This window comes from Dactylosporangium sp. NPDC051484 (assembly GCF_040689395.1).
Classification (GTDB): domain Bacteria; phylum Actinomycetota; class Actinomycetes; order Mycobacteriales; family Micromonosporaceae; genus Dactylosporangium.
In genome coordinates, this window is record NZ_JBFAZX010000001.1 from 115,344 (window position 1) to 168,549 (window position 53,206).

The 53,206-nt window shown below is 70.0% G+C and carries 70 protein-coding genes and 1 tRNA gene (2 of these 71 only partly in view); 40 read left to right on the forward strand and 31 right to left on the reverse strand.

Going from position 1 to position 53,206, the window contains the following annotated elements; all coding sequences use genetic code 11:
- Positions 1-1,456, reverse strand: partial view of a S9 family peptidase gene (locus AB0367_RS00475; RefSeq protein WP_366224012.1) — the 5' portion only. 632 nt of this gene lie to the left of the window's left edge; the window shows 1,456 of its 2,088 coding nt (coding positions 1-1,456); its start codon is at positions 1,454-1,456; its stop codon lies beyond the left edge, outside the window.
- Positions 1,457-1,580: 124 nt separating this feature from the next.
- On the opposite strand from AB0367_RS00475, the gene AB0367_RS00480 reads away from it, so the two are divergent.
- From AB0367_RS00480 to AB0367_RS00490, 3 genes are all read left to right on the forward strand, one after another.
- Positions 1,581-2,576 (forward strand): hypothetical protein, encoded by a 996-nt coding sequence (locus tag AB0367_RS00480; protein WP_366224013.1) that lies wholly within the window; start codon positions 1,581-1,583, stop codon positions 2,574-2,576.
- A gap of 166 nt (positions 2,577-2,742) precedes the next feature.
- Positions 2,743-3,969, forward strand: a complete 1,227-nt coding sequence (locus AB0367_RS00485; protein ID WP_366224014.1) for an FAD-binding oxidoreductase — start codon at positions 2,743-2,745, stop codon at positions 3,967-3,969.
- A gap of 83 nt (positions 3,970-4,052) precedes the next feature.
- Positions 4,053-4,841: a hypothetical protein gene (locus AB0367_RS00490; protein ID WP_366224015.1), complete on the forward strand. Its 789-nt coding sequence runs from the start codon at positions 4,053-4,055 to the stop codon at positions 4,839-4,841.
- A 123-nt stretch (positions 4,842-4,964) separates the two neighbouring features.
- On the opposite strand, the gene AB0367_RS00495 is transcribed toward AB0367_RS00490, so the two are convergent.
- The 3 genes from AB0367_RS00495 to AB0367_RS00505 form a co-directional block, all read right to left on the reverse strand.
- Entirely contained in the window at positions 4,965-6,791 is a 1,827-nt protein-coding gene (locus AB0367_RS00495) for an ABC-F family ATP-binding cassette domain-containing protein (protein ID WP_366224016.1), read from the reverse strand.
- 151 nt (positions 6,792-6,942) lie between these two features.
- Positions 6,943-7,830, reverse strand: a complete 888-nt coding sequence (locus tag AB0367_RS00500; protein ID WP_366224017.1) for a MaoC/PaaZ C-terminal domain-containing protein — start codon at positions 7,828-7,830, stop codon at positions 6,943-6,945.
- Positions 7,830-9,143 (reverse strand): 3-oxoacyl-ACP reductase, encoded by a 1,314-nt coding sequence (locus AB0367_RS00505; RefSeq protein ID WP_366224018.1) that lies wholly within the window; start codon positions 9,141-9,143, stop codon positions 7,830-7,832. Before AB0367_RS00505 ends, AB0367_RS00500 begins: the two co-directional genes overlap by 1 nt.
- Before the next feature lie 91 nt (positions 9,144-9,234).
- Between AB0367_RS00505 and AB0367_RS00510 the strand changes: the two genes are divergently transcribed.
- The 7 genes from AB0367_RS00510 (at position 9,235) to AB0367_RS00540 (ending at position 17,929) form a co-directional block, all read left to right on the forward strand.
- Positions 9,235-10,533: an acetyl-CoA C-acetyltransferase gene (locus AB0367_RS00510; protein ID WP_366224019.1), complete on the forward strand. Its 1,299-nt coding sequence runs from the start codon at positions 9,235-9,237 to the stop codon at positions 10,531-10,533.
- Positions 10,534-10,583: 50 nt separating this feature from the next.
- Entirely contained in the window at positions 10,584-12,170 is a 1,587-nt protein-coding gene (locus AB0367_RS00515; RefSeq protein WP_366224020.1) for a hypothetical protein, read from the forward strand.
- 18 nt (positions 12,171-12,188) lie between these two features.
- The gene (purB, locus tag AB0367_RS00520; RefSeq protein ID WP_366224021.1) at positions 12,189-13,619 is read left to right on the forward strand and encodes an adenylosuccinate lyase; all 1,431 of its coding nucleotides are present in this window, start codon (positions 12,189-12,191) and stop codon (positions 13,617-13,619) included.
- A gap of 195 nt (positions 13,620-13,814) precedes the next feature.
- Positions 13,815-14,072: a phosphoribosylformylglycinamidine synthase subunit PurS gene (gene purS / locus AB0367_RS00525; protein ID WP_366224022.1), complete on the forward strand. Its 258-nt coding sequence runs from the start codon at positions 13,815-13,817 to the stop codon at positions 14,070-14,072.
- Entirely contained in the window at positions 14,069-14,749 is a 681-nt protein-coding gene (gene purQ, locus AB0367_RS00530; protein ID WP_350554971.1) for a phosphoribosylformylglycinamidine synthase subunit PurQ, read from the forward strand. The genes purS and purQ overlap by 4 nt, the downstream gene beginning before the upstream one ends.
- A complete protein-coding gene (gene purL, locus AB0367_RS00535) occupies positions 14,746-17,166 on the forward strand; it encodes a phosphoribosylformylglycinamidine synthase subunit PurL (RefSeq protein ID WP_366224023.1) in 2,421 nt (806 codons plus the stop codon). The genes purQ and purL overlap by 4 nt, the downstream gene beginning before the upstream one ends.
- Positions 17,167-17,170: 4 nt before the next feature.
- A complete protein-coding gene (locus AB0367_RS00540; RefSeq protein ID WP_366224024.1) occupies positions 17,171-17,929 on the forward strand; it encodes a 2-phosphosulfolactate phosphatase in 759 nt (252 codons plus the stop codon).
- A 136-nt stretch (positions 17,930-18,065) separates the two neighbouring features.
- On the opposite strand, the gene AB0367_RS00545 is transcribed toward AB0367_RS00540, so the two are convergent.
- Complete coding sequence (locus tag AB0367_RS00545) at positions 18,066-18,290, reverse strand: hypothetical protein (RefSeq protein WP_366224025.1); 225 nt, start codon at positions 18,288-18,290, stop codon at positions 18,066-18,068.
- Between the two features lie 269 nt (positions 18,291-18,559).
- Here AB0367_RS00545 and AB0367_RS00550 point away from each other — a divergent pair, with 269 nt between their 5' ends.
- On the forward strand, positions 18,560-19,495 hold the full coding sequence (locus tag AB0367_RS00550) for a hypothetical protein (protein WP_366224026.1): 936 nt from the start codon (positions 18,560-18,562) through the stop codon (positions 19,493-19,495).
- Between the two features lie 538 nt (positions 19,496-20,033).
- Here the strand turns inward: AB0367_RS00550 and AB0367_RS00555 are convergent.
- The 3 genes from AB0367_RS00555 to AB0367_RS00565 all read right to left on the reverse strand — a co-directional run bounded on the left by AB0367_RS00555 (position 20,034) and on the right by AB0367_RS00565 (position 21,084).
- Positions 20,034-20,121: transfer RNA gene (locus tag AB0367_RS00555), tRNA-Ser, on the reverse strand.
- 114 nt (positions 20,122-20,235) lie between these two features.
- Entirely contained in the window at positions 20,236-20,805 is a 570-nt protein-coding gene (locus tag AB0367_RS00560; RefSeq protein ID WP_366224027.1) for a recombinase family protein, read from the reverse strand.
- Between the two features lie 108 nt (positions 20,806-20,913).
- Complete coding sequence (locus AB0367_RS00565) at positions 20,914-21,084, reverse strand: hypothetical protein (RefSeq protein ID WP_366224028.1); 171 nt, start codon at positions 21,082-21,084, stop codon at positions 20,914-20,916.
- 173 nt (positions 21,085-21,257) lie between these two features.
- Here AB0367_RS00565 and AB0367_RS00570 point away from each other — a divergent pair, with 173 nt between their 5' ends.
- Positions 21,258-22,397 carry a hypothetical protein gene (locus AB0367_RS00570; protein WP_366224029.1) on the forward strand — a complete coding sequence of 380 codons (1,140 nt, stop codon included), beginning with the start codon at positions 21,258-21,260 and terminating at the stop codon, positions 22,395-22,397.
- A gap of 128 nt (positions 22,398-22,525) precedes the next feature.
- On the opposite strand, the gene AB0367_RS00575 is transcribed toward AB0367_RS00570, so the two are convergent.
- A complete protein-coding gene (locus AB0367_RS00575) occupies positions 22,526-23,095 on the reverse strand; it encodes a hypothetical protein (RefSeq protein WP_366224030.1) in 570 nt (189 codons plus the stop codon).
- A gap of 696 nt (positions 23,096-23,791) precedes the next feature.
- Here AB0367_RS00575 and AB0367_RS00580 point away from each other — a divergent pair.
- From AB0367_RS00580 to AB0367_RS00595, 4 genes are all read left to right on the forward strand, one after another.
- Positions 23,792-24,106, forward strand: coding sequence for a hypothetical protein (locus AB0367_RS00580; protein WP_366224031.1), 315 nt, complete (start codon positions 23,792-23,794; stop codon positions 24,104-24,106).
- Positions 24,107-24,490: 384 nt separating this feature from the next.
- Positions 24,491-24,682 carry a hypothetical protein gene (locus AB0367_RS00585; protein WP_366224032.1) on the forward strand — a complete coding sequence of 64 codons (192 nt, stop codon included), beginning with the start codon at positions 24,491-24,493 and terminating at the stop codon, positions 24,680-24,682.
- Between the two features lie 57 nt (positions 24,683-24,739).
- Positions 24,740-25,093: a hypothetical protein gene (locus AB0367_RS00590; protein ID WP_366224033.1), complete on the forward strand. Its 354-nt coding sequence runs from the start codon at positions 24,740-24,742 to the stop codon at positions 25,091-25,093.
- A 163-nt stretch (positions 25,094-25,256) separates the two neighbouring features.
- Positions 25,257-25,526: a hypothetical protein gene (locus AB0367_RS00595; RefSeq protein ID WP_366224034.1), complete on the forward strand. Its 270-nt coding sequence runs from the start codon at positions 25,257-25,259 to the stop codon at positions 25,524-25,526.
- A gap of 37 nt (positions 25,527-25,563) precedes the next feature.
- Here the strand turns inward: AB0367_RS00595 and AB0367_RS00600 are convergent, their stop codons facing one another.
- On the reverse strand, positions 25,564-25,818 hold the full coding sequence (locus tag AB0367_RS00600) for a hypothetical protein (RefSeq protein ID WP_366224035.1): 255 nt from the start codon (positions 25,816-25,818) through the stop codon (positions 25,564-25,566).
- A gap of 96 nt (positions 25,819-25,914) precedes the next feature.
- Between AB0367_RS00600 and AB0367_RS00605 the strand changes: the two genes are divergently transcribed.
- Complete coding sequence (locus AB0367_RS00605) at positions 25,915-26,187, forward strand: hypothetical protein (protein ID WP_366224036.1); 273 nt, start codon at positions 25,915-25,917, stop codon at positions 26,185-26,187.
- 79 nt (positions 26,188-26,266) lie between these two features.
- On the opposite strand, the gene AB0367_RS00610 is transcribed toward AB0367_RS00605, so the two are convergent.
- A complete protein-coding gene (locus AB0367_RS00610) occupies positions 26,267-26,704 on the reverse strand; it encodes a hypothetical protein (RefSeq protein ID WP_366224037.1) in 438 nt (145 codons plus the stop codon).
- A complete protein-coding gene (locus tag AB0367_RS00615; protein WP_366224038.1) occupies positions 26,694-27,098 on the reverse strand; it encodes a hypothetical protein in 405 nt (134 codons plus the stop codon). The genes AB0367_RS00610 and AB0367_RS00615 overlap by 11 nt, the downstream gene beginning before the upstream one ends.
- Before the next feature lie 134 nt (positions 27,099-27,232).
- Here AB0367_RS00615 and AB0367_RS00620 point away from each other — a divergent pair, with 134 nt between their 5' ends.
- The 3 genes from AB0367_RS00620 to AB0367_RS00630 all read left to right on the forward strand — a co-directional run bounded on the left by AB0367_RS00620 (position 27,233) and on the right by AB0367_RS00630 (position 28,234).
- The gene (locus tag AB0367_RS00620; RefSeq protein WP_366224039.1) at positions 27,233-27,448 is read left to right on the forward strand and encodes a hypothetical protein; all 216 of its coding nucleotides are present in this window, start codon (positions 27,233-27,235) and stop codon (positions 27,446-27,448) included.
- A gap of 1 nt (position 27,449) precedes the next feature.
- Positions 27,450-27,638, forward strand: coding sequence for a hypothetical protein (locus tag AB0367_RS00625; protein WP_366224040.1), 189 nt, complete (start codon positions 27,450-27,452; stop codon positions 27,636-27,638).
- Positions 27,639-27,877: 239 nt separating this feature from the next.
- Positions 27,878-28,234, forward strand: a complete 357-nt coding sequence (locus tag AB0367_RS00630; protein WP_366224041.1) for a hypothetical protein — start codon at positions 27,878-27,880, stop codon at positions 28,232-28,234.
- Positions 28,235-28,303: 69 nt separating this feature from the next.
- On the opposite strand, the gene AB0367_RS00635 is transcribed toward AB0367_RS00630, so the two are convergent.
- From AB0367_RS00635 to AB0367_RS00650, 4 genes are all read right to left on the reverse strand, one after another.
- A complete protein-coding gene (locus AB0367_RS00635; RefSeq protein WP_366224042.1) occupies positions 28,304-28,432 on the reverse strand; it encodes a hypothetical protein in 129 nt (42 codons plus the stop codon).
- A 66-nt stretch (positions 28,433-28,498) separates the two neighbouring features.
- Positions 28,499-28,987, reverse strand: coding sequence for an NUDIX hydrolase (locus AB0367_RS00640; RefSeq protein WP_366224043.1), 489 nt, complete (start codon positions 28,985-28,987; stop codon positions 28,499-28,501).
- On the reverse strand, positions 28,987-30,357 hold the full coding sequence (locus tag AB0367_RS00645; protein WP_366224044.1) for an XRE family transcriptional regulator: 1,371 nt from the start codon (positions 30,355-30,357) through the stop codon (positions 28,987-28,989). Before AB0367_RS00645 ends, AB0367_RS00640 begins: the two co-directional genes overlap by 1 nt.
- 239 nt (positions 30,358-30,596) lie before the next feature.
- Positions 30,597-30,905 carry a hypothetical protein gene (locus AB0367_RS00650; protein WP_366224045.1) on the reverse strand — a complete coding sequence of 103 codons (309 nt, stop codon included), beginning with the start codon at positions 30,903-30,905 and terminating at the stop codon, positions 30,597-30,599.
- Between the two features lie 182 nt (positions 30,906-31,087).
- Here AB0367_RS00650 and AB0367_RS00655 point away from each other — a divergent pair, with 182 nt between their 5' ends.
- The 19 genes from AB0367_RS00655 to AB0367_RS00745 all read left to right on the forward strand — a co-directional run bounded on the left by AB0367_RS00655 (position 31,088) and on the right by AB0367_RS00745 (position 40,622).
- Positions 31,088-31,552, forward strand: a complete 465-nt coding sequence (locus AB0367_RS00655; protein ID WP_366224046.1) for a hypothetical protein — start codon at positions 31,088-31,090, stop codon at positions 31,550-31,552.
- 80 nt (positions 31,553-31,632) lie between these two features.
- The gene (locus tag AB0367_RS00660; RefSeq protein ID WP_366224047.1) at positions 31,633-31,824 is read left to right on the forward strand and encodes a hypothetical protein; all 192 of its coding nucleotides are present in this window, start codon (positions 31,633-31,635) and stop codon (positions 31,822-31,824) included.
- Between the two features lie 135 nt (positions 31,825-31,959).
- Positions 31,960-32,454, forward strand: coding sequence for a hypothetical protein (locus AB0367_RS00665; protein ID WP_366224048.1), 495 nt, complete (start codon positions 31,960-31,962; stop codon positions 32,452-32,454).
- The gene (locus AB0367_RS00670) at positions 32,451-32,858 is read left to right on the forward strand and encodes a hypothetical protein (RefSeq protein WP_366224049.1); all 408 of its coding nucleotides are present in this window, start codon (positions 32,451-32,453) and stop codon (positions 32,856-32,858) included. Before AB0367_RS00665 ends, AB0367_RS00670 begins: the two co-directional genes overlap by 4 nt.
- The gene (locus tag AB0367_RS00675; RefSeq protein ID WP_366224050.1) at positions 32,845-33,291 is read left to right on the forward strand and encodes a hypothetical protein; all 447 of its coding nucleotides are present in this window, start codon (positions 32,845-32,847) and stop codon (positions 33,289-33,291) included. The genes AB0367_RS00670 and AB0367_RS00675 overlap by 14 nt, the downstream gene beginning before the upstream one ends.
- Complete coding sequence (locus AB0367_RS00680; protein WP_366224051.1) at positions 33,288-33,638, forward strand: hypothetical protein; 351 nt, start codon at positions 33,288-33,290, stop codon at positions 33,636-33,638. The genes AB0367_RS00675 and AB0367_RS00680 overlap by 4 nt, the downstream gene beginning before the upstream one ends.
- Entirely contained in the window at positions 33,635-34,273 is a 639-nt protein-coding gene (locus AB0367_RS00685) for a sigma-70 family RNA polymerase sigma factor (RefSeq protein ID WP_366224052.1), read from the forward strand. Before AB0367_RS00680 ends, AB0367_RS00685 begins: the two co-directional genes overlap by 4 nt.
- The gene (locus tag AB0367_RS00690; protein ID WP_366224053.1) at positions 34,270-35,385 is read left to right on the forward strand and encodes an RNA polymerase sigma factor; all 1,116 of its coding nucleotides are present in this window, start codon (positions 34,270-34,272) and stop codon (positions 35,383-35,385) included. Before AB0367_RS00685 ends, AB0367_RS00690 begins: the two co-directional genes overlap by 4 nt.
- On the forward strand, positions 35,382-35,876 hold the full coding sequence (locus AB0367_RS00695; protein ID WP_366224054.1) for a hypothetical protein: 495 nt from the start codon (positions 35,382-35,384) through the stop codon (positions 35,874-35,876). The genes AB0367_RS00690 and AB0367_RS00695 overlap by 4 nt, the downstream gene beginning before the upstream one ends.
- Positions 35,873-36,172 (forward strand): hypothetical protein, encoded by a 300-nt coding sequence (locus AB0367_RS00700; protein WP_366224055.1) that lies wholly within the window; start codon positions 35,873-35,875, stop codon positions 36,170-36,172. Before AB0367_RS00695 ends, AB0367_RS00700 begins: the two co-directional genes overlap by 4 nt.
- Positions 36,169-36,543, forward strand: a complete 375-nt coding sequence (locus AB0367_RS00705; protein WP_366224056.1) for a hypothetical protein — start codon at positions 36,169-36,171, stop codon at positions 36,541-36,543. Before AB0367_RS00700 ends, AB0367_RS00705 begins: the two co-directional genes overlap by 4 nt.
- Entirely contained in the window at positions 36,540-36,911 is a 372-nt protein-coding gene (locus tag AB0367_RS00710) for a hypothetical protein (RefSeq protein ID WP_366224057.1), read from the forward strand. Before AB0367_RS00705 ends, AB0367_RS00710 begins: the two co-directional genes overlap by 4 nt.
- Positions 36,908-37,486 (forward strand): hypothetical protein, encoded by a 579-nt coding sequence (locus AB0367_RS00715; RefSeq protein ID WP_366224058.1) that lies wholly within the window; start codon positions 36,908-36,910, stop codon positions 37,484-37,486. Before AB0367_RS00710 ends, AB0367_RS00715 begins: the two co-directional genes overlap by 4 nt.
- Positions 37,483-37,722, forward strand: a complete 240-nt coding sequence (locus AB0367_RS00720; RefSeq protein WP_366224059.1) for a hypothetical protein — start codon at positions 37,483-37,485, stop codon at positions 37,720-37,722. Before AB0367_RS00715 ends, AB0367_RS00720 begins: the two co-directional genes overlap by 4 nt.
- Positions 37,722-37,928: a hypothetical protein gene (locus AB0367_RS00725; protein ID WP_366224060.1), complete on the forward strand. Its 207-nt coding sequence runs from the start codon at positions 37,722-37,724 to the stop codon at positions 37,926-37,928. Before AB0367_RS00720 ends, AB0367_RS00725 begins: the two co-directional genes overlap by 1 nt.
- A complete protein-coding gene (locus AB0367_RS00730) occupies positions 37,925-38,443 on the forward strand; it encodes a hypothetical protein (protein ID WP_366224061.1) in 519 nt (172 codons plus the stop codon). Before AB0367_RS00725 ends, AB0367_RS00730 begins: the two co-directional genes overlap by 4 nt.
- Positions 38,440-39,693, forward strand: a complete 1,254-nt coding sequence (locus AB0367_RS00735; RefSeq protein WP_366224062.1) for a DUF2637 domain-containing protein — start codon at positions 38,440-38,442, stop codon at positions 39,691-39,693. The genes AB0367_RS00730 and AB0367_RS00735 overlap by 4 nt, the downstream gene beginning before the upstream one ends.
- Positions 39,694-39,865: 172 nt before the next feature.
- The gene (locus AB0367_RS00740) at positions 39,866-40,108 is read left to right on the forward strand and encodes a hypothetical protein (RefSeq protein ID WP_366224063.1); all 243 of its coding nucleotides are present in this window, start codon (positions 39,866-39,868) and stop codon (positions 40,106-40,108) included.
- Between the two features lie 247 nt (positions 40,109-40,355).
- Entirely contained in the window at positions 40,356-40,622 is a 267-nt protein-coding gene (locus tag AB0367_RS00745; RefSeq protein ID WP_366224064.1) for a hypothetical protein, read from the forward strand.
- 35 nt (positions 40,623-40,657) lie between these two features.
- Here the strand turns inward: AB0367_RS00745 and AB0367_RS00750 are convergent, their stop codons facing one another.
- Positions 40,658-41,206: a hypothetical protein gene (locus AB0367_RS00750; RefSeq protein WP_366224065.1), complete on the reverse strand. Its 549-nt coding sequence runs from the start codon at positions 41,204-41,206 to the stop codon at positions 40,658-40,660.
- A gap of 189 nt (positions 41,207-41,395) precedes the next feature.
- On the opposite strand from AB0367_RS00750, the gene AB0367_RS00755 reads away from it, so the two are divergent.
- Positions 41,396-42,073 carry a hypothetical protein gene (locus AB0367_RS00755; protein WP_366224066.1) on the forward strand — a complete coding sequence of 226 codons (678 nt, stop codon included), beginning with the start codon at positions 41,396-41,398 and terminating at the stop codon, positions 42,071-42,073.
- A 48-nt stretch (positions 42,074-42,121) separates the two neighbouring features.
- Here AB0367_RS00755 and AB0367_RS00760 read toward each other — a convergent pair whose 3' ends face one another.
- The 14 genes from AB0367_RS00760 to AB0367_RS00825 all read right to left on the reverse strand — a co-directional run.
- The gene (locus AB0367_RS00760) at positions 42,122-42,391 is read right to left on the reverse strand and encodes a hypothetical protein (protein ID WP_366224067.1); all 270 of its coding nucleotides are present in this window, start codon (positions 42,389-42,391) and stop codon (positions 42,122-42,124) included.
- A gap of 115 nt (positions 42,392-42,506) precedes the next feature.
- Entirely contained in the window at positions 42,507-43,127 is a 621-nt protein-coding gene (locus AB0367_RS00765; protein WP_366224068.1) for a DUF4352 domain-containing protein, read from the reverse strand.
- Between the two features lie 348 nt (positions 43,128-43,475).
- Positions 43,476-43,946, reverse strand: coding sequence for a hypothetical protein (locus AB0367_RS00770; RefSeq protein ID WP_366224069.1), 471 nt, complete (start codon positions 43,944-43,946; stop codon positions 43,476-43,478).
- Between the two features lie 95 nt (positions 43,947-44,041).
- Positions 44,042-48,436 (reverse strand): hypothetical protein, encoded by a 4,395-nt coding sequence (locus tag AB0367_RS00775; RefSeq protein ID WP_366224070.1) that lies wholly within the window; start codon positions 48,434-48,436, stop codon positions 44,042-44,044.
- Between the two features lie 3 nt (positions 48,437-48,439).
- Complete coding sequence (locus AB0367_RS00780) at positions 48,440-48,787, reverse strand: hypothetical protein (protein ID WP_366224071.1); 348 nt, start codon at positions 48,785-48,787, stop codon at positions 48,440-48,442.
- Positions 48,788-48,789: 2 nt separating this feature from the next.
- Positions 48,790-49,464 (reverse strand): hypothetical protein, encoded by a 675-nt coding sequence (locus AB0367_RS00785; RefSeq protein WP_366224072.1) that lies wholly within the window; start codon positions 49,462-49,464, stop codon positions 48,790-48,792.
- Between the two features lie 188 nt (positions 49,465-49,652).
- Positions 49,653-50,132 carry a hypothetical protein gene (locus AB0367_RS00790; protein ID WP_366224073.1) on the reverse strand — a complete coding sequence of 160 codons (480 nt, stop codon included), beginning with the start codon at positions 50,130-50,132 and terminating at the stop codon, positions 49,653-49,655.
- Positions 50,129-50,356, reverse strand: coding sequence for a hypothetical protein (locus tag AB0367_RS00795; RefSeq protein WP_366224074.1), 228 nt, complete (start codon positions 50,354-50,356; stop codon positions 50,129-50,131). Before AB0367_RS00795 ends, AB0367_RS00790 begins: the two co-directional genes overlap by 4 nt.
- Positions 50,357-50,442: 86 nt before the next feature.
- A complete protein-coding gene (locus AB0367_RS00800) occupies positions 50,443-50,676 on the reverse strand; it encodes a hypothetical protein (protein WP_366224075.1) in 234 nt (77 codons plus the stop codon).
- Positions 50,673-51,101 (reverse strand): hypothetical protein, encoded by a 429-nt coding sequence (locus AB0367_RS00805; protein WP_366224076.1) that lies wholly within the window; start codon positions 51,099-51,101, stop codon positions 50,673-50,675. The genes AB0367_RS00800 and AB0367_RS00805 overlap by 4 nt, the downstream gene beginning before the upstream one ends.
- A gap of 176 nt (positions 51,102-51,277) precedes the next feature.
- Positions 51,278-51,673 carry a hypothetical protein gene (locus AB0367_RS00810; protein WP_366224077.1) on the reverse strand — a complete coding sequence of 132 codons (396 nt, stop codon included), beginning with the start codon at positions 51,671-51,673 and terminating at the stop codon, positions 51,278-51,280.
- 29 nt (positions 51,674-51,702) lie between these two features.
- Positions 51,703-52,239: a single-stranded DNA-binding protein gene (locus tag AB0367_RS00815; protein ID WP_366224078.1), complete on the reverse strand. Its 537-nt coding sequence runs from the start codon at positions 52,237-52,239 to the stop codon at positions 51,703-51,705.
- The gene (locus AB0367_RS00820; RefSeq protein ID WP_366224079.1) at positions 52,236-52,451 is read right to left on the reverse strand and encodes a hypothetical protein; all 216 of its coding nucleotides are present in this window, start codon (positions 52,449-52,451) and stop codon (positions 52,236-52,238) included. Before AB0367_RS00820 ends, AB0367_RS00815 begins: the two co-directional genes overlap by 4 nt.
- Positions 52,452-52,623: 172 nt before the next feature.
- Positions 52,624-53,206: the 3' portion of a hypothetical protein gene (locus AB0367_RS00825; RefSeq protein WP_366224080.1), read on the reverse strand. It continues 743 nt past the right edge of the window; only the last 583 of its 1,326 coding nucleotides appear in the window; its start codon lies beyond the right edge, outside the window; it ends in the stop codon at positions 52,624-52,626.

A 53,206-nucleotide genomic window follows, 5' to 3' on the forward strand; every position in this document is an offset into this window, starting at 1 on the left:
GCGACAGGCGCGGGATCGAGAACCACGGGTCCATCGACGACTCGTACGACCCATAGCCGTAGAGCACCGCCGGCGCCGAGCCGTCCCGCGGGGTGCCGGCCTTGGCCACGATCGAGATCGGCACGCGGGTGCCGTCGTCGGCGATCGCCCACTCGCGGTGCTGCTCGTAACGGGACGCGTCGAAGTCGCCGAGCACCGGCTTCTGCTTGCGCAGCGTGAGCTCGCCGCTGTCCAGGTTGCAGTCGTACACCGAGTCGGGCGTCACCATCGACACGTAGTGCAGGCGGAACGACGTGGTGTCGTACTCCAGGTTGGCCTCGGGGCCGACGGAGTACAGCGGCTCGGGGAAGGCGATGTCATACGACGCGGCGCCGTGCAGCGGCACCACCCGCAGGCCGGTCAGCCCGTCGCGGCGCAGCGTGACGACCAGATGCCCGGAGAACGCGTCGACCTGCAGCAGCCGGGTGCCCGGGCGGTGCTCGATCAGTGCGGTCCAGTCGCCGGGGTTGTCGACCGAGGTGTACGACAGCGCGAAGTCCTCGGCGCCGTCGTTGTGCAGGATCAGGAACCGGTGCCCGTGGTGCTCGACCGAGTACTCGATGCCCTGCCGGCGCGGCGCGATCGAGCGCGGCGGGGTGGCGGGCGCGTCGGCCGGGATCACCAGCACCTCGCTGGTGAGCTTGCTGTTGATGTCGATGAGCAGGAACCGCTCCGAGCGGGTCAGCTCCACGCCGACCCAGAACCGCTCGTCGGGCTCCTCGTGCACGATCACGTCGTCGGCGGCCGGCGTGCCGATCGTGTGCCGCCACACGCGGTAGGGCCGCCACGCCTCGTCGACCGTGATGTAGAACAGCGTCGAGCCGTCCGCCGACCAGGCCGACCCGTAGAAGGCGTCCTCGATGACGTCGGGCAGCACGTCGCCCGTGCGCAGGTCCTTGACCCGCAGCGTGAAGCGCTCGTCGCCGGAGAAGTCGGTGCTGTACGCCAGCAGGTTTCCGTCCACGCTGAGGTCGAACGTGCCGAGGGCGAAGAACTCCGAGTCGCCGGCCAGCTCGTTGCCGTCGAGCAGGATCTCCTCGCCCGGCAGCGCGGCGCCGTCGCCGATCTCCGGGGGCTCCGGCGACGTGGCCTGCCCGGCCTCGGCCGCGACGCGGCAGTGGATGCCGTACTGCTTGCCGGCCTCCGTGCGCGTGTAATACCAGTAGCCGCCCTTGCGGGTGGGCACCGAGAGGTCGGTCTCTTTCGTCCGTGTCTTGATCTCGCCGAACAGGGTCTCGCGCAGCGACTCGAGGTGGGTCGTGGCCGCTGTGGTGAACGTGTTTTCGGCCTCCAAATAGGCGACCGTGTCCGGATCGTCCTTGTTCTGGAGCCAGAAGTACTCGTCGACCACGGTGTCGCCGTGGTGGACCCGCTCGTGCGGGACCCGCTTCGCGGCGGGCGGCTGCTCGGTTGTCACACGTCAAAACGTTACCCCCATCGGAACGCAACCACGCGCGTCGTTCGGCGGTCTGTCCTTCAGGAGAGAGCGACGCCGGTACCGTCATGTCTCGAAGTTCGGGCGAGACCACGGAGGGATGCCGGTGCGGCGTCGTGGGGTGTTGCACATCGGGGTGACCGGGCTGGCAGCGATGCTGGTCCAGGCGTGCTCCGAGGGGTCGACGACGACACCAGGGGCGGGGAGCGGCTCCTCGGGGCGCGGTTCCGCGTCGCTGACGGCCGATCCACTGGCCGGGTCGACGTTCGACCCCTCGGGGTACGTCCCCCCGGCGGTGCCGATCGCGGAGCTCAAGAAGCTTTACGACTACGACAAGGGCTCCACGCTCAACGCGCAGCTCACCGACCGGCGTAGCGGTGACGGGGTCATCCTCGAGGACATCACGTACTCCGACAGGCGCGGCAACGACGAGATCCCGGCGTATGTGCTCAGCGCCGACGTTCCCGGCGACACGCAGCGGATGCCCGCCGTCGTGTTCGGCACCGGTCCCGACGGCAACCGCGACACGCTGCTGGACGAGGCCACGGCGCTGGCCCGGATGGGCGTGCTGGTCATGGTGGCGAGCCTGCCGATCAAGCCCACCGGCGACCCGTCCGCCGACGCCAAGGTGGTCGCCAACGCGGTCGTCGCCCAGCGGCGCGCGTTCGACCTGCTGATCCGGCGCAGCGACTGCGACGGCTCCCGGGTCGGCTACGCCGGGCACCACTCGGGCGCGGCCCTCGGCGCGGTCCTGCTCGGCCTGGAGTCCCGCATCACCGGCGCCGTCCTGGCCGGCGGGACGAGCCGCTTCTCGCGCTGGATGGTCAAGCAGAAGGTGCCGAAGGACTGGCACGCGTATCTCGACTCGCTGGCCCGGTTCGACGCCGGCCCCTACGTGGCGGTGGGGGGCAAGCGCTCCGTCCTGCTGCAGTTCGGCAGGCAGGATGCCGTGGTGCCGGAGGCCGAGCGCGCCGAGCTCACCGCCGCCGTCGCCGGCGCGAAGCAGCGCAAGGACTACGACACCGGCCACGATCTCGCCCGCTTCGCCGACGCCGTCGCCGACCGCACGGCATTCCTCAGGCGGGTCTTGCGGCTGAAGTAGCGAGGGCCTACGCTCTCGAACGTATGTTCCATATCGGTTGACGCGCCACATGCACGCGCGTCACTGGGAAAGCCTGGATTGTGTCTCCCGGCTACCGCGATTCCCTTCGACCGATCTTCCCCACGGCATAGATGCTGGCTGGTGACCAGGGAAGCGGGGAGCCGCGGTGACGGTGATCGAGGTGTTGGCCGACGCGTGCGGCCCGGAGCACGTTTGGGAGGCGGGGCCGGCCGACACAGTCGACGAAGTGCCCGTCGGCTGGGTGGCCGCCCCGGGCAGTGCCGGCGAGGTGGCGGAGGTGCTGCGGTTCGCCGCCGCCGAGGGTCTCTCCGTCGTGCCGTCGGGCGCGGGGACGAAGCTCGACTGGGGGCCGCCGCCCACCCACGTGGACGTGCTGCTCGACCTCGGCCGGATCACGGGCGTGCTCGACTACGCGCCCGACGCGATGACCGCGACCGTCGCGGCCGGCACCCCGCTGCGGGCGCTGCGCGCGTATCTGATCAGGGAGAACCGCCGGTTGCCGCTGGACGTCGGCTCCCCGGCCGCCACGCTCGGCGGCGTGCTGGCCACCAACGAGGCCGGCCCGCTGCGGCACCGGTTCGGCGCCCCGCGCGACCTGGTCGTCGGCGTGCAGGTGGCGCTGGACGAGGGCAGCCTGGAGCGCGGCGTCCACGGCTACGACCTGGCTCGGCACGTCTGCGGCTCCTACGGCACGCTGGGCGTGATCACCGAGGCCACCGTCCGGCTCGAACCGCTGCCGCCCACCCGGTTCTGGGTGATCCGCCCGGTGTCGACCCCGCGCGAGGTCCGGCGGCTGACCGAGGCCCTCGTGGCCTCGCCGCTCGAACCGGTCGCGATCGAGGCCGACCTGCCCGGCGGCGCCGGCGGCCGTCCGGCCGAGCTCGCCGCGCTCTTCGAGGGCGACCGCGCCACCGCGACCCAGCGCGCCGAGTCGGCCGCGAAGCTGCTCGGCGGCGGCGCGACGGTTGACCAGCTGCCACCCGCCTGGTGGGGCCGCTACCCGTTCGGCGTCGACGACGTGGCGCTGAAGATCTGGGGCCGGCCGAGCGAGCTGGTCGCGGTCGTCTACGCCCTGCGTGACGCGGCGGGTCTGCCGGTGCCGGTGCGCGGCTCGGTCGGCCTCGGCGTGGCGCACGCGACCCTGCCCGGCACAATCTCGCCCGAGCGCCTCGACGGCATGCTGACCGCCGCGCGCACGGTGCTGCTGACCCGTGGCGGCGGGGGCTGCAGCCTGCTGCGGGCCCCGCTGGACCTGCGCGAGCTGGTGGAGAGCGACGGCCCGGCGCCGCTCCCGCCCACCGCGGCGCGCCTGAAACTGGCGCTCGACCCCGAGGAGCGCCTGGCGCCGGGCCGCGTGCCCGACCTCGCCTGAAGCTATCCACAGGCACCGATTGGGTCTGGTCCGCGCCCAACCGAGGCGGAAGGCTTGGCACCAAGGCTTCGGGGGGAGATTCGATGGCAGGACCCAGGAAACGGCGACTCGGCAACGTGCTCGCGGGGGCGGCCGTCGTCGCCTGCGTGCTGCTTGCGGCGTTGGGGCTGACCGAGCTCAAGCGCGGCTCCGCCACCTCGGGCTGCCTCCCGGCCCACGCACCGAAGACAGGGCCCGCCGCGCCGGCCGAAGGCGGCCTCGTCGTCGCTGAGCAGGGCTTCAGCAAGTCCCATCCGTGGTCGTACAGTCTCGGCGCGGTCGTGGCCGACAACTCGCCGCAGGCCGCCTACCGGACCAGGTTCACGCTGCGGATACTCGACGCCGACGGGTTGCCGCTCTGGTCCGGGCAGTCCGGGGAGATCCCGCTGATCATGCCCGGGCAGCGACTGGCCGTCGGGGCGGGCGTGGACATCCCCGTCGAGGGGCCCTTCCCCGCGGCCCGGATGTCGGTAGAGCTGGGCGAGACCCACTGGGTCGCGGTCGACCACAGCAACATGCTGTTCCAGACGTTCGACACGCGGGCGCAGGCGAAGCCAGCGAACACGACGAATCCAGCGGAGACGCATCTCTGGCTTCCCCCGAGCGGCGACAACGAGTCCCACTGCGGGGGCTTGGTGGAGAAGGGCGCCGGCGTCGTGTTCCGAAGCGCCGACGGCACGATCGTCGGGGGCGTGAGCGGCGGCAACAGGGACGGGAGCTACTGCGTGGGCTCGCACTTCGAGGAGGGCCTGGGCACCTTCGCGGTCCCAGCGGGCACCGACCTGACCCGGACCCAGGTGTCCGTCTACTGCGACGTGGCCGAGCCCGGATGAGCACGAGGAATTGGCCTGGTGGCGACCGTTCTCAGCGAAGGAGCAGGCGGGCCGGCCGAACCGTGACCCGCCCGCCCGCCCGCCCGCCCGCTCGCCGACGCCTTGTCGCGCGATCCAAGACGGTCAGATGTTCAAGTCTCGGCGTTGACGCATGCGCCCGTCCCTGTCGAATTCGATGACGGTGTCGACGCCGATCCGCTCCAGGAACGCGGAGTCGTGGCTGACGATGAGGAGGGCTCCGCGATACGCATCGAGGGCTTCCGCGAGTTGTTCGACGCTCGCGATGTCGAGATTGTTCGTGGGCTCGTCCAAAACCAGCAGTTGAGCCGGCGGCTCCGCAAGGAGCAGCCGTGCCAGGGAGACGCGGAACCGCTCGCCACCGGAGAGGGTGCTCACCGGACGATCGACGCTGTCACCACGCAGAAGCAGGCGGGCGAGCTGGTTGCGGATCGTGCCCGCCGGGGTCCCCGGCGCTACCGCCCGCACGTTCTCCATCGCGCTGGCGTCGTCGTCGAGTCCGTCGAGGCGCTGCGGGAGGTATCCGACGAGTCCTGTCACGAGCCGCCCGTGCGGCCGGCCGGGGGTGGGGGCCGCGCCGTGCACGAGCTGTTCGATCAGGGTCGACTTTCCGATGCCGTTGGGCCCGACGAGCGCGACCCGCTCCGGCCCTTGGATCACGATGGTGCGGTCCTGGTCCTGCACCTGCGCAAGGCGCCGTCCGCGCGGGACGTCGGGATCGGGCAGGACGAGATGGATGTGTTCCTCTTCGCGGACGCGGGCATCCGCGGCGTTGACGGCGGCTTGGGCCGCCTCAACCTTGTCGTCGAGCGTGGAGCGCAACGCGCCCGCTGATGCCTGAGCCTTGCTGGCGCGATTGCCCGCGAGGATCTTCGGGATGCCACCGTCCTTCTGGGTCTTCTTCGCGGTGCGCTCCCTGCGTGCCAGTTTCGTCTCGGCCTCGACACGCTGCCGCTTCTCGACCTTGAGCGCCTGCTGAGCCGACCGCGCAGCCTGGAGCGCCGCCGCTTGCTCCTGCTCCTGTTGTTCCTTCCATTCGCTGTAGGGGCCGCCGAAGGTGTCGAGAGTGCCGCCGTAGAGCTCGGTGGTGTTGTCCATGTGCTCCAGCAGCTCGAGGTCGTGGCTGACCAGCAGGAGCGTCCCTGGCCACTGGTCGACGAACTCGGCGAGCTTGGCGCGCGTGGGCCGGTCGAGGTTGTTGGTGGGCTCGTCAAGGAGGGTGATCGGAGTGCGGCGGATTCGCAGCCCCGTGATGGCGATGAGGGTCGCCTCCCCGCCGGAGACCTCGGCCACGCGACGGTCGAGGTCAGCGGCGGCGAACCCGATCTGGTGGAGCGCTTCATCGGCACGGGCCTCGATGTCCCAGTCATCGCCGACGGTGTCGAAGTGGCGCTCGTCGGCGTCGCCGGACTCGATGGCCCTCATCGCGGCGAAGACCCCGTCGATGCCGAGGAGCTCGGCGATCGTCGTCTCGTGCCGGAGCGTGAGCATCTGCGGCAGATAGCCGACTTCGCCGATGGTGTCGATCTGTCCTGCGGCCGGCCGCAGGATGCCTGCGATCAGCCGAAGCAGTGTCGACTTCCCGGCGCCGTTGCGCCCGATCAAGCCGGTGCGGCCCGTGTTGAACGTGCCGTTGACGCCTGAGAGCGCAACGGTGCCGTCCGGCCATTCGAAGGTCAGGTCGCGCAGAGTGATGGCGGACTTCGTAGACATTGGTGGTGTTTCTCTACTTTCTTCCTGTCCGCTGTGGACAGCCTGACAAGGGTCAGAGCACTCGGGGCGCTCGTCTTCCGGTGGGCGCGACGGTGACGGGTGCGGGACCGCGACGAGGGTCCGCGCAGGGAGGGTCGAAGTCGCGCGTGCGCGGGCATGCCTCTGGACCGAGGCCGATGCGGTGCGAACGTGCCGACGAGGCTCAAGCAGGGGTGTCAACGCCTAGGACAGGCGGACGCACGCTGCTGTGTTGGGAGAACGGTCATTCACCGGTGCGGGCGCTGCCCACACGAGTAAAGCCACCGGCAGTTCGGTGGCTAGATTCTGTCGACCTCAATCTCCATGCCGGCCATCCTATCAGCCCGCGGTTCTACCGATCCCTCCCGCGGAGAAGCCCGGCGGCGCCGCCCGCGCCGGGCTCTGCGCAGCCGGGGTCGACGATCGCGCCGGCCAGGTGGGGCCTGCCTGTCCTCGGATCGTGTACCGCGAACCGCCACCCGGTGCGATCGGGGCTCGCGGAGAACCCCACCGTGGCGGGCAGCAGGATCGGGAGCTTGAACGCGACCTCGACCGCGTACGCGTCCGGCAGGCGCCCCTCGAGCGCGGCGAGGCAGCGCGCCTTCGTCCACATGCCGTGCGCGATAGTGGCCGGGAAGCCGAACGCCCGGGCCAGGATGCGGCTGGTGTGGATGGGGTTGCGGTCGCCGGAGACGCGGGCGTAGTCGCTCCCGGTGCGTCTCGGGACGCACCAGGTGGCGTCGGGTACTTCGAGCGTTTGCGATTTTTCGGATTTACGGGATTTGCTCGTCTTGTGGAGATACGTGGAGCGATCGGTCCACACGACCTCGCTGTCGATCGCCGCGGTCGCGACCACGTCCAGCTGGGTGCCGCGCTCGTGCGGGCGCAGCGCCTCCGCGCACACCGACAGTGAGAACGTGTCCGAGGACCGCAGCGGGCGGAGCATCTCGACGCGGTTTCGCACGTGGACCAGCCCGAGCAGCGGGAACGGGAAGTCCGGCGCCGTCATCAGCGCCATGGCCAGCGGGAACGCGAGCACGTGCGGGTAGGTGGCGGGCAGTTCGTCGCCGAGCCGGAACCCGCACACCCGGTCGTACTCGGCCAGGTGCGCCAGGTCGACCCGCACGCCGTCGAGGCGCAGCCCGCGCTCGGGCAGCGTCGTGCCGGTGGAGCGGCGCAGTGCGGCGGCACAGTACAACGGCCCGAGCCGCGGTGGCCGCTCGAGCACGATCGTGTTCATCAGGCCCCCAGCAGGCTCTGCCCGCAGACTCGGATGACGTTGCCGTTGACCCCGCCCGAGGCCGGGTGGGCCAGCCAGGCGATCGTCTCGGCCACGTCCACCGGCAGCCCGCCCTGGGTCATGCTGTTGAGCCGCCGGCCGCCCTCACGCGCGAACATCGGCATCGCGGCGGTCATCCTCGTCTCGATGAACCCGGGCGCCACCGCGTTGATCGTGAGCCCGTGCTCGGCGACCGCCCCGGCGCTGGCCTGCACCAGCCCGATCACGCCGGCCTTCGAGGTGGCGTAGTTGGTCTGGCCACGGTTGCCGGCGATGCCCGAGACGGAGGAGACCGAGACGATCCGCCCGTTGCCGCCGAGCAGGCTCTCGGCGAGCAGCACGTCGTTGATCCGTTCCTGGCTGGAGAGGTTGACGTCGAGCACGGAGCTCCACTGCCCCTCCTCCATGCGCCCGAGCGTCTTGTCCCGGGTGATCCCGGCGTTGTGCACGAAGATGTCGGCGTGCACGTGGCGGGTCGCGATGAAGTCGGCCAGCCGGCGCGGCGCGTCTTCGGTGGTCAGGTCGAGCTGCAGCGCGGTGCCCTTGACGTCGTTGGCGACCCTCGACAGATCCTCGCCGGCGGCCGGCACGTCGAGGCAGACGACGTGCGCGCCCTCGCGGGCCAGCACGTGGGCGATCGCCTCGCCGATGCCGCGGGCGGCGCCGGTGACGATCGCAGTCCTGCCCACCAGCGGCTGGTCCCAGTCGTCCGGCACGTCCACGGCGGCCGGCCCGATGCGGACCACCTGCCCGGAGACATACGCCGAGCGCCCCGACAGCAGGAACCGCAGCGTCGACTCGGTCGCCGCCTCGGCGCCCGGCGCGACATAGACGAGTTGGGCGGTCGAACCGCGGGCGACCTCCTTGCCGGCCGAGCGCACGAAGCCTTCGAGCGCCCGCTGCGCGGTGGCCTCGCGGGCGCTGGTGCACAGCTCCGGTGGGCTGCCGAGCACGATCACCCGGCCGGATGGGCGCAGCGAGCGGATCACGGGGTGAAAGAAGTCGTACAGTGCCCGCAGCGCCTCGCTGTCGGTGATGCCGCTGGCATCGAAGATCAGCGCTGCGCAGTGCCCGTCGGCGCCCGCCGCGACGGGCAGCTCGTCGAGGATGTTGCGGGTGGGTTCGACCAGCCGGCCTGACCCGCCAAGTGTGACCGGCCCGAACTCGGCCGCCTTCTCGTATCTGCGCAGCTTGGGTGGATTCGGCAGGCCCAGTCGCTTGACGAGGAACCGGCCGGCCCCCGAGTGGGCGAAGGTCGCGTAGCGATCGGTCATTGCGGTGCCTCCCCAGTCACAACAGTGCGTTACCCTACTCGCGAGTAGGGTAACGCCCAGGATGCCCTGACGCGTTGAGAAGGAGACACCGATGGCCCCCTCGAAAGCCCCGGTTCGGGTAGCGGTCGTCGGCGGTAACCGCATCCCCTTTGCGCGCTCGGGCAGCGCCTATGCCACTGCATCAAACCAGGACATGCTGACCACCGCCATAGATGGACTCGTGGCACGTTTCGGCCTCGCCGGGCAGCGCCTCGGTGAGGTTGCCGCCGGTGCGGTGCTCAAACACAGCCGCGATTTCAACCTCACGCGTGAATCCGTACTCGGATCCCGCCTCGACCCACGGACTCCGGCGTACGACGTGCAGCAGGCCTGCGGAACCGGTCTCGAGTCGGCCATCCTGGTCGCCAACAAGATCGCCCTTGGGCAGATCGAGGTAGGCATCGCGGGCGGGGTCGACACCACCTCGGACGCGCCCCTCGGCGTGAACGAGGACGCCCGGCGGATCATGATGGAGCTCAATCGGGCTCGCTCGTTCGGCGCCCGGCTGCGCGCGGTGAGCAAGTTCCGGCCTACCCAGATCAAGCCGGATATCCCGCGCAATTCGGAACCGCGCACCGGCCTGTCCATGGGCGAGTCGGCGGCGCTCACCGCGCTGGAGTTCGGCATCGGCCGCGAGGAGCAGGACGCGCTCGCACTGGCCTCGCACCGGCGCCTGGCCGCCGCCTACGAGCGAGGCTTCTTCGACGATCTCGTCACGCCGTACCTCGGGCTGTCCCGCGACCAGAACCTGCGCCCGGACACGTCGCCCGAGAGGCTCGCCGCGCTCAAGCCGGTCTACGGCCGCGGCCCGCAGGCGACGATGACGCCCGGCAACTCCACCCCGCTCACCGACGGGGCCGCGGTCGTGCTGCTGGCCTCGGAGGCCTGGGCCAAGGCACGCAGCCTGCCGATCCTGGCGTACTTCGAGACCGCCGAGACCGCCGCGGTGGACTTCGTGCACGGCGGCGACGGCCTGCTCATGGCCCCGGCCTACGCGGTGCCCCGGATGCTCGCCCGCGAGGGCCTCGCCCTGCAGGACTTCGACTTCTACGAGATCCACGAGGCGTTCGCCTCGCAGGTGCTGGCCACGCTCAAGGCGTGGGAGGACCCGACGTTCTGCAAGGGGCGCCTGGGCCTGCCGAACTGGACGGACGAGCCGCTCGGCGCGATCGACCGGGACCGCCTCAACGTCAACGGCGGGTCCCTGGCGGCCGGCCACCCGTTCGCCGCGACCGGCGGCCGGGTCCTGGCGACCATGGCGAAGCTGCTGGCCGAGAAGGGCTCCGGGCGCGGCCTGATCTCGATCTGCGCGGCCGGCGGCCAGGGCGTGGCGGCCATCCTGTCGCGCTGAGAACCGGCCAGCGCTAATCCACGGCTGATCAGGACCAATATCGTGTGTGCATGACCGTCCAGCCGGCCACCCCGCGACCCACTTGGCAGGTGGTCGCCGGCCTCCTGCTGCCGCTGCCCGCCCTGATCCTGCTCATCACCACCTACGTCGAGCCCGCGATCTGGACGATCCGCACGTCGTTCGGGCGCTTCACCGGCATCCGGGGGCTGGCCGGGGCCGGCGACGCGCCGTCGGCCGGTCTCGACAACTACAACCGCGCCTTCGACGGCGGCCTCGGCGGGGCGCTCGGATACGTCCTGACCCTGGCCGTAGTGCCGCTGCTGATCGTGCTGCTGCTGGCGCCCGCGCTCGCCTGGGCCGCGCACGGGTCCGGCCGGGCGATGCGCCGGATCGCCCGCGGCGCGCTGGTGATCCCGCTGGTCGCCTTCGCGCCGTTCGGCATCGCGCTGGCGAGCGCCTCGTCCGAGCGCGGGCAGCGCTGGACCTACTGGGCGGGCACCTTCGGCGTCGTCGCGGCCGCAGCGGTGCTGATCTACCTCGCCGCGTTGCGCACCGACCGCGGACCCCGGCCCAACTGGCCCGGGGTGATCATCGGCGGGGTGCTCGCCGTGCTCGGCGTGGTCGCCGTGGTCCTGCAGGACTTCACGTTCGGGTTCTCGTACCGCTATGTCGCGAACGGCCACGCCACCCCCGCGACCCTGCTGTACGAGAGCGCGCTGATGCGGTTCGACCTCGGCACCGCCGCGGCGATCTCGACGGTCATCCTGGTGCAGCTGTCGCTGCTCGGCCTGCTTGCGACGCTGCTGGTGATCATGACCGGCCTGCGGCTGGAGGCGCGCCCGGACGTCTCGGACACCCCGGACGCAGCGGGTTTCGGGCGCGGGCTCGCCCGGCCGGGCGCCGCGGCGCTGTTGGGCGCGGTGCTCGTCGTCGCCGGCGTCGGCCTCTGGCCCTGGCTGTCGCACCTCGGCGACTCCCCGCGCGTCGAGGTGCCGTCCACCTGGGCGAACACCTGGCTCCCGCCGGTGATCTCCACCCTGGTCGGCGTCACCGCCGCCGCGCTGGCCGCTTTCGGCATCAGCGGCCTGCGCCCGCTGGGCCGGCACAGCGAGTGGCTCCTGCTGCCGTTCGGCCTGTTCCTGTTCGTCGGCGGCGTTCCCCTCGCGCTGCGCGCCTTTGCCGCCGGCGCCACCGCCAGCCGGCTCGACACGTTTCTGGCCCTGATCCCGCCCTCGCGCCTGGCGATCCCCGCGCTGTTCGTGCTGGTGCTGCTGTTCCGCGGCCAGGCCCTGCGCCGCGACACGCTGCCGCGCCAGAGCCAGCCGGCGTCCTGGTGGCCGGTCGTGCTGCCCGCCCTGCCGATGGCGGCGCTGGCGTACGTGGCCACCTGGTTCGCGCAGACCCAGGACCTCATCTGGCCGCTGATCACGTCCTCGACCCAGCACCCGACAGCCCAGTCCGTGATGCTGCAGATCCTGCAGTACAACGACCTCGACCACCTGCCGTATGGCCGGCTGCTCCCGATCCCGCTGCTGGTGCTCCTCCTGCTGGCCGGCGTGGCCGCCCAGCTGCTCTACCTGGACAAGATCGCCTTGCGGCACGGGCCGTCCGAGCGCGACCACCCGCCCAGAACGTAGGCAGGCAGAATGGGCAGTGTGAACAAACCGCGGATTCCCGATGTGCTCGCCGCCCGTTACGCCTCGCCCGAGCTGGTGGGCATCTGGTCGCCGGAGGAGAAGGTGCGCCTCGAGCGCCGGCTCTGGCTGGCCGTGCTCAAGGGGCAGCGCGACCTCGGCGTGCCGGTGCCCGACGGTGTCGTGGAGGCTTACGAGCGGGTCGTCGACGACGTCGACCTGGTCTCCATCGCCGAGCGGGAGCGGGTCACCCGGCACGACGTGAAGGCACGCATCGAGGAGTTCTCCGCGCTGGCCGGGCACGAGCACATCCACAAGGGGATGACCTCGCGCGACCTGACCGAGAACGTCGAGCAGCTGCAGATCCGCCTCTCCCTGGAGCTGGTGCGCGACCGCATGGTGGCCGCGCTGGCCCGGCTCGCCGCCCGCGCCCGGCAGTACGACGAGCTGGTCATGGTGGGCCGGTCGCACAACGTGCCGGCGCAGGCGACCACCCTCGGCAAGCGGTTCGCGAGCGCCGCCGAGGAGCTGCTCATCGCGTACCACCGGATCGAGAACCTGCTCGAGCGCTACCCGCTGCGCGGGATCAAGGGCCCGGTCGGCACCGCCGCGGACCAGCTGGACCTCTTCAGCGGCGACGCGGGCAAGGTGGCGGAGCTGGAGCGCAAGGTCGCCGAGCACCTCGGCTTCCGCCACGTGCTGAAGAGCGTCGGCCAGGTGTACCCCCGTTCGCTGGACCTCGACGTGGTGTCCGCCCTCGCCCAGGCGGTGGCCGGCCCGTCGAGCCTCGCCACGACGATCCGCCTGATGGCCGGATACGAGCTGGTCACCGAGGGGTTCAAGGCGGGCCAGGTCGGGTCGTCGGCGATGCCGCACAAGATGAACACGCGCTCCTGCGAGCGGGTCAACGGGCTCGCGGTGATCGTCCGCGGCTACCTGTCGATGGTCGGCGAGCTGGCCGGCGACCAGTGGAACGAGGGCGACGTGTCGTGCTCGGTCGTGCGCCGGGTGGCGCTGCCGGACGCGTTCTTCGCCGTCGATGGGCTGTTTGCCACCTTCCTGACGGTACTGGACGAGTTCGGCGCATATCCGGCGGTCGTGGCCCGGGAGCTCGACCGGTACCTTCCCTTCCTCGCCACCACGCGGGTGCTCGTCGCCGCCGTCGGGCGGGGCGTGGGCCGTGAGGATGCTCACGAAGCCATCAAAGAGCACGCCGTCGCTGTGGCGCTCGCCATGCGCGAAAAGGGCAACCAGGACAACGATCTGCTGCAGCGGCTGGCCGGCGACGAGCGCCTGCGGCTCTCCCCGGACGAGGTCCAGGCCCTGACCGGAGCGCCGTCGACCTTCGTCGGTGCCGCATCCGCGCAGGTCAGCGCCGTGGTCGACGAAATCGGCGCGGTGGTGGCGGCGCACCCGGTGGCCGGTGCGTACGTCCCGCCGCCGATCCTCTGAGCAGCGGGCCGCGGCGGATCTTGGCTCCGCCGCGGCCCGCTAAGATGCGCGTCGGGCGATGTTTTCGGGCCTCGCCGCCGACCAGCCGGACCTGTCGACCCAACCGTGACACGGCCGGTGATCTGCGGCGCTGCCCCGCCCGGTAGGCTCGTGTCGCTCGCCCTCGAGCGCCCGACTCAACGTCAGGAGTGCCCCGTGGCCCGCGTCGTGGTGGACGTCATGCTCAAACCGGAGATCCTGGACCCCCAGGGTCAGGCCGTTGTGAACGCGCTGCCGCGCCTCGGCGTGGTCGACGTCGCCTCGGTGCGCATCGGTAAACGCATTGAGATCGAGTTCGAGGGCGCCGCCGACCTCGAACGCGCCCGCGATATCGCTGACAAGCTGCTCGCCAACCCGGTGATCGAGGACTTCACCCTGCGGGTCGAGGAGCAGCCGGAGGGCGAGGAGCAGTGACCGCCCGCATTGGGGTCGTGACGTTCCCCGGTTCGCTCGACGACCGCGACGCCGCCCGGGCCGTGCACCTCGCCGGCGCCGCGGCGATCCCGCTGTGGCACGCCGACGCCGAGCTCTACGGCGTCGACGCCGTCATCCTGCCCGGTGGCTTCTCGTATGGCGACTACCTGCGCGCCGGCGCGATCGCCCGGTTCTCCGCGGTCATGGACTCCATCGTCAAGGCCGCCGGTGACGGGCTGCCCGTGCTCGGCATCTGCAACGGCTTCCAGGTGCTCTGCGAGGCCCACCTGCTGCCCGGCGCGCTCACCCGCAACCAGCACCTGCACTTCCGCAACCGCGACCAGGGCCTGCGCATCGAGAACAACGCCACCGCGTGGACCGTCGGCTACCAGCCGCGCCAGGAGATCGTGATCCCGGTGAAGAACGGCGAGGGCTGCTACATGGCCGACGCGCGGACGCTCGACGAGCTCGAGGCCGAGGGCCGGGTCGTCGCGCGGTACATCCGCGGAAACCCCAACGGTTCGCTGCACGACATCGCGGCGATCACCAACGCCGCCGGCAATGTCGTCGGGATCATGCCCCACCCGGAGCACGCCGTCGAAGTGCTCACTGGCCCGTCCATCGACGGCCTGGGCATCTTCACGTCCGTGCTCGCACACCTGGGAGCCCGTGTATGACTTCCATTCCCGCCGAGGACCGCCCGTTCGACACCGTCGAGCAGGCCGCCAAGACGCCGGACGAGGAGCAGCCCTACGAGGAGCTGGGCCTTCGCGAGGACGAGTATCAGCGGATCCGCCAGATCCTGAGCCGGCGCCCGACCACGTCCGAGCTCGCCATGTACTCGATCATGTGGAGCGAGCACTGCTCGTATAAGAGCAGCAAGGTCCACCTGCGCCAGTTCAGCGAGAAGGCGCCCAAGTCCGACCTGATGCTGGCCGGCATCGGTGAGAACGCCGGCGTGATCCGGATCTCCGACGAGATCGCCGTCACGTTCAAGGTCGAGTCGCACAACCACCCGAGCTTCGTCGAGCCGTATCAGGGCGCGGCGACCGGCGTTGGCGGCATCGTCCGGGACATCCTCGCGATGGGCGCCCGCCCGGTCGCGGTCATGGACCCGCTGCGCTTCGGCGCCGCCGACCACGAGGACACCAAGCGCGTCCTGCCCGGCGTCGTCGCCGGCGTCGGCGGCTACGGCAACTGCCTCGGCCTGCCCAACATCGGCGGCGAGGTCGTCTTCGACCCGTGCTACCAGGGCAACCCGCTGGTCAACGCGCTGTGCGTCGGCGTGCTGCCGGTCAACCGGCTGCAGAACAAGGAGGCACACGGCCCCGGCAACGTGGTCGTGCTCCTCGGCGCCAAGACCGGCCGCGACGGCATCGGCGGTGTCTCGGTCCTGGCCAGCGCCACCTTCGACAGCGACGGCCCGGCCCGCCGCCCGTCGGTGCAGGTCGGCGACCCGTTCATCGAGAAGCTGCTCATCGAGAGCTGCCTGGAGCTGTACGAGCGGGACCTCATCGTCGGCGTCCAGGACCTCGGCGGCGCCGGCCTCACCTGCGCACTCACCGAGACCAGTGCCGCCGCCGGCACCGGCATGGACGTCAACCTCAACCTGGTGCCGCTGCGCGAGGCCTCGATGGACCCGCAGGAGGTCCTCGCCAGCGAGTCGCAGGAGCGGATGCTGCTCATCGTCGACCCGGATAAGCTCGACGAGGTGCTTCGCGTCGCCGAGCGCTGGGGCGTGATCGCCACCGCGATCGGCAGCGTCACCGACACCGGCCGGCTCGTCATCACCTGGCACGGTGAGGCTGTCGTCGACGTGCCGCCGGGCTCACTCGTCGATGACGGCCCGGTGTACGCCCGGCCCATGCGCGAGCCGGCCGACCTGATCCTGCTGCAGGCCGACCGCGCCGAGACCCTGCCCCGCCCGCGCACCGGCGTCGAGCTGCGCGAGACCATCCTGCGCCTCGCCGCCAGCCCCAACCTGTGCGACAAGAGCTGGGTCACCGAGCAGTACGACCGGTATGTGCAGGGCAACACGATCCTCGCCCAGCCCGAGAACTCCGGCGTCGTGCGCATCGACGAGCAGACCGGCCTCGGCGTCGCGCTCTCCGTTGACGGCAACGCCCGCTACGCGCGCCTCGACCCGTACAACGGCGCCAAGCTCGCCCTCGCCGAGTCCTACCGCAACGTGGCCGCCTCCGGCGCCACCCCGCTCGCCGTCACCAACTGCCTCAACTTCGGCTCCCCCGAGGACCCGCAGGTCATGTGGCAGTTCGCCGAGGCCGTCCGCGGCCTGGCCGACGGCTGCGCGGAGCTCGGCATCCCGGTCACCGGCGGCAACGTCAGCTTCTACAACTCGACCGGCTCGCAGGCCATCCACCCGACCCCGGTCGTTGGCGTCCTCGGCATCATGGCCAACGTCGGCAGCCGCGTCCCGATGGGCTTCGGCGGCGACAGCGACCTCATCATGCTGCTCGGCGAGACCACCGAAGAGCTCTCCGGCTCCGAGTGGGCGTGGGTGACCCACCAGCACCTTGGCGGCCAGCCCCCGCGCGTCAACCTCACCCGCGAGCGCATCCTGGCCTCCGTCCTCACCGAAGCCGGCGAGCGCGGCCACCTCTCCTCGGCGCACGACCTCTCCGACGGCGGCCTGGCCCAGGCGCTCGTCGAGGCGACGCTGCGGTACGACTGCGGGGCCAACATCACCCTGCCGGAGGACATGAACCCGTTCGTGGCGCTCTTCTCGGAGTCCACGGCCCGGGCCCTCGTCTCCGTCCCCCGGGGCCACGAGAAGGCGTTCACGGCCCTCTGCGCCCAGCACGGCCTCCCGGTGACCGCCATCGGCACCGTTGACGGCCGCAGCCGCGCCCTGGACGTCCGCGGCCAGTTCACCATCGCGCTGGACGAACTGCGCGCCGCGTGGACGGGCACGATGCCGGCCCTGTTCGGCAAGGTCTCGACGGAGGCGCCCGCCTACCTGACCCCTGCTACGCCTACCGCTTCCTCGTCGGATCCGGCGTCCCCCGCGCCGGTCTTCTTCGAGCCCGTGGAGGCGCCGGAGGTACCACACGCCCCGCTCGACGACGAAGCCTGACGCCATGGCGGAGGGCGTCCACAGCCAGCCCGGCTCAGGCGCCCGCTTCGACTGGGGCCCGGCGGGCGCCGCCGAGCTCGCGCGGGTCTGCTCGATCCTGGTGGTCGTGGACGTACTGTCGTTCTCGACGGCCGTCGACATCGCCGTGGGCCGGGGCATCCGGGTGCACCCGTTCCCGTGGAGCGACCAGGCCCGCGCGTATGCGACGCGCCTGGGCGCCGCGGTGGCCGTGGGGCGCCATCAGGTCAACGCCGACCAGCCATGGAGCCTGTCCCCGGCCGCCCTGCAGTCCGCCCCCCTGGTCGACCAGCTGGTCCTCCCATCCCCGAACGGCGCGACAATCTGCTCGGCGGCCGCCTCAACGGGCGTCCCGGTGGTCGCCGCCTGCCTGCGCAACGCCCCCGCCGTGGCCCGCTGGCTGCACACCCGCGGCTACGGCACCCCCACGAACGCCGTAGGCGTCATCGCCGCCGGCGAACTGTGGCCGGACGGCGCCCTGCGCCCGTGCGTCGAGGACCTCCTAGGTGCGGCCGCGGTCCTGGACGGCCTCTCAATGCTCGGCGCGCCACTCTCCGTGGAGGCCGCCGTCTCCCTGGCCGCCCTGGCCGCGGTACACAACGTCGAGGCCGCGGTCCACCGCTGCGTGAGCGGCCAGGAGCTGATCCAGCGAGGCTTCGCCGAGGACGTCCGCCTGGCCGTCGAGTCCGGCACCTCCGACACGGTGCCGGTAATGACCGACGGCGAATCCTTCACCGCCGCCTGACCCACAGCCTGTCAGCCATTGGCGTGCTTCGGTGAGACGGCAGGCCGTAACTTCTACTCCGTGACCGGATCGTCGTCGCGCAGCGCGATTGCAGCACTGCGACTGGCGCATTCCCGTACGAGTCGGTCGCTGCGCACTAGCGCTTGTTGAAGCGGCGCGCCACGATGATGACGATGGCGATGACGACAGCCAGGCAGCACACCGCCGGGGCCAGGTAGCCAAGACGGTAGGCGATGTCAGTTGCTGACACGTCTGAGGCCTGCAATCCAGAATCGGCCCGAGCCGGAGCGGTGACCGCGGTTGAAATGACGGCACCGGTTGTGGCGGCACCGAGGTGCGCGAGCAAGACCCGTGACTTCATGATCGAGCAGTGTAGATCGTTACTGTCGCCGACCGGACAGCACCTGTCGGACTCGCCAGATCCGGTCCGCAGAGCGGTATTCAGCAGGCAGGTTCGGCGCAGCGACCTTCAGGCGGCCCCTCACCGACGCCGGTAGGGGCAACGGGATTTGCGAGATCGTGCAACACTACCAATCACGAGCTCCGATGGCCTCCGCACCTGGGTCATCCGGATCTCGTCCCTATTCCCCAATACGGGGAAACCATCATTCGCACTACGGGGAGAAATGGATGTCTCTACGACGCTGGTATCTGCACAGTGCGGTACTCGCCACGGGCGTCACCGCGGCGGCCCTGTTCGGCACCGCCACCGCCGCCACTGCCGCTGACCCGGTCTCCGTCTCTGTACAGACCGGCACCGCGGTGTTGAGCCCTATTGCCGGCGGCGGTTACTCGGGCACATTGGAGATCACCGTCGGCTACACCGGTCCGACGAGCGAGTATCTCAACCTGCGAATCACCAATGCGGACGGGATCCGGTTCACCGGATCACCAGACGGCTCCATCGTGCAATGCATGTTCGGCCCAACCGCGGCCGTCAGCACCTGCTCGATCTCCGGCAACGCCTTCGCCCCTGGTGAGCAGCGGACGCTACATGCGACGTTCACGTCCCTGGCCGCCGCCAAGAAAAAGACCCGCATCGGGACTGCCGGCAAGGTCGAGGCACTCCTCAACGGTTCGTCCGTGCCTGGTTCCAGTTCGGCAACCTTCGGCACCAAGCTTCTCGGAACGAACGGCCACGGGAAAGCCGACAAGTACAAGCCGGCCGTGCAGGCCGATCTGACGGTGACCGCACAGCCGGGCACCTCGGTCCAGCAAGCGGACGGCTCCTACAGGACGGTGATTCCGTTCAGCGTGCGCGCGAACACCGACGCCCAGCATGACTACGTCCTCGTCGAGCTCGCCGAGGCCGTGCCCGGGCTGCAGTATCTGGCGATCGAGCCGACCTCGCAGTGCCTTTCCGGATCGCCCAGCTGGTGGTGCATCGTCTCCGGTGGCCCTCTGCCGCAGGGCGCCACCCGCAGCGGCTCCCTGGTCATTTACTCCACTCAGGCGCCGCCGAGCACGTTGACGGTCAAGGGAGCGGAAGTGGGCTATCTCAACCCCACGGAAGCCAAGCCGGCCGACAACCAGTCGACCGTGGCGATCACGATCGCCTCGTCGTAGCCTGCCGCGGACGGTCGCGGAGGTGCCAGCACCTCCGCGACCAGCATCAGGACAGACGTCATGGCTGGAGTTTGGCGCGCTCGCGCTCGTCCTGGGCGTGGTCCTCTACCTGCTGTCCCGGCGCCGCCGGATGATCCTAGCGGGGAACGACGGGCGCACTGCCTGACGCGGATATCTAAGGCGCGGGAGACCTCCGACGAAACGGCGAAGGGCTTCTCCGCACGGCGCAACCGGGGCCGGCTTCCAGAAACGGGAGGCCGGCCCTGTTGCGTTTCCCGTAGGCGCCCCGGCATCGACCCGCCGTGCTGACACCCACTGGACCACTGTGTCTGTAAACGGCAACATCACCGAACTGCGTAGCACTCAAGTGCCAGTTCACTGACACGCGGTAGGCCACCTTGGCTGTCAACGGCAACTGCATGGATAACCACTGAGCCCGCGCCGGCTAGCGGTGAGATCCAGCAACACCACCGGTGTACAGACGCAGGCGACCATTGGGCGGCGTTCTTGCTGGTCAGCGGGAGTTTGGGCTGAGCTTTGGCGGAGGGCGTGGGATTCGAACCCACGGAGACGCGGAACGCCTCACCGGTTTTCAAGACCGAACGCCCTCGTCCCTGTCGGGCTCCGCAAGATCCTCGCCGTACTGTTTCGGCAGGTCAGAGCGCTGCCGTGGCCCTGTCTGTCTTGGGTCATCCCTGGCGGTTCCGTGCGGTCCGCGGCCAAGCTGCGGCCAAACTTCGTCAGGACTTGCTGCCTGGGGCTGGCTCGAGGTGTCGGTAGAGCGTGGCGCGGCTGACGCCGACGACCTTTGCGATCGCCTCGATGGTGTGCTGCTTCGAGTCGTACATCTGCCGGGCGACGGCGAGCTTGTCGGGTGTCATCACCGGTCGTCGGCCACCCTTGCGTCCGCGGGCGCGGGCTGCCTCCAGGCCGTCGAGGGTGCGCTCCGACAGCAGGTCGCGCTCGAACTCAGCGATGCCGGCGAGGATGTGGAAGAACAGCTTGCCGCCGGGTGTGCTGGTGTCGATGCCCTGCGACAGCACCTGCAGGTCGACCTGCCGCGTCTTGAGGTCGTCGGCGAGCTCGCAGAGGTTCTTGACGGACCGGCCGAGCCGGTCGAGGCGCGTGATAACGAGCTGGTCGCCGGCCCGCAGGTAGTCGAGGGCGGCGTCGAGCTGTGGCCGGCGGGCAAGCTTGCCGCTGGCCTTGTCCGTGAAGATCCGTTCACACCCAGCTGCGGTGAGGGCATCGTGTTGCGATTCGGGGTGCTGGTCGCGGGTGCTGACTCGTGCGTATCCGACCTTCGCCATACCAGGATCGTCTCACAAACGGTTGTTGCGCTCAATGTGAGGCGTAGTTTCCGGGCACGGTTTGTGAGACGCCCCTGATCGGGCTCGATCATGCAGTGTCGAACCGTCTCACAGACGATCGTTTGTTGGACGCGCGACGACCGCGTCGAGGGCCAGTACGGCGCCCTGTATGCGGCGCGCCGTTGCCCGGTCAGTCGGCGTGCGCGGCGGCAGGTTGCGCAGGACCGAGCGCAGCATGTTGGCGGCGACGGAGACGTCATGCGACTCGATGGTGATCACGTCTCACATAATGAACCGGCCCTAGTTTCCAGCCCAAGGGCAACACTAAGGATCAAGGATCGATCTTTAGCCCGGTCGCCCAGCGTCCCACCTTCGAGAGGCTGAAACCAGTTTGTTGATACACAGTTGAGACCGGCACCATGTGTGCCATGACAGCTGTAACCAGGCAGCACGTGGCTGAGCAGCTGCGGGACGAAGCGGCGGAAATCCTGCGCCGTCTCGGTGGCAACAACCACGAGGCGGCGCAACAAGTCGCACAGGCCATGCGGGTGTTCGCCCCTCTGGGCTGGGTCATGTCTAGGGTCTGGCCAACGGCGGGAACGCGGGCCGCGTTGGAGGCCGCCGCGGCGGGCGCTGGCAGCGAGCGCATCGATCAGATCCTCACCGACGTATGGAACGGTGAGCACAGCCGTTGGCTGGAGTGGGGGATTACGCCGCTGCGCTGCGCGGCCAACGTCCACAAGCCGCTCAAGCGGGACCTGTGGCGGCGGGCGGAGTTGATCGAAGCCGCGATCAGGCACCATCACGCTGGCGCGTACGAGGCAAGCATCCCGATCCTCTTAGCCCAGATCGAGGGCCTGTCCTACGATCTTGTGGGCCGCGCCTTCTTTCCGAAGCGCGACGGTGTTGAGGCGGTCGATGACGAGACGCTGGCGGGGCTACGCGCGAACATCGAAGTCGCCCGGCCTTACTACAGCGCCGACGTCAGGGTCCGGCAGTCCGAAGGCAGCCTGTCTCGCCATGGCATTCTGCATGGACGCGAACTCGCCTACGACACGCGCGTGAATTCCACCAAAGCTCTCACCCTGACGCTGGGCCTGGTCGAGCACTGGCTACCCGTGGCCGACAAACTCGCGCTCAGCCAGCGCCGCGAGCACGAGGCGGCGGTCGCAGGCCAGACCGGCTTCGACGCCGCCGGCCGCCTCATAGACGACCGCGAGGTTCCCGAGGTTCTCAACACCAATTACTGGGTTGAGGCGGAGTATATGGAATGGATTTCTCGCGGGCAGCAGGGCGAGTTCGACGTGCAGCGAGCGCTGACGATGCGAGCAGAATCAGACGGGCTCACTAGGCAGCGGCTCCAACTCCACGGCGACCAGGCCGGATTCTGGTGGTACTACCAGTTGCCCGGCGGGCACGTGCTCGGCTGGGCGACGCGCCCCATCAGCTGTCACCGCACGCCCCCACACGACTCATGGTGGTGGGACCAGCCAGTGCCGCCGACAACGGCACCATGGGTCAGCCTGGACCGTTGGCAGCCGAATACCCAGCTTCCGATCCCGATCAACTGGCAGCCTGTCCTCGCCATGTAGATCTGGACCCCTACAGCCCTCGGCTTGGCACCCCTGCCATTAGATCAACCCCTTGGCGTTGTTCCTGGGCTGGAAGCTACGGGCGGCCATAATGAACCGGCCCTGGCTGTGATTGCGATTGCAGCCGACTACGACTGGTTGTCCGGTTCGATTGGAAATGCGTCGGAGAGTGATCCAGCAACGCCGACGACGGGGTCCTCGCCGAGCAGGTAGGTGGCAACGGCTTGCCCGAACCGGCGCCAGGCCTTGTCGTGGACGCGCTCCTCGGTGTCTACATGGGCCCAGAACGCCTGGGTACCTGGCGTGTCGCTGAGGTCTTGGAGTCGTTCGCCCCACCGGTCGAGCCGACGACGGTCTTCACGGATGTGCTCAAGAACTACACGGAGTGGTCCCCGATAGACGATGCTCCGCTCCAGGTGGTCACGACTGTGGCGTGTCTTCTTCAGGTAGCGGCGAAGCGAGTTGCGCTCGTCCTTGCTGAGGCCATCGGCAATCTGGGCCTCGAACTCGTCACGGGCGTCGTACAGGCCGTGGTACGTAGCCGGGGCGACGCCAAGACGATCCAGCCACAGTCGTAGGTCGCCTGCGGTGCGGAGATCGCTGGCGTCATCACTCATGTCTTGGACGTTGCGGGCTAGATCGCCTACAGAGTCTTTGCGATCGGTCTGGGTAGCGAGCCACTCGATGAAGGTCGCCATGGGGCCTCCTGGCAGTCCGCGTGCGACGAAGATGCCTGTCGCTGTGACTGTGGCCCCAGCCGCCGGCCGAGGCAACCCTTACGATGCGCTTTACAGTGCGGTGGCCGAGCCGTTGACCGCCTGACGCCCGACAGCGGCGCCCCCGTTCGGAACCAAGGCAGGGGGCTCGTCGTGCCCGCACACCGGCGTTGCCTTGCGCAGCCGGGTTTATGGTGCCTCTCAGCGAATTGCGCGGATCAGTTCGGCAATCGCCGTCAGCAGCGCCGCCACGGAGCCACCGCAGACGGCCACCAGATGGAGCCCTGCGGTTCGATGGACCTTTCGCCGTGACTTCATTGCATTCATTCCTTTCGCTGCCGACCGGTGTCCCAGGAGACACTGGGCGGGCAGCGAAAAACGGGACTTGGCCAGGCGGAACACTTGCGGGGAAGATCCGAACTAGTGTCCAGACGCGACGTTTGCGCCAACGTTTTCGCAGGTCACATCCAACGTCCGGTGTCTCCTGGTACACATGGCGGTGTCAACCCCCGACTACTCGCAGCCGTCGTACGGCTCGGTCAGCGACGTCGGCCGCCGCGGCTTCGGCCGCCCCGCCATCGTCAGGTCGCCGACGTCCAACCCGTGGCGAGGACCACGGTCGCCAACTTCGTGCGACCCCCGCCACATAGCTGGCCGCCGCGCGGCAGAATCCTGGTCATGATCGCCTTTCCCGAACTCCTCGCCACGTTCCGTGCTGCTGCCAAGGCAGACGCTGCCGCCGGCTGGGTCGGCGGTGTCACCCCAGCCATGCGCGCTACGGAGACCGCTCGCTCCAATGCGCTGGAGCAGTTGGTTCACGCTGTTGAGTGCCCGCAGTGCGGCGCCACCACCGCCGACTGCACCGGGAAGGTCACATACGAGGCGCCGCTGTGGAGCCTTGACCACGAGTTGCCAATGCACCAGGCCCGGATCGACGCCGTGAACCGGCTGGCCCGCGAAACCGACGGTGGGCCGAAGGTCATCACAGGCTGAGCCGAGTTAGGGCCGGCGGCGGCTGCTGCCGTGCTGCGGAAGGCGGCGACTCCGGTGGAGCCACCTGCCGCCGTCGGCCCGCAGGCCAGCACACCACCAGCCGCGGGCGGTGCGGAACAGGCGCGCCGGAGGTAGTGGCAGGGTGCGCAAAGGTGCCGACGATTGGCGCCGCATGCTGCCCGCCTTGCCGTTGTCCTTATCGCCGCCGGATCGATAAGTTGCGTTGATGATCAAGCCCCTTCCGGAAGACGGGGCCGTTCACTGTCCGGCGAACTGCCAGTCTGGACGCAAATGGCAGCAAAGTGGCAGTTCGCAGCAGCGAAGCCAGGCGGCCCGAGAGGTTTGACGTGACGTCAAACCTCTCGGGCCGCTACCGTGGCATCTATGACCCGGACTCTCGAACCGGCCGGCCCGCCGCAGTGGACGCCCGGCGCCGGCTGGGAGCGCCTCAAGCGTGAGATGCCGCAGCTCGCCCCCGAGTTGACTGACGAGGACCTCCGCATCGCGGATGAGATCATCGCCGCTGCCAAACGGGCCGAGCGCCAGACGCCCAGCCAGGAACGTCGCGCAGCGTAGTCGCAGCATCGCTAACGGCGGATCGAGAACGCCCCTGGGGCGCGATAGCGTCTGTCCGTGCTGGTTCTCGACGCCACCGCCCTCGAAGCCCTCTTTCACGGCTACCGACCCCTGAGCGCACTGTGGCATCGCGCCGACGAGGGTCTTGTCGAGCTCGGGTTTCCCGCTCTGGCGATCGTCGAGGCTGGCACCGAACTCGAGGCACCAGCCAGCGCCTGGGATTCGGTCCTGTGGCCGCCCGCCATCTCCGTTCTGCCGCTGACCGAGCGGGCCGCGGTCGAGATCTCCGCCTGGTCGGGGACGCTCGCCGCCCGGCATGCCCTGTGGGAGGCGCGGCACATGAACTGCCCGCTCGTCACCCGCCAGCCTGAGCTGTACGCGCCGGGGCAGGTCGACATTCAGGTCGTGTGACGGCTACCGACCTTACTGTCCGTTGCGGGCAACCGGCACACGGAATAGGTCGGCGGACCGGACGCCCTCCGGTGGCCTCTCGACCCGTCCGCACGGCCGACCGCCCGGTTGCCAGGTGGCCGCCACCTCGGCAGGATCGGGGAGCCGCGACAGAGGAGGCCCAGTGACCACACCCACCCGCCGGCAACCCGCCCCCGGCATCGTCATCGCCCTCGACGTCATTGCCGGCCTTTGGGCGTTCGCGGCAGTCCTCGTCGGCAACGCCCTCTGGCAGGTCGACACCGTCGACCAGGGTGCGCACGTCACGCTGCAGGCTGACAACAGCGGAGCCGCGATCGCGATCATCCTGTGCCTGTTCGCCGCCACCGTCGCATTCGGTGTCGGGGCGATCGTGGCACAGGTGGCCAAGCGGCACGACACAGACGCGTCTTGAGCACGGACGTCGTCCGTGGCACAGCCTGGTCACGTGGTCAGCGGCGCCGCCATACATAGGCCATGCCGATCGCGGTGCTGCCCGCATGATTGAACACCGACGCCGACACCAACTCCCAGCCGACAGCGGCAACCTCGTTCAAGACGGAGTTCACGTCGTCAGCCTTGGTCGGTAGCGTCCGCCCGGCCGGCTGGACACCCACATGCCCGCTGAGCGTCAGGGAATGCTGGAAGACGACATCGCCGCGGTTGTGGGCGGTCCGGGCGGCGGTGACAGAAGGATGATCAGCCATCCGCGGATTCTGCACCAGGCCGGTGGCGACACGCCAGGCGGCAGGTCGGCTACTCTCAGGTCACCTGACGAGTCCCCTCGACCCCGGATGGTCACCATGGCTGCCAAGGATTACGAGTTCCGCCTGCGGTATCAAAACCGCAGCTACGACCGGGTGCAGTCGTTCTCCCGGGGCCTCGACTTCGACCAGATCCTCGACGCCGACAGGATCCTGCTGTGGTGGCTGGTCGCGACCGTGAAACGGGCAGGGTTCGACCCCCGCAAAGACCTCGACGAGTTCGAGATCGAAGTTTGGGACAAGGGCCGCAACCGGCAGGACCGGATCTTCGCGGCGTCCCGGAACGAGATCACCGACGACATGCTGCAGTAAGCGGCGTTTGACCAGGCGGCCCCGCACTTAAGGCGCGGCCTAGTTCTGCCGGCGCGGGACGGAGGCCGGACCAACCTGGCTACGTGCGGTGCGCCTCTCGCAGCGCCTCGTCGAAGATCTCGCGGAACATGGCGACGCCTTCCGGCTCGATCTGCTGCTGTTCGATCTGCGTGACATGGCGGGCTGCCTCTTCGGCCAGCCGCCGCCACCGCAGCGGCGGGGCGACCTCTTCGGCATCCTCGCGGGCGAACTGCTCGGCCAGGCCCGGGTTGACCTCGAGCAGCCGCTGCCGGAGCTGGGCTCGTGATGCCGCCGAGCGCTCCGGCGTCCACTTCGCGTCGAGCTCGTCCAGGCGCCGGCGCATGCGGGCGCGACCCTCATATGTGATCCAGACGCTGCGTTCGTCGAAGTAGCCATCGTGATCGTCGGGCTGCCCGCCGGTCATGTCGGGCCGGGGTGCCGCCTGGGCGGCAGGGTCGGTCGTGCGGGCCTGGCCCGGCACGTGGTTAGCGTCCATCCCGGGCCTCCCGTAGCGCCTCGTCGAACGCCTCCCTGAAGGCGGCGACGCCCTCTGCCGGTACGCCCCGCTCCACCAGTACCGCGTTCCGCGCCGCCTCGGCGCCGAGCCGGCGCCACCGCAGTGACGGATCAGCCGTCTCCGCCGCGTTCCGGGCGTCCACCTTCGCCAGGTTTGCCGCGATTCGCGTCTTGATGTCAGCTTTGGAGGCTGCCCGGCGCTCCGGCGTCCAGGAGTTCAGCCGTTCTCGGAACGCCGCCCGAATCTCGGCGCGCTGCTCGTCTGTGATCTCGCTGTCGGGGATGCCGCGGAGGTGCTCTGGGAACCAGGGGCCGGTGGGCGGCCGTTCCGGTTCGTCGCCATTCGAGTCGCCGTCGGGTGTCGTTTCGGACATACGTACGACCCTAGTTGAGGGCTGGGCGACCTGGGATGGCTCCGGACGCCCGTTGGGGTGATTTGCCGCGGTGTCACCCCGACGCGCCGACAGCCCAGCCCGACAGATGGCGCGCAAGACAATCCAATCAGGCCATGACCACGAACCCCGTCTCCCCGGAACCGACCTGGCACGCCAACCGCCCGTCGACGCCTACGCGGACCTACGAGCAGGCGATCGCCGAAGCCGCCGCCGCATGGAACGAGTACCTCGACAGCAAGGACTGGACGACTTCCACCGTCACCGCACTGCCCGAGCGCGCCATCGAGACGAAGCCCAAACGCCAGCAGCGGGCCAAGAAGGCCGGCTGACATGGCATCCAAGCCGACCGCCGACCGCATTGTCGTCGGCGGCACCGACATCACCGACTTCGTCACTGCCGTCGTGGCCATAGCCCCGCCGTTCACCGCCGAGCAGCGGGACCTGCTCCGCCGACTGTTCGCCGTACCTGCCGACGAGCGGGAGGTGCCAGCGCATGCGCGAGCGAATCGAGCCGCTTGACCCAGACACCCCCGAAGGCCAGGCCGCAGCTGAAGCGCTGACCGCGGTCCTCGCATCGATCCGGCCAGCCGTCCGCCGTCGCCGCCGCGAACGCGAAACCGCAGCCGCCGCGACGTCTCCGGGCAAGCCACTGCCGGCAAGTGGTGCCGACGCCAGCCTTCCTTGCGGTCCCGCAGAAGCCGCCGCAGACCGGCTTGCCTACACGTCGGGGCGCCGATCGTCCCGCGGACGGTCGAGTCGTGGAACCTGAGCCAGCGCCGGTCGCGTCCGGCGATCTGCTTCCGCGATTGTGGACGCTGGAGGAGGTCGCCGCCGAGACCCGCCTCAGCTACTGGTGGCTCCGTCGTTCGTGCGCCCGCCGGGAGATCGAGTTCACCAAGGCAGGGAAGCACTACAAGATGACCGCTGCGCAGGTGGCGATGGCCATCGAGGCAGCGAAGATGCCCGCAACCGCGCGCAGGCTACCTGCTCCTCCCGAGGTATCGCAGCCTGCCATGCCCCCCATGGACGCCTCCGTGCCTATGGGACTCGAAGACCTCAGAGACGAGATCAACAGAGAACGGAAACGTCGGCTCGCGGGACGGCGGCGAGGGTAGCCCGCTCAGCCCATGTCGGCGTCCTGGACCTCGGCCAGCCTCTCGGCGCGCTCCGCGGGTACAACCGGATCACGCCCGGGCTCTGCGGGCGTCGATAACGGCGGCGAGCCGCCCAATCTCGGCGGCCTCTTCGGGCGTGAAGGGCGGGAGTTGCGCGGCGATCCGCCGCGCCCACGCTTCGGCCTTCTGCTTGTCCATGATGCCGAGAGATTACTCGGACGGCTTGACGCCGCTCGGCGGCCTGCCGCAGACCGCAAGATCGGGTCAGTTTCGGGGTCTGCCACCAGCCAGGTAGCTCACCGCGCGATCCCTCCGCGCCTTCAGACCGGCCGGCACCCGCTGTGCAACCGCGGCCGGCAGCAGTCGGGCAGCCTCCGCGGGTGAGACGAACGCGTACGAGTCCAGTTCCTCGGTGCGCAGCCTAATCGCATGCTCGGCCGCCTCAAGCTCGCCGCCGTCGAAGACCAGGTTGACCATGGCACGGGGCCGCGCACCTGCGGCCGGCGCCCAGTCGACGAGGAGCAGCGCGCCGATCGTGACGTCCAGGCCCAACTCCTCGCTGATCTCCCGGCGGGCGGCATCGTGTGGGAACTCGTCCGCCTCGACGTACCCGCCGGGCAGCGCCCAATGGTCCCGGTAGTTCGGCTTGACCAGCAGCACCCGGCCGGTCGGGTCGGTGATGAGTACCGCCGCGGCGGCGTGGAACGCAGGGAGCTTCGCGTAGAAGATCTCCGGCGGCTCCCACTCGGCCATCAAGCGGCCTTCGCCAGCTGCGCGGACCGCCCGAGGAACCCGGCGACAGCCCGGTTTCGGCGGTACGGCCGGAGCAGCCGGCCCAGCTCGTCGACGCGCTCAACGACCCGCCGGGACCGGACCGCATCCGCGAGGTCGAGCGCTTCGGCGCCGAGGGCGGCGGCCTGCTCGACGTCCGGGTTCGGCCCGGTCGCGTGCACGGTGGCGGCCAGCGCGGTGTGGAGCGCCTTCGTCCGGGTGCCGCCGGCGTCGATCTGCAGGGCGTCGGCGGCGTGCCGTAGCGCCCGGTCGGGCTTGCCGAGGTCCCGCCAGCAACGCATCGCCGTCCCGGCGAAGTGCGCCGGCGTGAAGTACCCGGCCCACGCCGGGCCGTCGCCCGCGGTCTTTCCCATGGCCTTCTCGGCGTTGCGGAGGGCGGTCGAGCAGCTGGCCTCGTCGGCTGCGATGGCGTGCGCGCAGGCCTCGGCGGTGTACAGCCGGGCCATGACCGCCGGGTGGGCGCGACGGGCGCCCTCGACCGCGGCCCGGGCAAGCCGGACGGCCTCGGCGGGCTGGTTGAGGTACACGGCCTGCGTCGCCATGTTGGCGAGGACGTGCGCGCCGAACGCCGGGTCGTCGCCGGCCTTGGCCAGCCGCAGCGCCTGGATGAAGTACCGCTGGGCCAGGCCGTGCTCGCCGACGTCGTACGACATGAACCCGACCTGCCCGGTGAGTTCGGCGACCGCGGCGAGCAGCTGCCGGCCGACAGCGTCGGTGTAGGTGCCGTGCAGCATCGGGGTGACTTCGCGGTGCAGCCAGCCGACCATGAGCGCGCGGGCGTGGCCGCCGCCGTGGCGCCGGTCGAGGTCGAGGATCTGCCGCTGCGAGGCGTGCAGGGCAGCAACGTCGCCCGCGGTGACCCGGCGGGCACCGGTGTGGGAGGTGTCGGGGTCGCGGGGGTCGAACAGCCATGCCCATCCGGCGGTCATGGTGGCGCCGACGACGAGCGGGGCGGCGGTCAGGACGTCACGGCGTAGCAACAGGTACCTCCACAGGTCGGCGACGGTGGTACGGCTGTCCTCGAGGGACGGCTCGTACACCAGGCCGAGGCGTGTGAGGTCGGTGCCGCCGCGGCGGAACCCGAGGTCGTTGGCGGTGACGGTCCGGTTGAGGCGCCGCGAGAGCACTTCGGCGATGACGGCGGGGGCCGGGTCGTCGGGGGTGCGTCCGCGGAGCCACCAGTAGACGGATGCGCCGTCGTACTGCAGCTCGGCGCCGCGCGTGGTCCGGCTGTGGGCGTTGACCTGGCGGGCGAATGCGGCCTGGGTCTGGCTGTAGCCGGCGTCGGCGAGGAGTGCGTCGAGCTCGTGGTTGGTCACTGGCTTCGGCATGGCGACCCTGATCCGTTGCGCGTGGCGGTGAATGCTGGGGCGTTTCGAGCGTACGGGTTGGCGTGGCTGCGGGACATGGCTACGCAAGGGTGCGCAATGGCGGGCATGAATGCGCAGGGCCGCGCAACCTGCTCCATCTCCCGCAAGCCTCCTTCCGGGCGGAGCGTGGTCGTCACGGGCTCGGCGGCGACTACGGCCGTCGTCGGGCCCCCGGCCAGGGGAGGTGCACTGTGCTCGAGCTAGTCGTTGGGCTCGACGCCGGCTTCGCGGCAGATGCGTCGGACGCTTTCGCGGCTGTAGACGCCACTGAGGCGCTCGAGGATGTCCTTCTGCCTGGTGCCGGCCTTTGCTTCCGTGACGATCTGGTCGGCCAGCGTATCCCGGGTGGTCCGCAGCTTCTCGCCGGCGGCCTGCCGGGCTCGCTTGGCGTCTTCCATGGCGCGGATGGCGGCTTTCTCAGCTGCCAGGTCCGCAGCGTATGCAGCTGCCGCGGCGGCGAGCGGATCACCTGCCGCGCTCGTTGCCTTCCTCGGCTTCTGCGTGGTCATAGGGGCGATCATCCCACACGTGCCACACGGTACTCAATCGTTGGCCACGTGCCACATGCCTTGACCCATGTGGCGCTTGGCCTTACGATGGTTGGTGTAAGCAAGACGGGCTCCAGCCGGTGCTACCAACACCGACCAGAGCCCTTGACCGGACACCTGCTACCAACAGGAGACCGACCCAAATGCACGCTATCAAGGCGGCCGTTTCCGCTCCCCGCAAGCCCGTCCTCGCCATCGGAGAGCAGATCGCGGCGCAGGTCGAGCGGACCTCCATCACCCTCCAGCGGGTCACCGCGAACACCTGGACCGTCACCGTCTACCAGGGCGTTCGCCGCATCGACGACCAGTGCGCGACGTTCGAGAACGAGCAGGCTGCGGCACTCACCGCCTCCGCCTACTACCAGCTGGCCGTCGCCGAGACCCTCGAGCCCGCCGCCGACCCGGCCGCGCCGCTCGCCCCCGGCGAGATCCGCGAGCACGTCGCCGGGCCGGTCGTGATCCGCGTCTTCCAGACCGCGCAGGCCGGGGTGCTCGTCCAGGGCCGCCGCAACGGCCGCATCGACCCGGCCCTGTGCTCCCGCCATGACTTCGACACCCTGGCGCTCCGCCGATACGCCGACCTCGTCGCCGCGCACCCCGCGGCCTGACTTTCCCTCCCCGCTGCGGTGCGGGGTCGGCACGGCCCCCGTCGACCCCGCACCGCACCCCCCCATGCCTGGAGAGCGCTATGACCAACCCCGACGAGATGACCCCTGCCGAGCACGCCGCGGTGCTCGCCGCGATCGAAGCTGACCTGCCCGTCCGCATGGTCCGCCCTGACGGGCGCGTGGTTCCCGTTATCGGCCGCCACGTCCAGGAGCGCCTCGACGCCGGCTACACCATCGCCCAGCCCGACGCCGGACAGCACACCTCCGAGTGACTTTCCCGCACAGCCGGCCCCGGTCGGCTGTGCCGATGGCCACTCGGCCAGAGCACCACATTGGGCGGGCCCCAAGCATGCGACTCCACCGCAGCCCGGGGCCCTTGAGGGCGGAAGCCACAGGAGGTCCCACCCATGACTTCACACAGTACGACCAGCTACGCGCCGCTGGTGCGCGACAACAGCGGCGAGCTCGCAACCGTAATCGACCTCGCGACCTGGCGGACGCCGTCGCCGTCGCCGCAGGGCACGATCATCGCGCCCACCACCGCCTGGTGGCACTGCCCGGCCTGGTGCTCCGGCGACGACGACTGCACTGGTGGGGAAATCTACGTCTCCGGCGCTGGCGGTCAGACCCCGTTCAGTCGGGGACACCACGGCGTCTTGCTCGCCGAGGAGGTCCAGCACCTCGACGGTGGCATGGTCGACGTCCGCGTCGAGGTCAGCGCATACGAGGACCGCATCGAGGGCTACGTTGAGCCGCCGTCGGTCGATGTCTGCGCCGGCGACCTCGACCTCAAGACCTTCGACCTCGACGCGGCCGAGCGGATCGCCCACGCGATCCTGGACGCGGTCGCGGCGGCCCGGACGGCGCTGCCGGCGTCCCGCCAGGCGGTGATGTCGGCATGAGCACCGCAACCCTGACGACGGTCACCGTGGAGCGCCCCGCCACCCCGGCGGGGCCCCCGGCCCAGGTGCTGAAGTTCGTTCCCTGCCCGGACCGGTTGCCGTGGTGCCTCAGCCACGAGGCCGACCCGGACGGCGCCCAGTACCACCACGGCGCCTACGTGCCGATCGCCACCGGCGGCCCGGACGTCCTCGTCGGACGGCAGCAGGCCAGCGAGTTCGACGTCACCTACGCCCGCCTGGACACCGCCGACGGCAACATGCTGCCGGTCGTGTGGCTGCTGCCCGGCGACTTCGCCTCGCTGCTCGGGGACGCGGTCGGCTTCACCCCGGACAACGCCCGCACGCTCGCCTCGGCGCTCATCGCCGCCGCCGACGCGGTGGAGGTGACCAATGTCGCCGAGTGACGACGACGGCCGCCGCCAGCGGGAGGCCCGGTTCATCGCCGGCCTGCGGATGCCGAAAGAGCCGTTCGGGATCGCCGCCGGCACCGTACGCACCGGCCATCGGGACGGCGACGGCGGACACCCGGCGTGGTGCTCGCCCGACGAGTGCACCGCCGGCAACCCGTACTTCCCGCACCACCTGTCGGCGTGGACGATCATCTACCCCAGCCACGGCGGCGAGGCCGCGATCCTCGTCCGGCTGTACACGGACGCCTACGACCCGGCCGACGAGCCGCCGACGGTCGAGGTGTGCCTGATGCGCCCCGGCCAGGCCACGTCGATTGAGGGCTACGAGCTGCACGGCTCCCAGGCGGCGATGCTCGCCGAGACGCTGGCCTCCTACAGCCGGGTCGCGCTCGACGCGGCCCACTGGGATCGGCCGGTGACGTCGTGACCTCCACCCAGCACCCGGCCTGGTGTGACGCCACCCAGTGCGCGGCGGTCGGCCTGCAGCTGCACCACAGCCGCGCCCTGACCGTCCCGGCCACGCCCGGCGCCGGTCGTGACAGCGCGACGTTCATCCTCGTCGTCCACGGCACCCACCGGGAGCAGCCGCAGATCGAACTGACGTTCATCCTGGCCGACCCGGGGGCGATGAGCCCCGTGCTCGACGTCGACGCCGACCAGCTCGGCCGTCTTCGCGCGGCACTCGCCGCCGCCGGCCACGTCGTCGGCGCCGACCAGCCGCACCTCATCCAGCTCCCCGACCCCGACGCCTTGGAAGGCGGTGCCACACCGTGACCATCACCAGTACCCGACCCCGCCTCGCCGTGGTCCGCCCGGCAGGCGGAGGCCCGGCCTGCACGTCCGGCCTGCCGTGGTGCACCGGCGACCGCAACACCCACGATCTCGAGCTGCTCCACGAGGGCGAATCGGTCTATCACGACAGCCCGCCCGTCGATCTGCCGATGACCGGCGGCGACGACCGGACCTGCAACGGCTTCACGGTCAGCCTCGAACGGCAGGACAGCCTCGACGGCGCGGCGGGCCGCACCCGCGTCTACATGGCGCCGATCAGCGACCGCGCGCCGATGCCGCGCGGCGGCTACGCCACTCTCGACGAGGCCGAGTCGATCGCCCGGGTCATCCTCGCCCACGTGCTGAATGCCCGCGCGCCGCGGCCGGACCTGTCCGCCGCCGCACAGTCGGGGCAGTGGCCGTACGGAGCGGAGGCGCTCGCCGCCCTGCGGCGGCTGTCGGCCCGGCAGCGGATCGCGATGAGCCTGCGGTACGTCGACGGCCTCAGCCTCGGCGAGACGGCGGCGGCGATGGGCGTCCGGCCGGACAAGATCAAGGTGTACATCGCCCGGGCGAAGGCGCAGCTGCGCACGTGGGGCGTCCTGGACGCTTCGACCGCTCTGGACGGTGCGGCATGACCGCCGTCCTCGAACCCCCGGCCGCCACCCTCGCCCCGGTGACCCCGGACACCGTCACCGATCTGGTCGAGCTGTACAAAGGCCGCCGTGACCGACTGGTCGGCTATGCCGCCCGGTTCGCTGGCGGCCGAGACCAGGGCGAGGACGCCGTCCAGGACGCGTTCTTGGCCCTGCTGACCAACCCGGAGCAGGTGCGCAACGCCGCCGCATACGTCGGGGCACACGCGCGGGGCCGCGCCCTTTCCGAGTCGAGTCGCCGCGGCCAGCAGGTGCCCGTCGGAGACGCCATGGACTGGCAGCCGGACACGGCACCGCCAGCCGAGGACCTCGACACGCTTGCCGCGTGCATGGGCGACCCGGCCACCGCGCGGGCGGTCGACGAGGCCCTCGCGCGACTGCCGGAGCGGCAGGCCCACGCGATCCGGCAGCACCTGCTTGAAAACCGACCGGTGTCGGCAGTTGCGGAGACGCTCGGCATCGACAAGAGCACCGTCTACCGGGACGTGAACGCGGGCCTGGAGACCCTGCGCGGCATGAACGTCGAGGTGCCGAAGCCGATCGACGAGCCGGCGCCGCAGCGGCCCAGCGGGTCGACGCCCCACGCGAGCGATGCCGAGCTGGTGGCGACCCTTGACCAGGAGTTCCCCGGCAAGTGGATCGGCCCTGGGCCCGCCGAGGAGCTTCTCCGCCGGGTGCACGGCAAATGCTCCACGGTGCGGGCGGTCCGGGCACAGAAGCGGCATAACGAGCGTTGTGAGAAGCCGCCATCGAAGAACCGGGCGACGGGTGCGGCGAACGGGGCCGGGAAGCGCGCTTTGGCGGACGGTACTGCTGTTGCCCCGGCCCTGCCCGCCGAGCCGGCAGCGTCCGAGTCGGCCGTGTCCGAGGTGTGGCTGATGGGCGCGAAGCCGCCTATTTCGTGCCTGCTGGTCCGCACCGATGAGACGACCAGCCCCCGCGACCTCGCCGCGGTGTCAATGGCTGGCGCCCAGCGGGAGATTACCGGCCAGCTGATCGCCGACGGCTACCGGCCGGACGGGCCGTGGGTCGACGTCGACCCGGCGGGCCCGGAGGCCATGCGCAAGTTCTACCTCGAGAGGGGGCAGCGGTGACGCTCGCCATCGACCGCAACGCACTCCAGCACTTCGATGTACTTCCGGACCTGCGCAGCGAAACGTGCCTCATCCACCAGTGCGAGGGTTCATGCCCGGTCGACGTGATCACCGTGGACGGGGAGCTGCGTCACGTGTGGTGGTGCACCTGCTGCAGCAGCCAGTACACGACCAGTTACGTGCCGATCGTCTGCCCGGACGGTGTCCCGTGGTGCGTCAGTCACGGCCAGCACCCGCCGCAGCAGCACCGGGCCGCCGGCGCCTACACCGCCGCCGAGGTTGATATGCGGCTCGACCCGGCGACGGTCCTGGTCGACTCCCGGCTCGCCTCGACGGTCGGCGCCGAACCGCTCGTCTGGGTCGCCGCCGCCTGCTGGAGCGAGTGGGACCGCTTCGGCGAGGGCGTCGGCATGACCGCGGCCTGCGCCCGGGAGGTCGGCCTACGGCTCATCCAGCTCGCCAACAACATCGAAGGCGGCGAGCCCCGATGACGCTCGCGCTCGACGGCAAGCCGGACAACGTCATCCCGTTGCGCCGCAACGCCACCTACCGGCCTGACTTTGCGGCCCTCGCCCGTGAGCAGATTGTCTCCGCGCGGTCGCTGCTCGGCCAGACCGTGGAGGAGTTCGCCGCCACGCTCGGCCAGTTCCTCACCTGGTTCCCGACGCCCGAAGCTGTTCGCGGCTGGGAGTCGGCCGCGACCCCGACCGGTGACGCCCTGGTCGCCGCGCAGTTCCTGTCGCGGGCGACCGCCGGCGATCTGCTCCGAATGGAGGTCAAGCTGTGACGCTCGCGATCGCACGCCCCCGCACCGTCACGGTGCCCGTCACCTTCCCGTGCCCGGCGGGCGTGCCGTGGTGCAACGACGAGTACGCGGCGGCCTGTACCCCTGACGAGCACATCACCCACTGGTCGGGCGAGATGTACCTGCCCGCGACGGCCGGCCGCACACCGGACGGTCGAATCCCCACGGACCGTGTGAGCCTCCTGGTTGGCCAGCGGCGCGACGACGAGCCGACGATCGCGGTCAACGCGGTGCGGTCCGGGCAGCGGAACGGCGAGGGTGACGACGCGGAGATGACCCTCGACGAGGCCGAGAACCTCGGCCGGTACCTGCTCGACCTGGTCGCGCGGCTGCGAGGCGGTGAGCCGCGGTGACGATCCTCGTCCGTAGCAGCTCATTCCGCCCCGTCGCGTCAGTGGAGCCGGCGCCGTGCCCGCCCTGGTGTATCGGCACCGACTGCCGCTCCACCGACCCGGACGCCACCCGGTACCACATGGGCCAGGACGCGTCGGTCCAGCTGTACGAGCCGGACGTGACCGTGTGCGTCACGGTGTGCCGCGACGACGACGAGGCCCCGGCCGCCGGCGAGCCGTACGTGTGGATTTCCGGCGACGGCCCTGACCGGCCGATGCACGACTGGGCGGCGATGCTTCCCCCGGCCGCCGCCGTCGAGCTCGGCCAGGCGCTCATCGCCGCTGGGCTCAAGGCGGCCGGCCTGGCGCGGACGGCGGTGGCGTCGTGACCGCCGTCCTCGAACCGGTCGCACTGCTGCCGGGCACGGCTGGCACCGGCGTGGCGTGCCCGCCGTGGTGTGACAGCGACCCAGACTGGCACGACCCGGAGGTCGTCACCCTGCACGACGGCCTCGGCGCCGACCTGCCGACCACCGCCCGGCCGTCGCTCGGCCCGCGCCACCGTGGCGCCCCCGACAACATCCACGTGGCGGCCGAGGCCAGCAGCAACGGGCAGCCCGTCGTGTGGCTGGTCGGCTGCCGCGGCGGGACACCGGCCGAACACGGCCACTACGCCACCGTCGACGAGGCCGAGGCGATCGGCCGACACCTGCTCGACATGGTGGCCCAGCTACGCGGGAGCAAGCCTGCGCGTGACCTGCAGATCGGTGACCGGATCGTCCTCGACGGCAAGGCCCACGAGGTCGTCTTCCTCATGATCGACGCCTGCTACCACGACGTGCCAGTCCGCTGTTGCGACGGCCACGTGCAGATCTTCACCGACCTGTCCGAGGCGGTCGACGAGTCCACGCCGGCCGACATCCTCGACCCCGGCGACCTGGTGCAGATCGAGGTGAAGCCGTGATCGTCAACGCGAACGCCATCGCTACCCGGGAGTGGCTCTTCGGTGAGCCGCTCATCCGCTCGAACGGGGCACTCCACGACCCGGACCAGAACGAGGACATCGACCCCGACTGGGACCCGATCGGGGCGTACCGGCAGTGGCTCCGGCGCCAGGCTTCCGCACTTCCGGACAACGGCCCTGTCGTGTCGACCCCCGCGCGCAGGACCGACCGGTACCAGAGCGGGGAGGCCGCCTGATGGGCACCGTCTTCCCGGTCAAGCCGCAGGACGGCGACGGCGATCCGCGGTTCACGTTCGGGCTCGTGCTCGACGTCGCCAAGGTGCTCGCCGCCCACGGCTACCCCGACCTGAGCAATCCGGCCGTCGCCCGCGGCGGCGACCTGGTGGACCTGCAGCTGGCGCTCTACCGCTTCATCTACGGCGACAAGGAGATTCCCCGATGACGTCCGTCGAGATGCCGCTGCCGATTCTCGGCGAGGCCGAACCCCGGCCGGTCGTCGAGCTGCCGGCGGCCGTGCCCGTCGAGGAGTCCCGGTCCCGCAGGGTGCTCGACGCGGCTGGCCGGGGCGTGACGGTCGCGGTCGGCGACGTCCGTGAGGCGTGGATCTTCCACGGCACCCCGCCAACGGTCGCCGACATCGTCGCTGTGCGGGTGCCCGACTGGGAGCCGTTCGAGCGGTTCCGGCACCGCTGCTTCGACCGGACCGAGGGCATGATCGAGGTCGACGCCGGGTGGACGTGCGAGTGCACGCCGGTGGCGGACGAGGTCCGCAAGGCGAACACCCGCGACATCCGGATCGTCAAGGGTGTGCGGGTCGCGTGGATCATCTACAACCACGTGGTCGCGATCCCGGCAACGGTCCTGCTGTACGTCGCGGCGTGGATCGTCCAGCACCCGGGGCGGCTCCTGCTGGCCGCGATCCTCGTCCTGGTCTTCGCCGGGCTGGTGTTCGGATGAGCGCCAACCCGGCCCGCAGCCGCACCCAGCGTGCGCTGCAGTTCATTGGCGCGGCCGTGGTCGTCGTCGGCATCGTCGGTGTCGCGGTAGCTGCGTTCGCCTTGTCGTACGACGCGATCCGCAGCGTCGGTATCGCCGCGAACATCCGCGAGTCGTGGGCTTGGATGCTGCCGGTCAGCATCGACGGGGCGATGGCGGTCGCCACGGTCGCCGTGCTGCTCCTCAAGCACCTGCGCAAGCCGACCGGGTGGCCGTGGTTCGTTGCCGCGGTCGGGTTCGTCGTGTCGGCCGGCTGCAACGCCCTGCACGCCCAGCTGCACGGCGGACGCAAGCCGCTGCCGGATGAGTTCGCGGTCGCCGTCTCGGTCGTGCCGCCGCTGATGCTGCTCCTGTCTGTCGAGCTGCTCGCCGTGCTGACGAAGACGCTCGGCATGCGCGGCAGCGAACAGAGCACCGAACAGAAGACCGAGCAGAAGGCCGAGCAGGTTCCTGCCGGCGGCCCGAACAGGTCGCCGCGGACAGGCGAGCAGACCGCTCTGCTCGTGCCGCCTGTTCGCCCGGACAGAGGGCGGGCAGACCTGTCCGCCCGGACCGAACAGGTCGCGAGCAGAAACCTGACCGCCGGGATCGAACAGGTCCCGGACAGGAACCTGTTCGCCCGGCCGGAGCCGGTCGAGCAGACCCGATCAGACGCGCGGACAGGCCTCGCCGAGCAGGCGAACAGGCCCGAACCTGCCCGGCCGGTCAGCTCACTGCCGACAGGCAGCGAACAGGCCCGTGACCTGCCCGAACAGACCGAGCAGATCGCCGAACAGGCCGGACCGGTTGCCGAGCAGACAGGCGGGCATGCCCGCGGGCAGAACGCCGAGCAGGTCGAGCTGCTCGGCGGCGAGCAGACCGAACAGACCGACGGCGGGCGGACCGGGCAGAGCGAGCAGGTCGACACCGAACAGACCGAGCAGACCGAACAGGTCGGCAGCGAGCAGACCGAGGAGCAGACCGAACAGACGGGCGGGCAGAACGGCGAGCAGCGGACCGAACAGGTCGACGAGCGGCCCCGACCCGACGACGAACTGATCGCGATCCTGCGCGAGCAGGCCGCCGAACAGATCGCGGACAGGTCGCTCAGCCGGTACCGGGTCGAGAAGCTCACCGGGGCGAGCAGCCGCCAGGCGGGCAGGTTGCTCGACGTGGTTCTGACCGCCGAGCAGTCCAGCGGACAGACCGCGCTGGCCGCCGCCAGCCGATGAACCGCGGGCCGCGGCCGGCCCCTCCCACATCCGGCCGCGGCCCGTACTTCCCTACCCCGTCGACGCTGCCCGCCGGTGGGGCCAGACCCCAGGTCACGGCCGGTCCTGATCCCGGTTGACCCCGCCAGTGACCCCTATTTGACCCGTTTCCCGAACCCATGAGGAGAAGCGCATGAGCCTGACGAACCCGACCCGGCAGGAGGCCCGGGCGCAGAAGCGGGCCGCGATGTACAACGCGAGGATCAAGGCGTCGCAGACGCCCCGGGAGCAGCTCGGCCACGCGATGGACTACTTGCGGGCCGCCCTGGACGGCGCCGACCCCCAGACGGTGGCCACCGTGGCGGGCCAGCTGGTGACAATCGCCGGGCAGTACAACGGCCGGTTCGAACGCCAGCGCACCAGACGGCCGGCGTGACCGCCTCGGCGGCTGCTGACTGTGAGTAACGCCATGCGCGTATGTGCGGCAGAAGTTCCGGCGGCAGAAGAAAGCGCCCTTGAGGGCGCTCCAACGCGCCCCCACGTCGTGCGTGCGTGCGCGAGGAATCCAGTGTAAATCGCCCACGATTCTTGCGCAATTGCCGGACGCGCATGGCCTTGCAACAACCCAATGCACATGACGGAGAGTGACGACAGCCCGGTTTCCGGGCGGACAAGGAGACACGATGGCACCGCTGCACAAGAACGGCATGGCCGGCATGACCGAGCTTCAGGCATTGACCAGCTACCGGACGATCACGACCGGGCTCCCGGAGACGGTCGACGGGACGACCGGCCAGCGGGAGGACAAGGACCCGGCGTTCGTGGCGTCGCAGATTGTCGAGTGGCAGGAGTTGCTCGACGAGGTCCGCGACTACCTGGGCGACGACGCCAGCCCATACGCCCGAGACTTCCTGGCTAGCGAGCAGGCCCGCATCGACGCGCTGCGGTAAAGGGCCGGTAGGCCGCAGACGAGCTGCTCCAAGGACTACTCGGGCAGCTCGTCTGCCGTTGGTGCCGCCCGGTCGTCGACGATGATCGGAGGCACAGGGTTCCCCGCCGGGGCATCTGGATTAACGGTGTCGACGACCGTTCCCACTATCTCGTAGATACGAGATCCGATCGCGCGCTCGGTGTCATGTACGTAGAAGGGGTACTTCCAAATGCCAGCAAGCCGTGCCGTCAGGTTGAGGATCGTAACGACCTGCTGGCCGGAAAGGCGCACGTGGCGCATGTTGTCGGGCCGCTCTTGGGTACGACGGGCGAGCTCGTGATGGTCGGGCCACCCCTCCTTCCCGTAGAGGCGAGTTCCCAGGAACGACAATGTGTCGGCATGACAGACGAGCGTGACCGAGCCGATTGCGGCTGCGGCCTTCAGGCGTGCATGCGCTTGGTTGCTGGCGCGAATGTCACGCCGTTCGGCCTCGGTCTTTGCCGCAACGCGTAGGCGGCGAGCTCGCGCGGCGTCTTCACGCTCCGCCAGTTCTTCGGGCGTTAGGTTCCCCCGTGCGATCCGGATCCAGTCAGCGATGCCCATCACTGGACACTACGAGCTGCCGCGCACCGCACTCAACGGCCGGTGGCTATTCATTCACGTTGCGCAACGTGCTGGTGATTGTCGGTCTATCCGCCGGGCCGATCGGCTTGGTGCAATAGGCCAGTCGCCAACGCATCCGTACGTCTAGGTGGTTCCTTCCGCAAGACCGGATCCACGACCCTCGACGTCATGTCGCTCCCGCCGCAGCCGGACCCGGCTCAGCCGCAGCCCAGCCCGTACCCACCGCAGATCGCTGGCTGGCCACCCCCGCCGCTAGCGCCCCGCCGGCGCACGGCCGTGTGGAAGATCGTGCTGATCGTCGTCGGCTCGCTGTTTGCACTGTGCATGGGCCTGGCCATCCTCGGCGCCATCGTCGGGCCACCCCCGGCGAAGCCGGCCGCGAAGAAGGAGGCAGCAGCTCCGCCGGTCGCGGCCACCAATGCGGCCGCGACCTCGGCCGCGGCTGTCACCACGCAGGCCGCGCCGCCGCCAACCACTACGGCGCCAGCACCGCCGCCGACGACCACCACTGCGGCGGCCCCACCCCCGTCACCTACGACCACCACCACGCAGCCGCCAGCAGTCAAGAACCGCATGATCTGCAAGGTCACCGAGGGTGGCGGCACCTACTACCGCTACGTGACCAGCGCGTCCGAGCACAACTTCAGCGCCTGCGCAGACGGCACCGAGGTTCCGGGCACGATCGACGACCTGCTGCTCGGCCCCGGGAACATCAACCGACGGTGCATCCTCGGCGACACGGCGATCGCCATGTATCACGCGCTCGTCGGCGTCTACAGCGACACCGGCACGAAGAACCTGGCCGCCGCACGGGCGTACTGCGACGCCAACGGCGGCACGAACTAACCGGCAGCAGACGGCCCCCCCGTACCCGGAGGGGCCGTCACGCCGGCGTCACGCGTCCGGCTGGCCCGCCGTGAGCCACTCGACGAGCAGATCCTCGACGTCCACACCGCGCTCGGCCGCGGCCTGTCGGGCGCGCTCGTCGATGTCGAACGGCACCGACAACACGCGAATCATGTAGTGGGGAGCGCCCGGCGGCGGCAGCTCAAGCGTCGACACGTCAACGGTGTCGTCGTAGGTGAGTTCGACGTCCCCGGCGGCGAATGCCTCGATGAGGCGCTCGGTCTCCGCGAGGAACTGCAGGTTGGGGCGCTGGCTCATGTTCGGATCCTAGGCCGATTGGTAGGCCAGTGCCCCAACATCGGGTGCCGATGACGTGCAGGAACCCGTATTCGTACCGGGCGTCCAACTCTGAACGCCGTCTCGCCGGGCATGGTTATGGCAGGGCGACCTTGGCGCCGCGGGACCATGCCGAGTCGTGGACCTCGAGCGTCACGAGCTTGACGGTCGCGGCAACGTCGAAGACCACGACGGCACTGACCTGATTCCCGGGGTTGATCTTTTCCAGGAACGATTCGCCGTTGGGGTTGGCGTACAGGCCGGCGACACCGTCGGTTTCGTAGCGGGCACCGGCGGCGTCGTAGGCGACGACGTTGCTGTCGTCGAAGGTTCGAGCGTCGTTGCCGATGTTCTTGACCTGCAGCGTGATCTGGCAGAAGCGACCTTGCGCCTTCTGTCCGGCGATCTGTGTCTTGCCGCAGTCTGGGCCTTTGGTGACCGTGAACTCGAACTTGCCGTCCCGGACTGCGGTTCCGGCCGCCGCGACGTCCGAGGTTTTCGCCGGGGCGGCGGTTGTCGCTTTCGGGGCTTGGCTGCCACCGCTGGATGCGGCAGGGGCTGCCGAGCCGCCCGGCGTGGCCGCGGCTGGCTGGTTGTCAGCGGACTGCTTGCCCGGCTTCTTGCCGCCGCCGGACGTTGCGACTACGACGATCCCGCCGAGGCAGCACAGGGCGACGATCGACCCGATGACGATCCCGATGATCGCCCCGGCGGACAAGCCCTTCTTCGGCGGCGGTGGCGGGTATGGCATCGGCCCGGTGGCGGGGGAGGCACCGGTCGGCGGGTAGCCGGGCGGTGGCGGTTGCCGGATCTGGCCGGTGGGGTGCTGGTGGGGGTCGGGGTAGGTCACGGAATCTCCGAGGCTCGGGCGGGGCCGCACCTACAGGGAGAAGCGGCCCCGCCCGGTTCGCGCGCCCTCGCGGCCGGAGCCCGTCATGACGACGGCCGGGACACGCGAACGCTAGCTGACGGGCTACCCGCTGTAGGGTGCCGACGCCCGCCCGTGTCCGCCAGCCCTTGGCGTCAGCTTTGCTCGATCAGGCCGCCGATTCAACCCAGTCGGGTGTCACGCCCCGTACGCAAGTCGCCTGTTTCCGCCATTGGCGAGCTTCACCGCGTGGATTGTGAGCCACCCGCCCAACCGGACCACGCGCGGCGCCCGAAGACGGCCCCCGCCGATGCCTAGAGGTCGGATGCGTTTGCGCCTACTCACCGCCGGGGCCGTGGTCGCAGCCGTCACCGCACTCTCGAGCGGCTGCGGCGCAACCTCCGGGAAGCCCGGCGGGTCGGCCTCGGCAACCCGTTCAGGGCTGGACACGACGATGCGTGGATGGCGCCAGCCCATCTCGCGAGCGGCAGCGTTGGCAGTGGTCTCGCCACGGACGACGCGATCGGCGAGGTCGGGGTTGTCGCGCTTGAGGCGGGCCACCACCGACTCGACCTGATTCGATGGGAAACCGATGGTGTCACCATTGGTTTTCTTGCCCCGCCCAGGGCGAGAAACCGGCTCAATGGCCTCCCCCAGCAGTTGCTTCATCCGAGTGCCACTCGCTCGATCGGGCCTAATGCGCGTGTCGCGCACATTAGGCTTGCCCGGCCTGGGCGCGAACCTGATGTTCGCCCGCGCCCAGGTCACCGCGTCTGCCAAGCCAGCTCGGCCGCGACCGCCTTCGCCAGCTCCTGGACCGACATGCCGTCGGAGGCGTGCACCGGGATGGTGATGCTTGGCCGCTCGGCGGCCCGTTCCTGCTGCGCGGTCTGCACCAATTCGGGCCGGCCGGTGCCGTTGTAGGCCAGGCTGAGGCCTTGCGGCAGCCGCCCACCGGAGTCGTACACCCCGAGCGGAACTCGCCGGTTGTTGATCGTCATGCCGGACGGGTCGCCGCCGACGTCGAGTCCGAGCCCGCGTAGCGCATCGACATTGACGAGGCCGCCGGTAGCGAGGTGGAACTGCTTCTCGAATGTGCCGGTCTTCCGCGCCGCCGTCCCGATCTTGATACCGGATCGGGTTGACGCCGCCTCGAAGCCGAGCCCGCCGTAGTTCCCGGCCATGTGCGTCGCCGGGTTCACGCCGACCGTCAGGACACCGCCAGGGCCAGGCTTGAATCCGGCCGGCGCGCCGTTGGTGAAGTCCTGGGTGACGAAGTACCGCTGGCCGTGGCCGCCGCCCAAACCCCTGATCAGGCCGTAGACCGCCGACACCAGGCCGGAACAGTCGTAGCCGAACGGGCCCGCCGCCGCCCAGATGTACGGCAGTTTGCCCGCGGCCCGGATGAACGCCTTGATGTCCTCCGACCCGCCGGACGACGGGCCCTCGGTGGCGACCCTGGCCACTTCGGCGCGGCTGGGGATCTTCATGTTCGCCACCGTCGTGGGGAACGGGTAGTGCTCGGTGAGGACGTCGTTAATGAGGCCACCGGTCGCGTATCCGCGAATCGCCTCCCGGGAGATGGTTCGGTGGCGGACCGCCTCCATGAACCCCTGACCGTAGTAGTCAACCGAGGCTGCGGGCTGCACGAACTCGCGATTAGACAGCCAGAACGGCGTCCCGGTGCTGCGTTCCATCGCGGGGACCGAGTCGGAGGTGCCGGTACCTGGGCCGACGACCAGACCGCCAGTGGCGTATCCGGCGCTCGCCGAGAAGTTCGACGCGCCCCGCCCGTCCGGAGAGACGTGCTGCGGATTGATCTTGTTGCGGGCCTCGGTGAGGCTGATCCCGGTCCGCAGCGCCAGCTGGTAGGCGAGCAGCTCGTCCAGCTGGGCCTTGGTGGCGTCAAGGCCTCGGATCGTCACGTCGGTCGTCTTGGCCGTTGGAATCTGGCCATAGATGCTGATCAGATCCTCGGTGGCCTTTTTGTCGATGCCCTTCTTTGATGTCTTGTCCCGGAGCTTGTCGATCTCCTCCTGGTGCTTGCGGGTCGCCTCGTCGATCGACATGCCAGCCGCGACGTTCGCCCGGAACGTCGCGTTGATCGCGTTCAGCTGCTCTTTGAGGCTGTCTCGCACCCGGAGACCGGCCTCGGAGGTCATGTCGAGCTTCCGGGCGCCGTCTGCGTTGAGGAGGTTCCGGGTGTCGAGGGTCTTGTTCGTGGCGAGGATGGCTTTCGCCTGCGCCTCGTTCGCCTCGTCGGCCTGGCGGGCCGCCCCGAACAGGGCGTCCTCGGCGTCCTTGAGTGCCCGTGCCTTATCCGCGGCGGTCGACGTCGAATCCGCCAGTATCTTGTACGAGTCGGCGAGGGACTTGACCGCGGGTTTCGCGGATTCGAAAATGTCGTTCGTCTTGCGCTGCTCGCTGGCGAGCTGCCCGGTCAGCCTCCCGGCCTCGGCGGCGGACGCGCTCGAATCGAGGAACGCGACCTTCATCCCCTCAAGGCGCTCGATCTGCTCCTTGTCCGCCTTCGCGGCATCCCCGGACTCGTAGCCGACCCTGACCCAGAGCGCGCCGATGTGGTCGTCGATGGCGTCGACGACCCTCTTCCGCGCGTCCGCCTCACCGTTGAGGCCGGCGACAACCTCTGATGCCTTGATGTTGTGGGACTGGGTGACCTCAACCAGGCCGCGGAGCGCGACATTGTTGGCCAGGATGGCCTTCGCCGATTCGAGAGCCGCCGGGGTGACGCCGTCCTTGAAGGCGCGGGCGTACTCCTCGAGCGCCGAGCGGTAGCTGTCGGTGTTCACCTTCGTCTCGGCCTGCTTCTCGGCGAGAAGGGCGAGGACGGTGACGGCGGCGGTGGCGGCCACCAGGAACGGGCCGCCGATGAATCCGGACGTGGCCGACAGAGCCCGCTGCATCCCGGTGGTGGCGACCCTGGCCTCGTCGACAACGGTCCTGAAGGTGATCATCCGGCCGATGCCGGTCAGCAGGCCGGAGTTCAGCAACGACTGCGCGCCGCCGGTGAGCAGCGCCGCGGTCTTGTAGGCGGTGATCGCCGTCGCCAGGGTGGTGATGACCGGCACGGGGATGGCGTTGATGACCTCGCCGAGGATGCGGAGCTCGGTGACGACGAGCGACCCGACCGGGGCGTACGCCTGAACGATGTGCCCGCCGACGGTCACGAGCTCACCGATCGTCCGCACGACCTTCGGACCCTCGGTCTGGGCGTAGCGGACAAAGGACTGGAAGCCCTGGTTGCTCTCCAACGTCCGTGACCAGTCGCGGAACCGCTCCGACAGCTTCAGGACGCCGGCGCCGACCTGCCGCTCGACGGGCGCGAACTCCATCAGGATGTGGGCGAAACCCTCACCGACGTTGACGGTGGTCTCGTACAGCCCGTGGAGAACCGGGGTGGCGTTGCCGGCGATGAAGGAGAAGAAGCCGCGCCAGACTGGGCTGGTGAAGGTCTTCGCGGCACGGACCTCGAGAACACCGATGGTGCCGGCGACGTCGCCAACAAACGAGTTCAGGTTCCCGAAGTAGGGCAGGATCGTCTCGATCGACTGCTGCGCGCCGGGCAGCACCCCGTTGGCGGCGGTCGCCTGCAGCTCTTGCAGCCGGGGCCGCAACGAGAACAGGTACCGGGCGAACGTCTGTGCCGAGACAGGCAGCCCCCGCATCGCCTCGTCGAGCTTGTCGATGGCCGCAGTGCCGCTGGTGGCCGCGGCGACGGTGGCCGCGCCGGCGGCCCGTTGAGCGGAGATGACGGACTGCTGAGCCTGCGCGATCGAATACGCCGACTGCCGTGCCTGGGAGGCGGCCTGATCCCGGGCCTGGGTGACGCCACGCTCAGCAGCGGTCACCCGCTCCTGCGACTGGGCGATGGCCTCCTGCGCCGCAACGACGCGCTTCGACCCGTCGATGCCGCTTTTGGTGTTGCGCTCCTGCTCGGCTGCGAGTTGCTCCCCGGCGGCCTTCAGCTGCTCCTGCCGGAGCAGCGCCTCCTGGTAGGCCAGCCTTGACTGCTCGCCGCCACCCCACGCCGCCGCGGACTGTGCAGCGGCGACCTCAGCGACCGCCCTGCGCTGGTCGATGGCGTTCTGCCGCAGCCTGAACGCCGTGTCCTGCTGGGCGAGCCGCTCCGCCTCGCGGGCGTCGTTGAGGGCCAGCTGGGCGCGTTGCGCCTCCCGCTGCGCCGCACCGACCTGCCGCTCAGCGTCAGCGATCTGCTGCAGGGAACGGCGCTGGGAGTCGGCGGCGTTCGCCCTGGTGTTCGCCAGGCTGGCCTCGGCGGAACGGATCTGGTCGGCGGTGGACGCCAGGGACCGCTGCTGCCGGTCGATGCCGCCCGATTTCGGCGTGTCCCGTTGGGCGTCGGCGAGGGCTTTGATGGCCCCGCCGACACCCCGGTACGCCAGCCCGATCACGCCGATGGCAGGTGCCGCGGACAGGGCCGCAGAGCCGAGGGCGAGGATCGCGGCCGTTCCAGCCACAGCGCCGGGCACGATCGCCGGGCCGAGCGCGAACGCGGTATTGACCAGCACGTTCATGTCGCGGGTCGCGGCAGCGGCGTTGCTGTCGACGTCGACCTTCGCGTTGGCGCGGCGCCCATCGAGCCGGTTCAGTTCCCGGTCAATGGCGAGCAGCTCGATCGCCGCGTTGGCGGCGTCGACCCGCACCTGCGCGGACGGGGACTTTCCAGCAAGCTCGTCAAGTTCGGTCTTGATTCGGCGGACTTCCGCAAGCGCCTCGGTGGCGCCGATGTCGACGCCGATCCGCTTCGACGCGAGCGTCGACAGTTCGCCGCGCAGGTCCTTGAGCTTCTGTTCGGCCCCGGTCGTCGCCACGCCGATCTGCGGCGTCGGCAGCGACCGCAGCGCCGCCTCGATCCGGCGCTTGGCAGTGTCGGCGAATGTGCCGCCGTATTCGGCACCAGCGCGGGCGCCCTGGGCTCGTATCCCGGAGCCGCCGAGACCGTCACGGACGCCTCTGGCAACCTCTTGAGCGATGACCCGGCCTATGACCCGGCCGATCTGCTCACCGGCTGCCGTAGCGCCTGCCAGGTTAGTTCGGACGAATTCGGGCCAGAAGCCATCGGCGCGAGGCCTAATATCGACGTAAACCGATCCTGCGGAGATTCCCTCCTCGTGCATGGCTCACCCCTCCGTGATGCGGTTGAGCTGCTGAACGGCCTCGGCGACGGAGATGTCCTTGGCGTCGGCGATCATCTGGACGGCGAGTGTGAACGCGACCGCCTGCTCACTGACGATCCGTCCGAGCAACTTCGCCGCTTCCAGATCGGGGCACGGGCTGAAGAGGGGATCGTGGGCGGCGACGGCCGCCACGTCGATCCGGTCGTCGTAGACATGCATGATCGCCGACTCGACCGCGGCCATGGAGTCGACGCCGGCGTCAACCGCTGCCGAGAGCAGCAGCGCGACATCACCGGCCTGACGGACGCCACGGCGGATCGACTGGATGAACGGTGCCGCTGACTGGTCCATGGCTACCGGACTCGCTCGGTCGACTTCAGGCCGCCGCGCGTGTCCCCGAAGTACCCGACCGCAGTGCCGGCGGCAACCCGCTGGCGGTGATCGTCGATGCGGCCATCCTCTCGGCGCTCGACGTCGCCGAACACGGCGTCGTAGACCTCGCCGTCGGTCATCTCACCGACCGGTTTCACGCTGGTGGCCGTGCTCGCCGCCACCTGCTGGCCCTGCCGGTACTGCTCGCGCTCCCGATCTACAGCCAGCGCGCCCTTGGACACCCACGACTCGACGCGTCGGCGGTAGTCCCGGTTTGGCCGGTCGTGCCAGTACTCCGCGCCGATATCGCCGGCGTGCTCGCCGGACGCCGCCTGCAGCAGTTCCATCGCCGCCGCCCGGTCGGGCGTCTCCGCGATCGCGTGCCGGACCGTCCAGGGGACGTTCGCCAGCAGGTGGGGGTCGATGCCAGAGGCAGTGAACGGCGGCAGGTCGCCGGACTCGAACAGCGTCGGCACGTCCTGGTTCTGCGTCGAGGTGGCCAGAACCGCCGCACCCTGCCGTGCGGTGAGGTCGTCCAGCTCGGGGTTGAGCCTGAGCCACTTCGCGTCGACGCCCGCGGGGCGACGCGTGCCGGGCATCTGCGAGCTGGCCGCGGGACCATCGGCGTGGATGGCGCCGGATGGCAGCACCGGCACGGCACACCCCGCAGTCATGGCCTGCGGAATCCGTTCGCCAATCGGGCCCTCAGCCCGCCACCTCGTCGCTTCCCGAGCGTGGATCCGGCCGGTGGCGGTCGCCCAATCGACGACCGCCTCACCAGCTTCACGCTTCCTGTCGAAAATCGCCATGACGGCCGCTCCCATGCTGTGGCGGCCAGGATTCGTCAGGCCGCGGGTTGCAGGGTTCGGGCCGGAGACTCGATGCGGGCGCGTCGGACCTGCTCACGACCCCGACGTGCCAGCACCTCATCGCGCTCGATCGTCCACACCCCCGACCGGCACTGGGCTGAGGCGAACACTTCGCGCCGACAGAGATCTCGCACGTTGCGTTGGCCGCAGCCGAGCAACGATGCCGCCTCGCCAGTACCGATCGGGTCCAACCGGACCCCTGAAGTTGTCTCGAAGCGTGCCAAATCTGCAGGTGGCGGCACTTCCGTACTTCCGGAGACGGCAGATCGCGCGTCACGCGCGGCCACCTCGAGCAGCCTCCGCACCGCGGCGACATCCGCAGGCGCCCGGATACCGTCGCGGCGGGCTGCTGTCTCGGCGGTCACCAGCGCCCGCCAGAACATCAGGGTCCCCGCCGGGCCGAGCAGCACCAGACCGCCCGGCAGCGGCGTCGCCAGCGGATCAACCGGCGTCACGACGCATGATCCTGAATCGCCAGGAACATCAGGTGCAGGTCAGGCCACTCGCCGAGGCTGCCGACGGCCAGATCCCGCGGCTGCAGGTGGCTTGCGGTGAAGCCGGCCAGCACCGACGCCACGGTCAGCAGCGTCTCGTGGTCCAGACCCTCGAGCGCCGCCCGGGCGGCACTCACGGCCGCCGCGGGATCGAACGCGTACCCGAGCGCCTCGTTGAGCGCCAAAAACGCCGTGCTCAGCGCATCGAGCGTTAGGCCATGGCCGCCAGGTTCGGAGGGTAGATCCGCAGAGGTGAGGGGTCCCCCCGCGGTCACCCCACCCGCCCGGGCGCGGCGGCGCCGAGCCGGACGAGGTGCCGGCCGAGCGTGGCCCGCACATTGGTGTCGGTGTGGTCGATGCCGAGCTCGCCAAGGGTGGCCTCGATGGCTTCAGCAACGAGCCCCGCCATGTTGGTGCTGATCTTGTCGTCGCGCGCGGCGACCGCGTCGAGGATCGCCGAGCACCTCCCGTGATCGCAGATCGGGAGGCTGCTGATGCCGCTCACCGGCCCGCTCCTTCCTCGTCGTCGTTGTTGAGTCCGAGCTCGGCGGCCCGGCGTGCAATCTCCGCCTCGACCTGCGCGGCCGTAATCGGGTCGACCTTCACCGGCGCATCCATGCCGGTGAGCTTCGCCCGACGTTCCTCGATCTTGAGCATGCGGTCGATGGCATGCAGCTTCGGACCGTCGTCGAGCAGTGGCTTCGTCGGATCGTCCGGATTCATGATCACTCTGCCGTTGGAGTGGGCGACGTGATCCGCGCGCATGATCCTGGTCGCTTCCGCGAGCATGCTGTCCAACCGGCCGAGCGCCAGCGTCTTCTGCCGGCCTGCAGGCTCGGCCACGATCGCGACCAGCGCCCGCGCGACCGCCTTCCGGGCCCCGCTGTGGTCGGCATAGCCCATCTCGGCGGCGATCTGCGGGTACGTCATGCCGTCGTTCCGCAGCTGGCAGGCCTTGGCGTCTCGCTCGGCCGTGTCCTCGTTGCGGACGTATCGGCCTGTACCACTGCTACGCGCCCTCTTCGAGGGCTTCGATGGTCCCTGGCCAAGGGGGTCCGTGGTGGCCATGTCCCGTTGTCCTCTCCGTTGTGCTCGTCGGTCTGGTGTCAGGCCTGCTCGACGGACCCGAGGAGGTGGTCGAGCAGCGCCCGCTCTACGCCGGCCTTCTTCGTCTCGAGCGCCTCGACCTGGACGCCCAGGAACAGCGCCGCCGCCTTGCTCGGCTCGGTGTGCAGGCCGTCGTTGGTGAGGTGCAGCTGGTCGCGGAGCACGTCGACCTGCTCGGCGAGCTCGGCAAGGTATCGCCGGCTGGTCCGGCACAGGGTCAGGGCGCTCGCGGTGCCGTACTCGCTGGCGTCGTCGGCGTACACCTCGGCGTCGTCGGCGATGTCGAGGGAGTCGAAGAGCGCGGCGGTCGCGCGCTCGTACTCGGCGACGGTCCGGCTTTCACGCTGGGTGAACTCGCCGTACGTTTCAGCGGTTTGCGCGTGGTTGATGGTCATGGTGGTTTTCCTTCCTGCTGGTGGGCTGCTCATGCCGGTCGTTGCGTGGTGGGACCAGCCCTGCGGCGGCGGGCAGCGTGGTCCCGCAGGTTCGTAACAACGGCGCTTTCACGGCGCGGCGCATCGGTCGCAGGCTGCTGACGGGCGCCCCGCTGCTGCTGCTTCGGCGCGGCAGGCTCGCCGGGCTGGGATCTCACGCTGTCGGCGGCGCTGCTCGTGTTGCCCTGTTGGCCGCGTGCGGCATGGTCGCCGCGAGGTTGCCGCTCCGGGGTCCATACCTTCGACAGCGTGACCTTGAGCTGCGGCTGGTCCTTCCACATGCCGACGCTGACCGTGCCCTGGACGGCCAGCTCATCGCCTTTGGTGTAGGCGGCGAGAGCGGCGGCCACGTCGTCGAAGCCGATGATGCTGGCCACGACGCTGTCGCCTTCGGTCCACGTCTCGCCGTCGCGCTTCCAGGCTTGGAACCGAACCAGGCCGTTGGTCCAGGTGCCGCCGCTGCGGGTGGGGCCGGTCTTCGGGTCGGTGATCAGGCGGCCAGCGCCACGGACCTCCGGCAGGCTCACGCGGTCACCTCTGGGTCGGGCTGGTTGCCGTCGGCGGCGTTCGCGGTGATACGGGCGAGCTTGGCGGCGTGGCGGAAGCGGAGGCCGTGCTGGCGGGCCTCGTGGTGTTCCGCGTTGGCCTGGCGTCTCCAGCTGATCCGGCGAAGGCGTGCGGCCTGGAGTTCGGCGAGTTCCGCTGCGAGGTCCAGCGGCGGCGTGGACTGGTGGATCATTCGGGTCTCCTCGATGTGAGGTGGGTGGGTCTGGAGTGGTTCCCGACCGTTTGCGGGTTCCGCCGGTGGTTCCCGGTTCCCCCCTTAGGGGGTGGGAACCGGGGAACCGGTGAAACCCGGTTCCGGGAACCGGTGGGAACCGGTCGGGAACCGGGGAACCGGTCGTTACACATCAGGCGGCTTTCAGGGCAACGGCGGGCTCGTCGGCCACGTCCTCCACCGGCTCCGGTGTGAGCGCATGGAAGAACGTGGCGCCGTTCTTGGTCCGCGTCACGCGACCCTTCGCCACGAGCCACTCCAGGGCGTCGAGCGCGGTCTGCTTCCGGCCCCCGGCAAGCACGGCCACCCTGTTGCCCGAGAGGGGCTCCTCGCTGCCCTGCAGAACCTCGATGACGCGGTCGACGGCCGGCGCGAGCTTCGGATCCGGCTGACCCTCGGCAACGGCTTTCTCGATGCCCTCCTGCTCGCTGCGCGGCGCGAACAGGACCACCGTGATGCCCATCTCGGGGTCCTCGGCGTTGCCCACGAGGTCGCCGAAGTGGTCGAAGTTCGGGCGTGGGTCGGGCTGGCTGGCCTCGCGCAGGGCGGCGTTGCGGTCCTTCGTGATGTAGATCTTCGACCGGCCCTTGCGTCCGCGCCCCCACGTCTTCTCGACCTCGATCATGAACTGTGCGCCGGTGAGGCCGGCCAGCTTGTGCTGGGCGCCGAGCGCATAACGGTTCCGACTGTCGCTCGACTTGACGACGTGGTCGGTG

Bases quoted from the DNA above. Each gene is read 5' to 3' on its own strand.
- AB0367_RS00490 (WP_366224015.1), top strand. From the start codon at position 4,053: ATGGCAGGACCCAGGAAACGGCGACTCGGCAACGTGCTCGCGGGGGCG.
- AB0367_RS00500 (WP_366224017.1), bottom strand. From the start codon at position 7,830: ATGAACACGATCGTGCTCGAGCGGCCACCGCGGCTCGGGCCGTTGTAC.
- AB0367_RS00505 (WP_366224018.1), bottom strand. From the start codon at position 9,143: ATGACCGATCGCTACGCGACCTTCGCCCACTCGGGGGCCGGCCGGTTC.
- AB0367_RS00510 (WP_366224019.1), top strand. From the start codon at position 9,235: ATGGCCCCCTCGAAAGCCCCGGTTCGGGTAGCGGTCGTCGGCGGTAAC.
- AB0367_RS00515 (WP_366224020.1), top strand. From the start codon at position 10,584: ATGACCGTCCAGCCGGCCACCCCGCGACCCACTTGGCAGGTGGTCGCC.
- purL (WP_366224023.1), top strand. From the start codon at position 14,746: ATGACTTCCATTCCCGCCGAGGACCGCCCGTTCGACACCGTCGAGCAG.
- AB0367_RS00540 (WP_366224024.1), top strand. From the start codon at position 17,171: ATGGCGGAGGGCGTCCACAGCCAGCCCGGCTCAGGCGCCCGCTTCGAC.
- AB0367_RS00545 (WP_366224025.1), bottom strand. From the start codon at position 18,290: ATGAAGTCACGGGTCTTGCTCGCGCACCTCGGTGCCGCCACAACCGGT.
- AB0367_RS00550 (WP_366224026.1), top strand. From the start codon at position 18,560: ATGTCTCTACGACGCTGGTATCTGCACAGTGCGGTACTCGCCACGGGC.
- AB0367_RS00560 (WP_366224027.1), bottom strand. From the start codon at position 20,805: ATGGCGAAGGTCGGATACGCACGAGTCAGCACCCGCGACCAGCACCCC.
- AB0367_RS00575 (WP_366224030.1), bottom strand. From the start codon at position 23,095: ATGGCGACCTTCATCGAGTGGCTCGCTACCCAGACCGATCGCAAAGAC.
- AB0367_RS00580 (WP_366224031.1), top strand. From the start codon at position 23,792: ATGATCGCCTTTCCCGAACTCCTCGCCACGTTCCGTGCTGCTGCCAAG.
- AB0367_RS00585 (WP_366224032.1), top strand. From the start codon at position 24,491: ATGACCCGGACTCTCGAACCGGCCGGCCCGCCGCAGTGGACGCCCGGC.
- AB0367_RS00600 (WP_366224035.1), bottom strand. From the start codon at position 25,818: ATGGCTGATCATCCTTCTGTCACCGCCGCCCGGACCGCCCACAACCGC.
- AB0367_RS00605 (WP_366224036.1), top strand. From the start codon at position 25,915: ATGGCTGCCAAGGATTACGAGTTCCGCCTGCGGTATCAAAACCGCAGC.
- AB0367_RS00610 (WP_366224037.1), bottom strand. From the start codon at position 26,704: ATGGACGCTAACCACGTGCCGGGCCAGGCCCGCACGACCGACCCTGCC.
- AB0367_RS00615 (WP_366224038.1), bottom strand. From the start codon at position 27,098: ATGTCCGAAACGACACCCGACGGCGACTCGAATGGCGACGAACCGGAA.
- AB0367_RS00620 (WP_366224039.1), top strand. From the start codon at position 27,233: ATGACCACGAACCCCGTCTCCCCGGAACCGACCTGGCACGCCAACCGC.
- AB0367_RS00625 (WP_366224040.1), top strand. From the start codon at position 27,450: ATGGCATCCAAGCCGACCGCCGACCGCATTGTCGTCGGCGGCACCGAC.
- AB0367_RS00635 (WP_366224042.1), bottom strand. From the start codon at position 28,432: ATGGACAAGCAGAAGGCCGAAGCGTGGGCGCGGCGGATCGCCGCGCAA.
- AB0367_RS00640 (WP_366224043.1), bottom strand. From the start codon at position 28,987: ATGGCCGAGTGGGAGCCGCCGGAGATCTTCTACGCGAAGCTCCCTGCG.
- AB0367_RS00645 (WP_366224044.1), bottom strand. From the start codon at position 30,357: ATGCCGAAGCCAGTGACCAACCACGAGCTCGACGCACTCCTCGCCGAC.
- AB0367_RS00650 (WP_366224045.1), bottom strand. From the start codon at position 30,905: ATGACCACGCAGAAGCCGAGGAAGGCAACGAGCGCGGCAGGTGATCCG.
- AB0367_RS00655 (WP_366224046.1), top strand. From the start codon at position 31,088: ATGCACGCTATCAAGGCGGCCGTTTCCGCTCCCCGCAAGCCCGTCCTC.
- AB0367_RS00660 (WP_366224047.1), top strand. From the start codon at position 31,633: ATGACCAACCCCGACGAGATGACCCCTGCCGAGCACGCCGCGGTGCTC.
- AB0367_RS00665 (WP_366224048.1), top strand. From the start codon at position 31,960: ATGACTTCACACAGTACGACCAGCTACGCGCCGCTGGTGCGCGACAAC.
- AB0367_RS00670 (WP_366224049.1), top strand. From the start codon at position 32,451: ATGAGCACCGCAACCCTGACGACGGTCACCGTGGAGCGCCCCGCCACC.
- AB0367_RS00675 (WP_366224050.1), top strand. From the start codon at position 32,845: ATGTCGCCGAGTGACGACGACGGCCGCCGCCAGCGGGAGGCCCGGTTC.
- AB0367_RS00690 (WP_366224053.1), top strand. From the start codon at position 34,270: ATGACCGCCGTCCTCGAACCCCCGGCCGCCACCCTCGCCCCGGTGACC.
- AB0367_RS00700 (WP_366224055.1), top strand. From the start codon at position 35,873: ATGACGCTCGCGCTCGACGGCAAGCCGGACAACGTCATCCCGTTGCGC.
- AB0367_RS00725 (WP_366224060.1), top strand. From the start codon at position 37,722: ATGGGCACCGTCTTCCCGGTCAAGCCGCAGGACGGCGACGGCGATCCG.
- AB0367_RS00730 (WP_366224061.1), top strand. From the start codon at position 37,925: ATGACGTCCGTCGAGATGCCGCTGCCGATTCTCGGCGAGGCCGAACCC.
- AB0367_RS00735 (WP_366224062.1), top strand. From the start codon at position 38,440: ATGAGCGCCAACCCGGCCCGCAGCCGCACCCAGCGTGCGCTGCAGTTC.
- AB0367_RS00740 (WP_366224063.1), top strand. From the start codon at position 39,866: ATGAGCCTGACGAACCCGACCCGGCAGGAGGCCCGGGCGCAGAAGCGG.
- AB0367_RS00745 (WP_366224064.1), top strand. From the start codon at position 40,356: ATGGCACCGCTGCACAAGAACGGCATGGCCGGCATGACCGAGCTTCAG.
- AB0367_RS00750 (WP_366224065.1), bottom strand. From the start codon at position 41,206: ATGGGCATCGCTGACTGGATCCGGATCGCACGGGGGAACCTAACGCCC.
- AB0367_RS00755 (WP_366224066.1), top strand. From the start codon at position 41,396: ATGTCGCTCCCGCCGCAGCCGGACCCGGCTCAGCCGCAGCCCAGCCCG.
- AB0367_RS00760 (WP_366224067.1), bottom strand. From the start codon at position 42,391: ATGAGCCAGCGCCCCAACCTGCAGTTCCTCGCGGAGACCGAGCGCCTC.
- AB0367_RS00770 (WP_366224069.1), bottom strand. From the start codon at position 43,946: ATGAAGCAACTGCTGGGGGAGGCCATTGAGCCGGTTTCTCGCCCTGGG.
- AB0367_RS00775 (WP_366224070.1), bottom strand. From the start codon at position 48,436: ATGCACGAGGAGGGAATCTCCGCAGGATCGGTTTACGTCGATATTAGG.
- AB0367_RS00780 (WP_366224071.1), bottom strand. From the start codon at position 48,787: ATGGACCAGTCAGCGGCACCGTTCATCCAGTCGATCCGCCGTGGCGTC.
- AB0367_RS00805 (WP_366224076.1), bottom strand. From the start codon at position 51,101: ATGACGTACCCGCAGATCGCCGCCGAGATGGGCTATGCCGACCACAGC.
- AB0367_RS00810 (WP_366224077.1), bottom strand. From the start codon at position 51,673: ATGACCATCAACCACGCGCAAACCGCTGAAACGTACGGCGAGTTCACC.
- AB0367_RS00820 (WP_366224079.1), bottom strand. From the start codon at position 52,451: ATGATCCACCAGTCCACGCCGCCGCTGGACCTCGCAGCGGAACTCGCC.